Source organism: [Clostridium] citroniae WAL-17108 (assembly GCF_000233455.1).
GTDB classification, from domain to species: Bacteria; Bacillota; Clostridia; order Lachnospirales; family Lachnospiraceae; genus Enterocloster; species Enterocloster citroniae.
Window position 1 is genome coordinate 173,014 of record NZ_JH376423.1, and the last position, 57,671, is coordinate 230,684.

Here is a 57,671-nt window from a genome sequence, read left to right on the forward strand (position 1 = left end):
GTGATCGCCACCATGCCCGTGATGATGCTGGCCATGAACATCACAACCCTGGCAGTGGTGTGGTACGGGGGCAATATCATCATTGCGGGAGACATGCCGGTGGGGGACCTGACTGCCTTTACCACGTATATTGTGCAGATCCTCATGTCCCTCATGATGCTGTCCATGGTCTTTTTACAGAGTTCCAGGGCCATGGCATCGGTTAAGCGTGTAAGCGAGGTGATGGACACCAGGATCGACCTGACAGATGAGCAGGCTTCCAGAAAGGACCTGGTGGTCGCAGAGGGACGGGTGGAATTCAGACATGTGGACTTCAGCTATTCGGACAATGAGAAGGAGCTGGTGCTGGAGGATGTAAGCTTTACCGTTGAACCGGGTCAGACCCTTGGGATCATCGGGTCCACGGGCAGCGGAAAGACCACCCTGGTCCAGATGATACCCCGCCTCTATGACGCCACCAGGGGACAAGTGCTGGTGGACGGCGTGGATGTAAGGGAGTATTCCCTGCGGAACCTCAGGGAGGGCGTGGGCATGGTCCTTCAGAAGAATGTCCTGTTCTCCGGCACCATTGAGGAGAATCTGCGCTGGGGCAGTGAGGACGCCACCAGGGAGGAGATCAGGGCCATGGCCCAAAGCGCCCAGGCCGATGGATTTGTCACATCCTTTACCCATGGATATGACACGGATATGGGACAGGGAGGCGTCAATGTCTCAGGCGGGCAGAAACAGCGCCTGTGCATTGCAAGGGCGCTGTTAAAGCGGCCTAGGATCCTAATACTGGATGACAGCACCAGTGCCGTTGACACGGCCACAGAGGCTAAGATCAGGGAATGTTTCCGGACCACCCTTAAGGATACCACAAAGATCATCATTGCACAGCGCATTGGCTCCGTGGAGGAATCCGACCTGATCCTGGTGTTGGATGACGGGCGGATCATTGGCCAGGGTAGCCATAAGGACCTGCTGGAACACTGCGAAGCTTACCAGGAGATCTACTATTCCCAGAGAGACCGGGAAAAGACACAGGAGGTGAGCGCATCATGAATCAACAGCATAAAATCGAAAGCCTGAAACGGCGCTATGGGCGCACTCCCTCCTCCGGTCCGGCAAAGGGGCCTATGGGGGGCCACGGGCCAGGAGCCAGGATGGCGGCCGTGGGCAAGGGAATGCCAAAGAACAGCCGGCAGACCATCAGGCGTCTGATGCATTATCTGAATGAGGACAAGGCCAAGATGACCCTTGCTTTTGCCTGTGTCATTGTAAATACCGTGGCCACCCTGGCGGGCTCCTATATGTTGAGGCCCATCATCAATACATTTATCGCACCGCCTGACGGAAGCCCGGGGAATGCCGCAGGGCTTGCAAAGGCGCTGGTCATGCTGGCGCTGGTATTCATAGTGGGCGTGATCGCCAACTATGCCCAGGCAAAGGTTATGCTGACCGTGGCCCAGAACGCACTGCAGAAGATCCGCAATGAACTGTTTGGGAACTTGCAGAGACTGCCGGTGCGCTTTTACGACACCAATTCCAACGGCGACCTTATGAGCCGTTTCACCAATGATGTGGACACCATAGGGCAGATGCTGAGCAGCACGCTGGTGCAGCTGTTCTCCGGTGCGCTGAGCATCATAGGAACCCTGGCCCTGATGCTGTACACCAATTTGATCCTGACCGCTGTCACCGTGCTTATGATACCTATTATGATGAAGGCAGGAGGAGCGGTGGCAGGAAGGAGCCAGAAGTATTTTACCGCCCAGCAGGCATCCCTGGGAGCTGTGAACGGATATATAGAGGAGACGGTTACAGGGCAGAAGGTGGTCAAGGTATTCTGCCATGAGGATGCGGCTAAAGAGGAATTTAAAATACTGAACCAGGACCTGAGGAACAACCAGATCCGGGCCCAGTTTTTCGGGGGCATCATGGGGCCGGTCATGGGAAACTTAAGCCAGATCAATTATTCCCTGACAGCCTGTATCGGCGGCCTGCTGTGTGTGCTCAGGGGATTTGATGTGGGAGGCCTTACCGTGTTCCTGAACTTTTCACGTCAGTTCTCCAGGCCTATCAACGAGATTTCCATGCAGGTGAGCAATGTATTCTCCGCCCTTGCGGGAGCGGAACGTGTCTTTGCCGTGATGGATGAGGAGCCGGAACCGGCAGATGACCAGGATGCGGTGACCCTGCATCCAATGGTAGGCCACGTGATCCTGGACCATGTCACATTCGGATACGACCCGGATAAGACCATATTAAAGGATATAAGCCTGTACGCCAAACCGGGCCAGAAGATCGCCTTTGTGGGGTCCACGGGAGCGGGGAAGACCACCATAACCAATCTTCTGAACCGCTTCTACGATATACAGTCAGGCGTCATCACCATTGACGGGGTGGACATACGCCGCATGAACCGGGACGGCCTGAGACAGAATATCGCTATGGTGCTTCAGGATACCCATCTGTTTACAGGCACGGTGATGGAAAATATCCGGTACGGAAGGCTGGACGCAACAGATGATGAGGTGATACAGGCGGCCAGGACCGCCTCGGCCCACTCCTTTATCATGCGCCTTCCCCATGGATATGATACCATGCTGGAGGGGGACGGAGCCAACTTAAGCCAGGGGCAGAGACAGCTCCTTAATATTGCGAGGGCAGCCATTTCCAAAGCTCCGGTGCTGATCCTGGACGAGGCCACCAGCTCCGTGGATACCAGGACTGAGAAACACATTGAACACGGCATGGACCGGCTCATGGCGGACCGCACCACGTTTGTCATAGCCCACCGTCTTTCCACGGTCAGGAACGCCAATGCCATCATGGTCCTGGAACAGGGGGAGATTATTGAAAGAGGAGATCATGAGGAACTTCTGGCTCTCAAAGGAAGATACTACGAATTGTATACGGGTATGAAAGAACTGGATTAATTGCCACGAAATTAACATATAAATTAAAAAAATAACGATTAAATTCTGTATTGTATACAATGTATATTTATGCTATACTAAACTGGTGTATTCGGGAGGGGACCAGGCAGCTTCTCCCGTATGCCGGTTTTTTGCTGGCTGCACTGTGCCGCCGGGCGGCACTAGGAAATATTATGAAAGAAAGAGGGAGAGAATCCATGGGTTTGGCGACTTTTATAGGCGGCATCCATCCGTATGAGGGAAAAGAGCTGTCAGAGAACAAACCGGTACAGGTTCTGATGCCAAAGGGCGACCTGGTGTATCCTATGTCACAGCATATCGGTGCACCTGCGAAACCGCTTGTGGCAAAGGGCGACCATGTACTGGCAGGCCAGAAGATTGGAGAAGCGGGAGGTTTTATTTCAGCCAATGTAATTGCTTCTGTATCAGGAACGGTGAAAGCCATTGAGCCGAGGCGTATGGCGAACGGAGCAATGGTACCCTCCATTGTGGTGGAAAACGATGGGGAATATAAAACGGTTGAAGGAGTAGGGGAAGACAGGGACCCTTCGGCCCTTTCCAAAGAAGAGATCCGAAGCATTGTGAAGGAGGCAGGTATCGTAGGCCTTGGAGGAGCCGGTTTCCCAACGCATGTGAAACTGACCCCAAAGGACGAGAATGCCATTGAGTACATACTTGTAAACGGCGCTGAGTGCGAGCCTTACCTTACAAGCGATTACCGCATGATGCTTGAGGAGCCGGAAAAGATCGTAGGAGGCTTAAAGGTCATCCTGCAGCTGTTTGACAATGCAAAGGGCGTGATCGGCATTGAGAACAACAAACCGGAGGCCATTAAAAAGCTGACGGAGATGGTAAAGGACGAGCCGCGCATTACCGTATGTCCATTGCAGACAAAGTATCCCCAGGGCGGTGAGCGTTCCCTGATCTACGCGGTCACAGGAAGAAAGGTCAATTCCTCCATGCTGCCTGCCGATGCGGGATGTATTGTGGATAATATTGATACCGTGATCGCAATTTATATGGCAGTGTGCAAATGCACGCCGCTGATGCGCAAGATCATTACCGTGACCGGCGATGCGGTAGCTGATCCCAGGAACTTTAATGTGAAGCTGGGAACCAACTATCAGGAGCTGTTAGAGGCGGCCGGCGGTTTTAAGACTGAGCCGGAGAAGATCATTTCCGGCGGCCCTATGATGGGACAGGCAATGTTTGGCCTGGATATACCGGTGAGCAAGACTTCATCCGCACTGACCTGTTTTACAAAGGACCAGGTGGCAGAGATGGAGCCTTCAGCATGCATCCGCTGCGGTAAATGCGTCAGCGTATGTCCCAGCCATATCATACCTGTGATGATGATGCAGGCAGCCCTGCGCGATGACTGTGAAACGTTTGAAAAATTAAACGGTATGGAGTGTATGGAATGCGGAAGCTGTACGTATATTTGTCCGGCCAAGCGTCCGCTTACACAGGCATTTAAGGAAATGCGCAAGACGGTTGCGGCAAACCGCAGGAAGAAAGGGTAGGAGGGGACATAGGAAATGAGTAAATTATTAAATGTATCATCATCCCCGCATGTGAGAAGCCATGAGACCACCCACAGCATCATGCTGGATGTGGCCATCGCCATGTTGCCTGCATCTGCGTTTGGTGTGTATCATTTCGGCTTACATGCATTGTTGGTATTGATTGTAACGGTTGCGGCCTGTATGCTCAGCGAGTACGTATATGAAAAGCTGATGCACAAGCCATGCACCTTAAGCGACTGCAGCGCCCTTGTAACAGGAATGATCCTGGCGCTGAACATGCCGCCGGAGATTCCGGTATGGATCCCGGCTCTGGGCGGTATCTTTGCAATTATTGTGGTAAAGCAGCTGTATGGCGGCCTTGGACAGAACTTCATGAACCCGGCGCTGGCAGCAAGATGTTTCCTGCTGATCTCTTTTGCAGGAAAGATGACCAATTTCAGCTACAGCGGTTTTGACGGTATTTCCGGAGCAACCCCTCTGGCAGTGCTTAAGAGCGGCGGTGAGGTGGATATCCCTGCCATGTTCATTGGTAACATTCCGGGAACCATCGGCGAGGTATCTGTGATCGCCCTGCTGGTAGGAGCTGCCTATCTGCTGTTTAAGAAGGTGATCTCCATCCGCATTCCGGGAACCTACATACTTACGGTTGTTGTTTTCGCAGCGCTGTTTGGCGGTCATGGATTTGATGTGAACTATATCCTGGCCCACCTGTGCGGCGGCGGACTTATCTTTGGTGCATTTTTCATGGCCACTGACTATGTGACCAGCCCCATTACGCCAAAGGGACAGATTGTATTCGGCATCCTCCTGGGCGTTCTGACCGGACTGTTCCGTATCTTCGGCGGTTCCGCAGAGGGCGTGTCCTATGCGATCATCATCAGCAATATCCTGGTTCCGCTGATTGAAAAGGTGACCCTTCCCAAGGCATTTGGAAAGGAGGGCAAGTAATTATGAGTAAAGCAGGATTTATGAAAGACGCGGTGATCCTCTTTGTTATAACCCTGGTGTCAGGCTGTCTTCTGGGCGGAGTGTACCAGGTGACAAAAGAGCCCATTGCCCAGGCAACCATTGCCGCCAACAACAAGGCATACAAGGCAGTGTTTAACGAGGCTGAGACCTTTGAGTCAGATGATGCCCTTACGGCCGCCATTGAGGGCTGCAATGCAGACCTGGCCGGTATGGATTTCGGAGGCGTGGCAGTGGAGAACGTGTTAAAGGCAGTGGACGGCAGCGGCAATGAACTTGGCTATGTCATCACCTCCCTTTCCAATGACAGCTACGGCGGTGCTGTAAAGCTGTCTGTGGGTCTTAAGGAGGACGGCACCATCACAGGGATCGAATTCCTGGAGATCAACGATACGCCAGGCCTGGGCCTTAAGGCAAAGGAACCCGCATTCAAGGACCAGTTTACAGGCAAGAATGCGCAATCCTTAAGTGTAACAAAGTCAGGTAATGCAGATGACACCCAGATCAATGCGATCAGCGGCGCTACCATTACCTCAAGCGCAACAACCAACGCGGTCAATGCAGCATTATACTATCTGCACAACTGCGTGAACGAATAGGAGGTGGGATAATGAATAACTGTTCAGAGCGTTTATATAACGGTATTGTGAAAGAAAACCCTACCTTCGTCCTGATGCTTGGTATGTGTCCGACCCTGGCCGTAACCACATCAGCTATCAACGGCCTTGGTATGGGACTTTCCACAACCGTGGTTTTACTGTTTTCCAACATGATCATTGCAGCCCTTCGTAAGATCATTCCGGACCGTGTGCGTATTCCCGCATACATTGTGATCGTGGCTTCATTGGTTACCATTGTACAGCTGCTGCTTCAGGCATATGTGCCCAGCCTTTACTCCGCGCTGGGTATCTACATTCCCCTGATCGTGGTTAACTGTATCATCCTTGGCCGCGCTGAGTCCTATGCATCCAAGAACGGACCGCTGGTATCCACCTTTGACGGTATCGGCATGGGCCTGGGCTTTACCATTGCCCTTACCTGTATCGGCATAGTCCGTGAGATCTTAGGTTCCGGCGCAATATTCGGAAACGTGGTCATTCCTGAGGATTACCACATTGCCATCTTTGTACTGGCCCCCGGCGCATTCTTTGTGCTGGCGATCCTGACCGCCCTTCAGAACAAGTTCAAAGCGCCTTCTGCCACCAATGGATCGGTTCCAAAATCCAGGCTGGCATGCGGCGGCAACTGTATGGAGTGTTCCGGTTCCTCCTGTATGTCCAACCACGAAGTGCTTGAGACCAGGAAGCGCCAGGCGGAGGAAAAGGCACTGGCGGCAAAGAAGGAAGCGTTAGCAAAGAAGGAAGCAGAGTTAAAAGCAGCTACTTCCAAAAAAGAAAATTAGGAGGGTGGATAGATGAAAGAATTATTATTAATTGCCATTGGTTCCGCTCTGGTTAATAACGTTGTTTTGAGCCAGTTTTTAGGACTTTGTCCATTCCTCGGTGTTTCAAAAAAGGTGGAAACCTCAGCCGGTATGGGTGCAGCAGTTATTTTCGTTATTACCATTGCATCCGCTGTGACCAGCCTGGTGTATACAGGTATCCTTGTAAACCTGCACCTGGAATATCTCCAGACCATTGTCTTTATCCTGGTAATTGCAGCACTGGTTCAGTTTGTGGAGATGTTTTTAAAGAAATCCATGCCGTCCCTGTATGAGGCGCTGGGCGTATACCTGCCTCTGATCACCACCAACTGTGCGGTTCTGGGCGTGGCTCTTACTAATGTGCAGAAGTCCTATAACTTTGTACAGAGCGTTGTAAACGGTGTGGGTATCTCCGTTGGTTTTACCATTGCTATTGTCATGTTAGCTGGTGTCCGCGAGAAGATTGAGCATAATGACGTACCATATTCATTCCAGGGGTCACCTATTGTTCTGATTACCTCAGGTCTTATGGCAATCGCATTTTTCGGATTTTCCGGATTAATTTAGAAGGAGGAGAAGGAAAATGGTAACAGGTATTATTATAGCGGCAGCAGTGGTAGGTATCCTTGGTATCCTGATCGGTATCTTCCTGGGAGTTGCCAGTGAGAAGTTTAAGGTAGAAGTAGATGAGAAAGAAATCCTGGTCCGCAACGAACTGCCCGGCAACAACTGCGGCGGCTGTGGTTACGCAGGATGTGATGCACTGGCCAAAGCCATTGCGGCAGGTCAGGCGGATGTGGGCGCATGTCCGGTGGGCGGTGCTTCGGCAGCAGAGAAGATCGGAGCCATCATGGGCGTTGCCGGAGGAACTGCTGAGAAAAAGGTGGCCTTTGTCAAATGTAAGGGTACATGTGACAAGACAAAGGTTCAGTATAACTATTACGGCGTGGATGACTGCAAGAAGGTATCTGTGGTGCCTGGAGCAGGCGAAAAGGCATGTACATACGGATGTATGGGCTACGGCTCCTGTGTGAAGGCATGTGCCTTTGACGCCATCCATGTGGTGGACGGTGTTGCAGTGGTTGACAAGGAGAAATGTGTTGCCTGCGGCAAGTGCGTATCCTCCTGTCCCAACAACTTGATCGAGCTGGTTCCTTATAAATCAGAGCATCTGGTACAGTGCAGTTCCCATGCCAAGGGCAAGGACGTAAAGGCAGTCTGCGAATCAGGATGTATCGGCTGTACCCTTTGTACAAAACAGTGCGAGTTTGACGCCATCCATATGGAGAATAACCTGGCAGTGATCGATTATGAGAAATGCACCAACTGCGGCAAGTGTGCAGAGAAGTGTCCGGTCAAGGTGATCCTGTAGGATTGTGTAAGGCATGAGAAAGAAAATCCTGTGAATATCAGGGAAGGCTGTTTCCTTTTGCGGCAGAGTGCTGCGGGGGAGGCAGCCTTTCTTTTGTGTCCCCACTGGAAATTGTAAATGAAGTTTAAAAGAAAAGTGAACATTTCCATGGGGCGCCGTGATAAAATGAAAGCAGAATAACAGGAGTTTACTTTTGACGGAGGGATGAATATGATCACCATATTTAACAGGGCAAGCGTATACATTGGAAGGGATATGAAGGAGTTTGCCAGAGTGCGCCAGACGCTGGCACAGGAGCAGATCGGCTATACTTATAAGGTGAAGAATCAGATGGGACAGTGGACTGGCTCAGGGACGCTCAGGGGCCGGACGGGAAGCCTGGGACAGGACAGCAGCCTGCAGTATGAGTATGAGGTGTTTGTCCGCAGCAAAGACAGGGATAAGGCCATGTATCTGCTGCGAAAGAACTGAGGTCTGAAGCAGGAGAAAAACAGAAGGAAAATAATCATATAATATACATCAGGCCCGGATAAGGCAGCTGTCTTATCCGGGCCTGATACGTTTATATACCGGTGTACCTTAGTGGCTTTTTTTCCGCTTTTTGAATGCAGGCGAGTCAAAGGACTGGTCATCGGGCAATACCTTTTTGCTGGTGGATTCCACCAGGTCGTTGTAACAGGAAAATACATGTTCCAGATGATCGGCGGAAAGCTTGGGTGAAAGGACGGATACTACGGGGACAACCACAAGTCCGGCCACCATGGCCACGGCCCCTGCATTGATGGGGGAGGCAATATAGTGGAGGAACATGTTGGATACGGTGATGCCCACCCCGGTGATAAAACTTGCCCATACAGCGGCAGTGGTGACCCCTTTCCAGTAAAGCCCATAGAGGAAGGGAGCCAGGAAAGCGCCAGCCAGGGCGCCCCAGGAGATCCCCATAAGCTGTGCGATAAAATCAGGGGGATCCAGGGCCAGCACAACGCTGATGAGAATGAACACCACGATCAGGGACTGCATCAGGAACAGCTGGGTCTTATCCTTCATGTTCTTTACCAGGTTTCCCTTGATAAAGTCCAGGGTAAGGGTGGAACTGGAGGTCAGCACCAGGGAGGACAGGGTGGACATGGAAGCGGACAGCACCAGCATGACCACGATCCCGATCAATACATCCGGCAGACCGGAGAGCATGGCCGGGATGATGGTATCAAAGGCCACGGTTCCATTTCCATTATAGATGGCCGGGCTGTCAAAGAGACGCCCAAAGCCGCCCAGAAAGTAGCTGCCCCCTGAGATGACAATGGCAAATATAGTGGAGATCACAGTTCCAGTGGCAATGGCCTTCTCGCTGCGTATGGTATAAAATTTGTGGATCATCTGGGGAAGTCCCCAGGTGCCCAGAGAGGTTAGGATAACCACTCCCAGAAGGTTGATGGGGTCCGGTCCGAAAAAGGAGGCGTACGCGCCGGGCTGCCCCATGGTTAGGGGGACCTCGCTGGGAATCTGAGCCAATTTGCCTACCGCGGCAGTGAAACCGCCCTGTCCGCTCAGCACACTTAAGATAACGGCAATGATCCCGGCCAGCATAATGATGCCCTGGATAAAATCATTGATGGCAGTTGCCATATAACCGCCCAGAATTACATATACGGCGGTGAGGAGGGCCATACCCAGCACACAGACACTGTAGGGAATGTCAAATGCCATCCCAAAGAGCCTTGACAGCCCGTTATAAACAGATGCCGTATAGGGGATCAGGAAAATGAAAATAATCACCGATGCCACGATCTTAAGCCCCTTGCTGTCAAAACGGCTTCCGAAAAATTCCGGCATGGTGGCGGAAGACAAATGCTTGCTCATAACCCTGGTACGCCTGCCAAGGATGACCCAGGCCAAAAGGCTTCCGATCAAGGCATTGCCGATTCCGATCCACGTGGATGCAAGGCCGTATTTCCAGCCGAACTGCCCGGCATAGCCTATGAATACAACCGCGGAAAAGTAAGAAGTGCCGTAGGCAAATGCAGTGAGCCAGGGGCCTACACCTCTGCCGCCCAGGACGAAATCATTGACGTTGGTGGCATGGCGTCTGGAATAGAAGCCCACTCCGATCATGATGGAAAAAAAGATGACCAGCATCAACAGTTTAATTGTCATTGTTAAACCCTCCATGAATACTTTAATAATTAAAACTTCTGAACTTTAATGTATCAGAGCAGAGGCGGAAAGTCAAAGGATATTTATGCGTTTTGGATTCTTTGGTTGAATTGCACATAGGAAAGTAAGATGAAATATATGGAAGAGGCCGTTTTTTGATGAAAGTGGGGAATGAACGCCAAATATCGACAAAAAACGTTAAGCGTGCCAATTGAGAACAAATGTAAATAATAGTTGATTTAAGTAAAAAATACTTTACATAAAATAAATTACAAAAAAAGGAAATCAAAAGGCATGAATAAAATTTAATAATAATGTAACATAAATGTAAAATATCTGAGGTAAAATTTAACAATTTAGGAGTAAAAAACACGGGAAAACTATACCATATCCATAAAAATAATTACAAATATTTCAAATATAATAAAAAATGTAACAAACATGTTAAAAGTCCATTGACTGCAAAAGTCAAATCCCATATAATTAGCCGTACATCCCAGAAAAACATGCACAAAGTGGGGAATACCCACTGCAACAAAAACGAGAATTGGATACCCGCAGACAGAATGGGGTCCAGGAAAGAGGAGTATGTATGCTTACATTACATTCATTCCTTCAATCGGTTGTTCTCTTTGTTAAATCACTTACCGTGAAGGTGACAAAGCAGATGTACCGTTCCTCATCTGTTCTTCTGACAGGGATGATGGTGGTTGCCATCATTGCATTTTCCGCCAACGGGTTTGGCGGCGGGGGCAAGAATGCCCTGGCTGCGCCCATTGCTGAGGAAAGTCAGGAGGAGGATACACAGACAGAGGAAGCAGAAGGAAGCGGTCTGGTTACGGAAGCAAAAATACAATTCGGGCTATTAAACACAGACAGCGAAGGCCAACATCTGGCCGGTGCGCTGCTGGAAGCAAATGTCCGTGAAAAGCAGAGACAGCAGGCAGCTGCACAGACCCAGATAGAGACACTTCAGAAACAGATATTAAAAGAAAGACAGGAAGAGGAAGCAAGAAAAAAGGCAGAAGAGGAGCGCAGGGCAGCCAGAAGAATCCGTTATACGGATGAGGATTACCAAGTCCTTTTGCGCATTGTCCAGGCCGAGGCAGGCATCTGTGATGAGAGAGGCAAGATCCTGGTAGCAGATGTGATTATTAACCGTGTATTATCCAAGGAGTTTCCTGACAGTATAAAAGCAGTTGTGTACGAGCCATCCCAGTTTCAGCCCGTGGCCAACGGCAGGATCAATTCTGTTAAGGTGACAGCGGAGACCATAGCATGTGTGGAGCGTGCTCTGGACGGAGAGGATTACTCGGGCGGAGCCCTTTATTTTATGAACCGGAGAGGTTCCGGAGGAGCGGCTGCCTGGTTTGACAGGCACCTTACTTACCTTTTTGCCCATGACGGCCATGAGTTTTTCCGTTAAAGAATATAAGGGCTTAAAAAAGGATTGAGTTTCCCATAGCTTTAGGTGTATACTTGTATTGGAAAATATTAACACAAAGGAGAATGGGATATGATTTTTGATGAAAAGAAAAACCTGGATTTTTACAGAAACTTGGGATTGGAAGGCAGATATGCCAAAGCGGTGGATTTTCTGCAGAATACGGATCTGGACGCGCTTGAACCAGGTAAGTATGAGATTGACGGCAAGAACGTGTATGCCAATGTTGTAGCTTACACCACCATTCCCTGGGATGAGGCAAAGTATGAAGCCCATGAGCACTATACTGATATCCAGTATGTGATCGAGGGAAGCGAGGTCATGACCTATGCGCCTGTTCACGAGATGATAGTAAAGACACCTTATAATCCAGACAAGGATGTGGTATTCTTTGAGAATACAACTCCGGGACTTCGGATCGTGACAAAAGCAGACCAGTACCTGATCTTTCAACCATGGGATGCCCATAAGCCAAAGGCAGCTGACCAGGAGCCGGCGCCCATTAAAAAGGTGATCGTAAAAATTAAAGAGGATTGATCCGTTAGGCGGATCTGGTTTTGCCCGGCAGTGTATGCCGGGTATTTTTTATGCCAAGGCCCTGCTTTTATTATAAGGAAGTTAAAAAGTGGATGACACATAGGATAAAGTATTGTATAATATCGTTATACTTTAAAAAGAATAACGATTTACCCTGGTGGCGGTTACACGCCTGGCCCTGCGGGGAACCGGGATACGGATTGCGGCCGATTGGTCTGAGGCGGAGAACGTACAGGGAATCATGGCCGGGGGAGCGTGTAAAGGGGAATGAGAAAAGATAAAAAGGGGAAAATGAAATTCCGCATATTGGTGCTGGTCCTGATCATGCTGCTGACCGGCTTGTTTTTTGCTTCTTTCCTGGTGGGTACTTATCCCATTCCTGTGGGAACGGTTTGGGATGTGCTCTGGTCCAGGATAACTGAGTTCACGCCTTATTGGGATCCGGCCGTGGAAAAAGTCATTTTCCAGGTCAGGATCCCCAGAATACTGCTTGGAATCCTGGTGGGCGGCGGTCTGGCTGTTTCCGGAGCATCCTATCAGACCTTGTTTAAGAACCCTATGGTATCCCCGGATATCTTGGGGGTGTCGGCAGGAGCAGGGTTCGGTGCCGCCCTGGCAATGCTGGGAAGCGGCTCCTGGGCCCAGATCCAGCTGAGCGCCCTGGTCTTTGGTCTGGCAGCCGTGGCAGCCGCTTATTTGATCGGCTCTGTTTACGGGAAAGCTGAGGTTACTACCCTGGTTCTGGCCGGAGTCATTGTATCCAGCCTGTTCCAGGCGCTTTTATCCGTGGTTAAAACATACGCGGATACGGACAGCCAGCTTCCATCCATTACCTTCTGGCTTATGGGCAGTTTGGGAAAGGGGGACATGGAGGATGTGGGAATCCTCCTGCCCGTGACCGGAGTCTGTCTCCTCATCCTGTTTCTGTACCGGAACCAGATCGATGTGCTGGCAACCGGGGAGGAAGAGGCTGCGGCCTTGGGAGTGAATGTGAAGCTGGTGAGTTTTCTTGTGATCGTCACCTCCACCATGATGACCGTGGTGTCGGTGAGCATCTGCGGAATGATCGGATGGGTAGGACTGGTGGTGCCGCATATCACCCGCCTGTTTACGGGGGCCAGATATTCCAGGCTGATCGCGGTGTCATTTCTCATCGGCGGTTTCTTTCTGCTGCTCATGGACGATATCATACGGGGGGCTAACAGCGTGGAACTGCCCCTTGGGGTATTGACTGCCCTGGTAGGAACTCCGGTTTTTGCATTTCTTCTGGTCCGTTCCAGAAAGGGGGCTTCCCAATGCTGACAGTGGAGCACCTGAGATTTTCCTACAAACACGGAGACTTGGTATTAAAGGATGTGAGTTTTGACCTGGATTTTGGGGATTGCCTGTGCCTTCTGGGCCCCAATGGCACGGGTAAGACAACCTTGTTAAAATGTCTTCTGAACCATCAGAAACCTGATGGGGGACGGATTCTTCTGGATGGCAGGGATATCTGCTGTATGACATCCAGGGAAAGGGCTGCCAGGCTGGCCTATGTGTCTCAGTCCACAGGACTGTCATTTCCCTATTCTGTGGAGGAGGTGGTGCTGATGGGACGTGTGGCACATATGCGTCTGGGTGCATCCATATCAAAGAAGGACCGGAGCATTGCTTATGAGGTCATGGACCGTATGGGGATCATGGATATGAAACATAAGAATTTTCAGATCCTCAGCGGAGGGGAGCGTCAGATGGTGCTGATTGCCAGAGCATTGACCCAACAGGCCAATTATCTGATCCTGGACGAGCCCACAGCAGCCCTGGATTACAGCAATCAGGTGAAAATATTGGATATGATCCGGAATTTGTCAGGAGGGGGATACGGGATCCTTATGACCTCCCACTTTCCGGATCACGCATTCCTGGCCTGCAACAAAGCGGTCCTTATGAGGGATGGGGGAGTGATGGCATTTGGAACACCGGATCAGGTTGTAACCAGTGATAATTTAACGGAACTTTACCGCGTACCGGTTGTTGTAACCGAAGCCGCGTTAGAGAATAAAGGGGAACAGGCCATACAAAGGGTCTGTGTACCGGTGATCAAAAGGAGAGGAAATAATGAGACGTAATATGAGAAAAGGCAGATCTGGGATTATGGCGGTGATCCTGTCGGCAGCATTGGGAGCGGGGATGATGACAGGCTGTGGAAACACAGGCCGGAATACGGCCGAAACTCCGGCTGTAACCGCAGCCGGAACCACAGCCGGGACCGCGGCCGGAACTACAACCGGGACCGCAGCCGGAACTACAACCGGGACCGCAGCCGAGAATACAGCCGGGGCAGCAAAGCAGGAAGGGAAAGCCACCCATGATGTCACTGACATGGCCGGCAGGACCGTGACACTGCCCACGGAGATAGACAGCATCGCAACCTTTGGATCCATCGGAGTCATCAATGCATTTGTAGAGCTTATGGGAAGCGGGGAGAAGATCTGCAACGACATGACGGCCAGTTTTACCAAATCTGATAAATGGGCCATGCAGTATGAGTTTGCGCCTCAGATAAAGGGTGCGCCGGTGCTTCAGAACGCGGACGGGGAAATACAGATGGAAAAGGTGCTGGCCCTGAACCCGGATCTGTGCCTGGTAATGTCCAAGGACCTGATTGAACCGTTGGAATCCAACGGCCTGAACGTGATCTATTTTGAGTGGAAGCAGACCAATGATGTAAAGACAGCTGTTACCTTGATGGGGGAAGTGCTGGATAAGAAGGAGCTGGCCCAGGATTACCTGTCCTATTTTGACCAGATGGTGGAGGAAGCCGGCGAAAAGGCAGCTTCCCTCAAGGATGGGGATAAGAAGACAGTCTTGTACGGAAATATTGACAAGCTGACCCAGCCCCATGTGATCGCAGAGTGGTGGATCGAGGCAGCAGGGGGGATCAGTGTTACAAAAGACAGCTGGAATAATGAAAATGGAAGCTGCACCTACACCCAGGAAGATGTGCTTAAATGGAATCCGGATGTGATGATCGTCACGGACCCGTCCATGAAAGCAGTTCTGATGGAGGATTCTCTGTACTCTGATATTAACGGGGTGAAGAACGGTGCGATCTACAGCATTCCCACCGTGGCCCATGTGTGGGGGAACCGAACCGTGGAACAGCCGCTGACCGTATTCTGGACCATGAATAAGCTTTATCCTGAAGTGGTGGGCACTGATGAATTGAAGGAGAAAATCTCATATTTTTACAGCCATTTCTTCCAATATGAAGTCAGTGAGGAGCAGCTGGATGCAATCATAGGAGGCGTGTCATGAGATGCTATGAATCCGCCATACTGAGGGAATCCGTGGAGCTGGTCAGGCAGCATCTGGGAAGAGAGCTGGAGGATATGACCGTTGAACGGGCGGTGTTCGGGCTGTTCTTTTCAGGGGTTAAGCTGTCCACCGGGCAGGGAGGACTCTGCTTTACACCGGTAAAGGAAATGCCTCAGGCAGTCTGCTGTCCCAGTTCAGCCAAAGCCATGCCCTTGTCCGGACGTCTGAAAGGGCGTCCGGTGAAGGAATATTTAGATGATATATTCGGGGACAATATACTGCGGCGCACCCTTGGCATTGCTGCTCTCAATGCTCTCAGCATGGCTGTGTGGGAGCGGGAAGTGCCTGCCGGATATGAGATCCTGGCCGGAGTGGATGCATTTGACCAGCTGGAGGTGGAGAACTATCCAAAAACAGTGGTGGTGGGAGCACTGGTGCCCATGCTTAAAAAGCTGATGGCGGCCAATGCCTGTTTTCATGTGCTGGAACAGGATCCGCGAACCTTAAAAGAGCGGGAGCTGCCTTACTATGCACCGGCTGACCAGGCCGGCGTTTATGTGCCGGAGGCAGATCTTATGGTGATCACGGGAGTGACCATTCTTAACGACACGCTTCCCGGCCTTTTGGATATGGCAAAACCAGGGGCCCAGATTCTGGTGACAGGCCCCACGGCCAGTATGCTTCCCGATGCCTTCTTTTCCAGGGGGGTTACCATGCTGGGCGGTATCCATGTGACAAAAGCGGATGAACTGCTGGATATCATCAGCGAAGGCGGCTCGGGATATCATTTTTTTGGAAAATATGCGGACAGGACCGTAATAGTGAAAAAAGGGGGAAATGCCTGATGCGGGATACATATGGTACAGAACCTGTCCGGGATGAGATGTTCTCTATCCTGGAGACTTATATTCCATGGAAGGGGAGGACGGAGCAGGTTCAGATATGGGACGGGGATGGCCGGATTGTGGCAGAGGACCTGAGGGCGGGATATTCCCTGCCCAATCGTCCAACCAGTGCCTTTGACGGCATTGCGGTCAGGTTCTCGGATTTTACCTCCGGGATTCCGGACACATCCGCCTGGAAGGGAGGAACGGATTATGTGTTTAGCAACACAGGAGTGGCCATACCGGATACGTTTGATACGGTCATAGCCATAGAGGATGTGGTGATGGAGGCCGGTGGTGCCCTTCACTTTTATCCTGTCCGCAAACATGGGGGGAGTACGTGACTCCTGTGGGCAGTCAGATAAAGAAAGGGGAGATCCTGGCCCATAAAGGGGAAATGCTCCATCCCGCGCTGCTGGGAGTCCTGGCAGGGGCCGGATACCGGAGTGTTTTCTGTTTACGTGCGCCCAAGGGTACTGTTCCTGCCCACGGGAGATGAGCTGGTGCCCTTTGGCGGGGGAGTCCCAACAGGCAGCAATACGGAGTCAAACAGTGTGATGTTGTGGGCCATGATACGGCGTTTTGGCGGACAGCCGTCCGTGTCGCGTATTTTGGAGGATGACCCGGACGTGATTAAAGACGCCCTTCTTTGTGGCATCCGCCAGGCGGATCTGGTGGTCATCGGCGCCGGTTCATCCAAGGGAAGCAAGGACTTTACCATGGATGTGCTGGATTCCATTGGAACTGTGATCGTTCGCGAATTGGGGGTTGCTCCGGGAAAACACTGCAGCCTTACCATGGTGGAGGGAGTGCCTGTTATGGGGATACCGGGGCCGCCAGGAGGCGCACAGCTCATAAGCGAATACTACATCAAAGCAGCCATAGAGCTGCTTGTGACAGGGAAAATCCGCCCGGTCCCATGGGTCAGCGCCGTATTGGACGGGGACATTCCCTCCCGTCCCATTGATTTCATGCAGGGGATGGAGTTATCCGTGCATAAGGGGATATTCCATGGGGTTCCCTGGCCTGTATCCGGCAGGACAAGGACTGAGTGCAGAAATGATCTCAAAGCCATCTGCTATTGTCCAAAGGGAAGAAGGTTTACAAAGGGAGAGACAGTCAAGGTGGAACTTCCATTGGCGGAAATCCCGGTCCAGTGGCAGCAGGTGTGACATGATGGCGGAAATCCCGGTCCAGCGGCAGCAGCCCGGCCCGGTGATATCCGTTGGTATCATAAGGTGAATTCAGGGGTTGTTCCGATGTGTTCTATGGCGTATACTGGTAGAAAGAACATATGACTTTTATAAGCGGGGGCAACCATATGCAGCTTACCTATTTACACATACGCAACTTTAAATCCATCCGCGACCTGGAGATCCGTGATATTGACAGGGCGCTGATTTTGGTAGGTAAAAATAATACAGGAAAGACCTCTGTGCTGGACGCGGTATGCGCTGTGTGCGGATGCTATCAGATCCAGGAACAGGACTTTAATGAGAAAAGGCAGGCAATCCGCATTGATGCTGCCTTTTCCATAGAGGAGGGGGATCTGGAGCAGTTTCACCGGAGAGGCGTTGTGAGCCAGTACCGGCGTTATGATGTGTGGAAGCGGGTGTTTGGGGAGCGGCTCCCCTCCTTCCGGGACGGTGAGCTGTGCTTTACCTTTCATGTGAACCTGGACGGCCGGGTGCGGTATGAAGATCTTTACCGCAAGAATAACCCCTATATCCCCATGGTCCTGCCCCATATTTACCGGATCACCGCGGAACGGGAATTAAACCAGCTGCAGAATGATCTTTTGATGTTCCAGGAGGATGAGGAGTTAAGGCGGCTCCGTTCAGGGACCTGTATCTTTGAAGGAGCCAAGAAATGCAACCACTGCTTCCAGTGTATTGGCCTGATTAACAAGAAAAAGCCGGAGGAGCTCACTGTATTTGAGACGGCACGTTTGCTGGAGTATAAGATCTACCAGCTGAACCTCAGCGAGTTTTCCAGAAAGGTCAATGAAAATTTTTACAAGAACGGCGGCTATGAGGAGATCCAGTATACGTTGAACTGCGACACGGACCAGCTGTTTTCCGTTGAGGTGGCGGCCCACAACCTTCAGAGGGGCAGTGTAAAGCCGGTGGAACTGATGGGAAAGGGGATGAGGAGCATCTATATGCTGTCCCTGCTGGAAACCTATATCAGCGAGCAGAGCCGCATTCCCAGTATCATTGTGGTGGAGGACCCGGAGATATTCCTCCATCCCCAGCTTCAGAAGACCTGCAGCGAGATTCTGTACCGGCTTTCAAAGAAAAACCAGGTCATTTTTAAGACCCACAGTCCTGACCTGCTTTTTAATTTCAGCATCCGCCAGATCCGCCAGGTGGTGCTGGATGAGGAGCGGTATTCCGTTGTCAGGAAAAAGGCAGATTTGGGAGAAATCCTGGATGACCTGGGGTATGGTGCCAGCGACCTGCTAAATGTAAGCTTTGTGTTCATTGTGGAGGGGAAACAGGATAAGAGCCGCCTGCCCCTGCTTTTGGAAAAGTATTATTCCGAGATATATGACTCAGAGGGCAAATTTTCCAGGATATCCATCATTACCACCAACAGCTGTACCAATATAAAGACATATGCCAACCTGAAATATATGAATCAGGTGTATCTCCGGGATCAGTTTCTGATGATCCGGGACGGGGACGGTAAGGACCCGGAGGAACTGGCATCCCAGCTGTGCAGGTATTATGATGAGCGCAGCCTGGAGGATGTGGACCGTCTCCCCAAGGTGACAAGGCGCAATGTGCTCATATTAAAATATTATTCCTTTGAGAACTATTTTTTAAACCCATCCATTATGGCAAAGCTGGGGATCGTGGAGAGTGAGGAGGCATTTTATAAAACCCTGTATGACAAGTGGCGTGAATATCTTTACCGGATACGAAGCGGACAGCAGTTAAAGGAGATCATGGGGCGGGATTTTACATCTTGCCAGGATATGAGGGAACATATGGAAGAGATCAAGACCTATATGAGAGGCCATAATCTCTATGACATATTCTATGGGCCCTTCAGGGAGCGTGAGCAGGAGATTCTCAAGGCATACATAGACATGGCGCCCAGTGAAGAGTTTAAAGATATACTGGAGGCTATTGACAGGTTCGTATATTTTGACAGCCGTAAAAAGGAAGATGCAATTGCCGATAAATGATTGCCAGCAAAATGGGCCGACAGGAAAATCCTGCCGGCCCTATGATCATTTTACGCCTTGCATATTTTTTATGTATACAGGTGAAACCGTACTATACGTCAAGCCGTACTGATGCGCCAGGCTGTACTGATACGTCAAGCCGAATATGCATCCTCCGCAGATGGGGACTCCGCGTTCTTTCCCTTGCCCATCACACAGGTATAGACAAAGGTTCCCAGGCAGACAGCGGCAAAAAGGATGCCCGCCGGATAAGCAATGGCGGTGGAGAGCTGGAAGCCTTCCTTGGCCATCAGGATATAGGTACAGGACACGGCCGACATAAAGGTTGCAGGAAGGGCCGTAAGCCAGTAGAAGCGTTTCCTGCGGAATAAATACACGCTTGCGGACCAGAGGGCGATCATGGCCAGTGTCTGGTTGCTCCAGGAGAAATATCTCCACACTACCTGTACATCAACCTGGGTCAGGACAGCACCTACGCCCAACAGAGGGATGGTGAGCATAAGACGGTTTTTAACAGGCTTCTGGTCCATCTTAAACCAGTCAGCCAGTGTAAGCCTTGCGCTCCTGTATGCCGTGTCGGCGGAGGAGATGGGGCAGGCGATTACGCCGATCATGGCGATCACTGCGCCCACAGGCCCTAAAAGCGTGAAGCAGATCTCATAGACAACCGCAGACTGTCCGTTTCCAAGTGCATTCAACAATCCGCCTGTGCCATCGTAAAAAGCAACTCCTGCCGCTGCCCAGATCAGGGCGATAATGCCTTCAGCGACCATGGCGCCGTAGAATACCCGGCGTCCGTCTTTTTCATTGGTAAGACAGCGCGCCATAAGGGGAGACTGGGTTGCATGGAAACCGGAGATGGCGCCGCAGGCAACGGATATGAACATGGTCGGCCAGATGGGGGTGCCGGAAGGATGCAGGTTGGTCAGGGAGATCTCAGGTATATGGTATCCGCCCAACAGGATGGCGCCTCCTACTCCAAGTGCCATAACAATAAGACAGATTCCGAAAATAGGGTAAATCTTTCCGATCACCTTGTCTATGGGGACAAATGTGGCAATAAAGTAATAAACCAAGACAACAACCAGCCAGAATTTGGCGTCCAGGACCTGAGGGGTCAGCATGGCCAGAAGATTGGCCGGGCCTGTGGAGAAGCTGACGCCTACCAGCACCAGGAGTACCACGGAAAACACGCGCATAACCTGTTTCATGGCATCGCCCAGATAAGTTCCCGTGAGCTCGGATACGCTGGCTCCCTTGTGACGCATGGACATCATTCCCACCATGTAATCATGGACACCGCCGCCCAACAGGGTACCAAAGGTGATCCAGAGAAATACGCTGGGTCCCCAGCATGCGCCTGCCAGGGCGCCGAAGATGGGACCAAGGCCCGCGATGTTGAGAAGCTGGATCAGGAAAATACGGGGAGTGCCCATGGGGACGTAATCACTGCCGTCCGTCATGGTAAGTGCCGGTGGTTTGCGGTCGTCAGGACCAAATACTTTTTCAGCCACCTTGCTGTACACCATGAAACCGCCGATTAAAAGTGCCAGACATACAAAGAAACTAATCATAAACCTACCTCCTGTTTGATAAATCGTTCATTTGTCATGTCTTAATTGTACTGAAATATGTACAAAAGAAAATACTTTTTGCATGAACTGCAGTACTAAGTGCACAAACGACACCTATAAATGAATGAACGGAAGCTGTGAATGCACAAACGGAAGGTTTATCCTCAACGGTATCTTAGATCCCCAATGCCTGTCTGAGGCTTTTCACCTTTTCCCTTCCCACGGGCAGGATATCTTTTTCATATCCCATCATCTTAACGGCCAGACTGTTGTTGGCCCATGGAAACATTTCCGTGATGTGGCTGAGATTGACAAGATAGCTCTTGTGGATGCGGTAAAATCCGCAGGAGGCCAGCCTTTTCTCATATTCCCCCAGCAGCTGGTTCTCTGTGTAATCCCCGTCCGTGGTGTGTATGACACAGCTGCGTCCGGCGGTCTCAATGTATACGATCTTATGTATATCCAGCAGCACAATGGTGCGGTTTACATTGACGGCCAGCCGGCCAACCGGCAGGGAGCCGGATGGACTGTTTATATCTTCCCCGGCAGGACATGAGTGCTTTAGATCCAGTTGGCACTTTTCCAGGACCCTGCGGACACGGTCCGGGTCAAAGGGCTTTAGGATGTAGTTGTTCACGCCCAGTTCAAAGGCCTTGACCGCATACTGGGAGTAGGCGGTGGCAAATACGATCTGGGCGTCCGGAAGTATGCGCCTGGCGGCAGCGGCCAGGGTGGTCCCTTCCATATCATTGAGATTGATGTCCACAAAGAGCAGATCAAAGGACTGGGCGCTTATAAGTTCAAGGGCCCCGGCCCCGCTGTCCGCCTCCTCGATCCGGCTGTCCGGCAGAACGGACAGGATCTGATGGACCAGTTCTTTTCTTGACGGCCGTTCGTCATCGATCACAGCTATTTTCATATGTAAAAATTCCCCCTTGTCTTGTGGTTTGTCCAAAACCGCGCAAAGCTCTTACGAATACAGCGGTTCCTGGTCCGGTTCCGGCTGCATGGGAACCCTGAACCATACTCTGGAACCGTCCTGGGATGATTCGATCTTCAGACCATTGTCCTCACCGTATATGCTTTTCAGGCGCCGGTGCACATTTTTCAGGCCCACACTGCCTTTCCCCTCATTGCTGTAGAGCTGTTTGACGGCTTCCATGGGAAAGCCGGGACCTTTGTCGGTCACGGCGATCTCCACGGAATTGCCCGCCCCATGGGCGCTGATGGAAACGCTTCTCTGTCCCCTTTTGTCCGCTCCGTACCGGACCGCATTTTCCACAAGGGGCTGGAGGATGAAGGAGGGAACCATGCAGTTGATGTCCTCCTCCACATCCATGGTGACCTGTAACTTCTCCTCAAACCGGGCCTTCTCCAGCTCCAGATAGCTGGAGACATGGTAGAGCTCTGTGTGAAGGCTCAGCATATACTGGTCGTTTTCCAGTGTCTGCCTGTAATAGGAGGAGAGGGTGCGTATCAGTTCCCTGGCCCGCTCCGGATTTTCCCGGCACACATAGGAGATGGTATTAAGGGCATTGTAAAGGAAATGCGGGTTGACCTGGGACTGCAGTGCCTTAAACTCAGCCTTGCGCCGCAGCTGCTTCTGGTAATCCAGGTCGGAGAGTTCCAGCTGGGTGGAAAAAAGCCTGGCCAGCTCCGAGGCGAAATTCAGGTTGGACTGGGAGGTATGCCAGTGTTTTCTCACCACCATGGTCAGGCTGCCGATGGGTTTATCCATCTCGATCAGGGGCGCGGCCACGATAATGTGGTTTTTCAGGATGTGATACAGGGGATCCGGTTTTTCCGCATAGGAAAATGTAGTGGGCTTTTTATTGTGGATGGAGTCTAGTATGGGTTTTAATATGGCATCCCCTTTTAGATCATTGTACCGGGCATCCCCCTTTATGGCCAGGATCCTCTGGGTATCTGTGATCATGACAGCAGCACAGGCGGTGGAGTTGTAGATGATCTCAGCCGTGGCTTCCATGTCCCTTGCGCTGTAAAGACCCTTTCTCAGATGGGGAAGGCTCTGTTCCACGATTCCCAGAGCCAGGCGCATCTTTTCAGCAAACTGGCTGTCCTCCTCCATAAATACCATGTTAAAGGTTGCAATAAAAACAACCATTCCCAGGGCGTTCATGATGATCATGGGAAATGCGATCAGCCGGACCAGTTCCAGGGCGGCGGGAAAGGGCTTGGAAATAAGGAGGATGATGAGCATCTGTCCCACCTCGGCCAGGGCCGTGATCAGGAACACGCCTGTGCTGTCTATCTTTCCTGCCTTAAAACGTCTGGAAAAAACGGATCCGATCAGTCCTTCCACAAATGTGGATACGGCGCAGGATACGGCTGTAAATCCGCCGATATCAAAAAGATAGCGGTGCAGCCCTCCGATGATGGCGGCGCCCATGCCCACATAGGGGCCGCCTAGGAGCCCGGCTGCCAGCACACCGATGACCCTTGTGTTTACAATGGCTCCCTGGGCACGCACGCCTGTGTAGGTGGAGAAGATGCTGACAAGGCCAAAGATAACTGCCAGTGCAGCACGGCTGCCAATGGGGTTGTTATCACCCAAAAGCATACTGCGGACAACGGGTATCTTGGTGAGCAGCGTGGCGATGAGAACCAGCAGCCCTATGTTTAAAAGCAGGCTGAAAAACATGGTATTGGGCATAGGAGGCCTCCTTGTGATGATTTTATGGTACTATCAGTATACCAAATATTTGCAGAACAGGGAATCTTAAGAAAATCTTTTATTGTTTTTCCCGGAAAGATATGGTAATCTAATGTCGAAGATAACTGTACTAATATAATTAATACAGATAATACGCCTGTGCCGTTGGAATAAGGTGTTCTTTCGGAATCTCCGAGAGTACGCCATATAGGCCGGGTGAATTTCCGGAAAGGGGGAAAGAAGGGATGATCGTACTGGACTACAGGGACCGGAGGCCTTTGTATGAGCAGGTGGTGGAACGGTTCCAGGAACTGATGTTTAACGGAGTACTTCCACAGGACTCACAGCTTCCTTCGGTGCGCAGCCTGGCAACGGAGCTTTCCATCAATCCCAATACCATCCAGCGCGCATATGGAGAGCTGGAGCGGCAGGGATACATTTATTCCATCAAGGGTAAGGGAAGTTTTGTGGCTGACAGCAGCCGCCTAAGGGCGGGCATGCTGGGAGAATGGAAGATCCGGTTTGAGTCCTCGGTAAGCGAGGGCATAAAGATCGGGGTCACGGAAGAAGATATGACAGGGATCATAGAGAAAAAATACCGTGAGTATATGACAGAAAGGGGAGAGAGGCATGATTGAAGCAGTGAATCTGACCAAGCGGTTTGATGATATTATGGCCGTGGATCACTTGAACGCCACCATAAAGGACGGAAGCGTCTTTGGCTTGATCGGCACCAATGGGGCCGGCAAATCCACCTTCCTCAGACTGGCAAGCGGGGTGCTGAAGCCGGATGAGGGATGTATCACCATAGACGGACATGAGGTATTTGAGAATACATCTGCAAAAAAGCGTTTTTTCTATATATCGGACGAACAGTTTTTTTTCAGCAACACAACACCTTTGGAGATGATGCACTATTACAGAAAAATCTATGAAAAGTTTGATGAAACCAGGTTCCACAAGCTGATGCAAAGTTTCGGACTGGATGAAAAGCGTAAGATACACACATTTTCCAAAGGCATGAAGAAGCAGGTTTCCGTTATCTGCGGCGTGTGCGCTGCCACGGACTATCTGTTCTGTGACGAGACGTTTGACGGATTGGATCCGGTTATGCGCCAGACGGTTAAAAGCATATTTGCAGCTGACATGGAGGACAGGAACCTGACTCCCATTATCGCGTCCCACAACCTGAGGGAGCTGGAGGATATCTGTGACCACGTAGGTCTTCTCCACAAGGGAGGGATCCTTCTTTCCAAGGATCTGGATGACATGAAGCTGAGCATTCATAAGGTCCAGTGTGTGCTGCAGCCTGACATGAAGCCCGAGGACCTGGTGGCTCTTGACAAGGTGAGCATTGAACAGAGGGGACGGCTGTGCACGGTTACGGTGCGGGGGACCAGGCCGGAGATAGAGGCGATCATGTCCTCCTATGATCCGGTGTTCTTTGAATGCATCCCTCTGTCCCTGGAGGAAATATTTATCAGTGAAACGGAGGTGGCTGGTTATGACATCAGGAAGCTTGTACTTTAAGTTGTTAAGGGAGGATTTAAAGCGCCGCGTATGGGCCATTGCCCTGGTTTTCCTGGCGTTCTTCTTCTCACTGCCCATCGGCCTTGCACTCTCCATGGAGAACGCGGCCAATACGGATTATTTTATATATAACGGATACAAAAACTTTGTCCAGGACGGTTCCCTGCCCGATGACCTGTTCCAGGCCAAGCTGCTGGAACTGAAGACAAAGGTGGTGCTGAGTGATGCGGCCTTTGGAAACGGTCTGATCGTATTCCTGCTCATTGTGGCGGCCGTGGTGATCGGTGTATCCAGCTTCTCCTATCTGCACAATAGAAAGAAGATCGATTTTTATCACAGCATTCCTGTGAGAAGGGAGACCCTGTACAGCACACAATATACGGGGGGTATCCTGATCGTGGGCCTGTGCTACCTGATCAACCTGATCCTTATGCTGGGAGTGGCCCTGTCTTACGGCGTGCGCCTGGGAAGCCTGATCGGACCAATGGCAGGCGGCTGGGCGCTGAACATGCTGTATTTCCTTCTCATGTATGCAGTTGTGGTGGTTGCCATGATGATGACAGGAAACATGGTGGTGGGCCTCCTGGGCTCCGGCGTATTCTTTTTCTTCCTGCCGGCGATCATGATGCTTCTGGCAGCATACTGTGAGACGTTTTTCCTGACCACGGCCAGAAATATGTGGAGTTCCGAGGATTCACCTTTTATGTGGGGCATGAAATACCTGTCGCCCTTCAGCGTATACATGACTGCCCTGAGCTGGGGCGTGAAAAACATAGGAAAACATATACCTGAACTCATATGCACAGGCTTCGGATTCCTGGCATTTTCACTTCTGGGGCTTCAGCTCTACCGCAAGCGTCCCTCCGAGGCGGCGGGCAGAGCCATGGCGTTTAAGCGTACCATGGCGCCGATCCGCATGATCCTGGTCATTGGCTGCGGCCTTGCCGGCGGTATGTTTTTCTGGTCCCTCCAGAGCAATTTAAAATGGGGGCTGTTCGGAATTGTGGTGGCCGTTATACTGACCCACTGCATTGTGGAGATCATCTATCATTTTGACTTTAAGAAACTGTTCGGCCATAGGGTACAGCTGGTCATCTGTCTGGCGGCAGGCGTGCTGGCATTTTTAAGCTTCCGTTATGACTGGTACGGATATGACTCCTACATGCCTCAGGCCGACCGGATCGCATCCGCCAGCCTGGAGATCGGCATTGACAGCAACTGGCTGGACAGCCGGGAGATCACCATCAGTGACAGCGGAGAGTTTGGAGTCACCTACAAAGCAGCCTACGAAGAAATAGAGAAAAATATGAAGCTCACCGATATGGGACTGGTGCTTCCCATTGCAGAAGAGGGGCGCCGCAACGCCATTGAAGACAGGAAGGTGCGCCTGGGCAGCAGCAGGACACCGGCATACGCAAACACCCGGGTTTCCTATATCGGAGGGGCGGACGGCCCCACATCCGTCTTTGTGGCAGGTAAAGTGGCGGGAGAGGAAAACGAGACCGACAGGCAGATGTACTATACCAATGTGACTGTTAACTACCGCCTTACAAACGGACGCCGGGTCAGCCGCGCTTACAGCCTTTATCTTTCCGACATAATGGATACCTATGAGAAGCTGTACAGCCAGACTGATTATAAGACGGGACTGTACCGCATCCTTTCCCAGACGCCTGAACAGCTGAGCCGGGCGTATTACAAGGAGGCGGGGACCATCGCCTACACCGCGGAGGAGGGCAGCGTGCTGACCGAACTGTTAAAAGCCTATCAGACAGACCTTATGGCCCTGGATACACAGACAAGGATCCAGGAAGCCCCCATTGGAAGCATCTGCTTTGTGACAAAGGACTCGGTTCATTATCTGAAAAAAGGGATCGAAGATTCCCTGTACAAATACAGGGGCGGTTACTGGGATTACAGGGTAGAGGACTTTAACCAATACTGGCCCATTTATCCCTCATTCACCCGCACCATCCAGATACTGGAGAGCCAGGGTGAAAAACCGGGAACCTTTTTTGCCCCAGAGCAGGTAAAAGAGATAACCATCAATGTCCAAAACCTTTTAAAATCATCCTACAGCGACATACCGCAGGATGAGGAACTGGCAGAACTGCAGAAAAAGAATCCCTATTACCAGGAAGACGGAAGCCTGCACTTCACAGACGCCCATGACATTGCCCTGCTTATGGATGCCATGATGGAGGAAGAATACTATCAGATGGATCAGTTCCATCAGCCGGCAGGAGGGTTCTCATACTGCCAGATCGAGCTGAAGGGCAATCAATATGTATCCGGCCTCATTATGGAGGACCGGGTGACGCCTGAGATGCTGGATCTGTTTGCCGGGATTCCCATGGAAGTGGAGTAGGCCGGTCAAATATAACAAAGCCGCGGCCGCCATCTGATATTCGATGGCCCGCGGCCTTTTAGATAACCCCAGAGAGTCTTTTGCACAATTCCGGCGGACGGGCCGTTTCCCGGAGTCTCAGACCTGCCAAGCCCGCCGCCGTATCCGCCGCCCCATCCCCATTCTTCTCATTGGTCCACCTCTGCCTTCTCCCCATCCCACAAATCCCAATTTTCTTTTTATTGACAATCCCCAAAAGGAAAGCTACAATCATATCAACAGAAGGGCCGGTCCGTATGAGGGGTCTGCCGACAGGGAGAAAGAGAGGACATAAGATATGATATCAGAGAAGATGAAACCATTGGTGAACAATAATTCCGCTATCCGTGCCATGTTTGAGGAGGGCAAGAAGCTGGCTGCCATTTACGGGGCGGAGAATGTATATGATTTTAGCCTTGGCAACCCCAATGTGCCTGCGCCGGAGGCTGTGAATCAGGCGATCTGTGATATCCTGAAGGAAGAAGAGTCCACTTTTGTCCATGGCTATATGAGCAATTCCGGGTACGAGGATGTGAGGGACACCATTGCACAGTCCCTGAACCGCCGGTTTGGAACCGCTTTTCACCAGAACAATATTATCATGACCGTGGGCGCTGCCAGCGGCCTGAATGTGATCCTAAAGACGATCCTCAATCCGGGGGATGAGGTCATTGCGTTTGCCCCATACTTTGTGGAGTATGGCAATTATGTGCGCAACTATGACGGCAATCTGGTGGTGGTCTCTCCCAATACAAAGGATTTCCAGCCGAATCTGGAGGAGTTTGCCCGGAAGATAACACCTAAGACAAAGGCTGTCATCATTAACACGCCCAACAATCCTACCGGGGTGGTGTACTCTGCTAAGACCTTGACCGATATGGCGGATGTCCTGAGAAAGAGGGCGGCAAAACTGGGGACCGAGATCGTGCTGATCTCTGATGAGCCGTACCGTGAGCTGGCCTATGATGGGGTGGAAGTGCCCTACGTGACAAAATTTTATGACAATACGGTTATCTGCTATTCTTACAGCAAGTCATTGTCACTGCCCGGAGAGCGTATCGGCTACCTGGTGATCCCTGATGAGCTGACAGACAGTGAGGAAGTGTTTAACGCGGCTACCATTGCAAACAGGGTAATGGGAGCGGTGAATGCACCATCCCTGATGCAGCGCGTGATCAAACGATGTGTGGATGAGCAGGTGAACCTGGAGGCATATGACAGGAACAGGAACCTTTTGTACAACGGGCTCAGGGATATGGGCTTTGAGTGCATTAAGCCGGAAGGTGCATTTTACCTGTTTGTGAAGTCCCCGGAGCCGGATGAGAAGCAGTTTTGCGCCAACTGTAAAAAGTATAATCTTTTGGTGGTGCCGGGCAGCTCCTTTGCGTGTCCGGGATATGTGAGGATCTCCTACTGTGTATCCTATGGCCAGATCGAGCGTTCCCTTCCGGCCTTTAAGAAAGTGGCGGCTGATTACGGCCTTTGATTCATCGGGATCATTAAGAGAGGAGTGCAGAGTATGAGACCATGGGAAGCAAATGTCCGCAGGGTGGTTCCCTATGTACCGGGGGACCAGCCTAAGGGCAGTAAACTGATAAAACTGAATACCAACGAAAATCCGTATCCCCCGGCGCCGGGAGCGGAGAGGGCCATTAGGGAGATGGACACGGACCGGCTGCGCAAGTATCCGGACCCCACGGTTTCAGATCTGGTGGAGGTATTGGCGGAGTACTATGGGGTAGGGACGGACCAGGTATTTGTGGGGGTTGGATCTGATGATGTGATCGCCATGTCCTTTCTTACGTTCTTTAATTCCCCAAAGCCGGTGTTGTTTCCGGATATTACGTATTCTTTCTATAAGGTGTGGGCGGACCTTTACAGGATCCCCTATGAGACACCAAAGCTGGATGGGGATTTTTCCATCATTCCCCGGGATTATAAAAGGGAGAACGGAGGAGTGATCTTCCCGAACCCCAATGCGCCAACGGGCGTCTATATGCCCCTTGACCAGGTGGAGGATATCATAAAGGCCAACCAGGATGTGGTTGTGATCGTGGATGAGGCATATATAGATTTTGCAGGCCCTTCCGCCCTTGGGCTGATCGGGACCTATGATAACCTTCTGGTGGTGCAGACCTTCAGCAAATCCCGTTCCATGGCCGGACTGCGGATAGGCTTTGCGGTGGGAAACTCAGCCCTGATCAAGGCACTGAACGATGTGAAATATTCCTATAATTCTTATACCATGAACCTGCCCTCCATTGTGATGGGAGTGGAGTCTGTAAAGGACAGGGAATATTTTGAGGACATAACAGGGAAAATAACAGCTACCAGGGAACGGGCGAAGATCCGCTTAAGGGAATTGGGATTTACATTCCCGGATTCAAAGGCCAACTTTATTTTTGCATCCCACAAAAGCGTGCCCGCGGCACAGATATTTGAAGCTCTCAAAAAGGAGCAGATTTATGTGCGGTATTTTGATGGTGAGAGGCTGGACAACAGCCTGCGCATCAGTATTGGAACGGATGAGGAAATGGAAACGCTGTTTGCATTTTTGGAACGGTTCCTCGGGGAGCAGTGAGAGATGACAGAGACAGACAGGACAGGTGATAGGATGGAAGATGCAGGGTGGAAGCATTATCTGCGGCTTATGCTGAATATATTGATCCCGGTAACAGGCTGGATCCTTTTGTGCGTTATGGGGCCCAAGGTTCTGAAATTTTTCATGCCCTTTGTCATTGGCTGGATCATAGCCATGATCGCAAATCCCCTGGTGCGCTTTTTAGAGCGCAGGGTAAAGCTGGTACGAAAGCACAGTTCCATTGTGATCGTGGTGGCGGCCCTGGCCCTGGTGGTTGGCCTTATCTATCTGATCCTGTCCAGAAGCCTGGTATTGCTTCACGGCTTTATGAAAGATCTTCCAGCTCTCTATGAAGGCATTGAGGGGGATGTGGCGCGCAGCATGGAACAGATTGAACATCTGTTCCGGTTCCTGCCCGACAGCATCCAGCAGACCTGGGCGGAGATCGGCAGCAATCTGGGAAGCTATGTGGGAAAGGCAGTGGAAAAACTCGCTTCCCCTACTGTGGAGGCGGCCGGATCAGTGGCCAGGAGCATTCCCGCCGTACTGGTGTATCTGGTGGTCACTATTTTGTCTGCCTATTTCTTTATTGTGGACCGGGATAAAATACTGGCCATGATCAAAGCACACACGCCGGCATGGGCCCAGCGTTATACCAGATACCTGAGAGGGGAACTTCTCCGCCTGATCGGCGGCTATTTTATGGCACAGTTTAAGATCATGGTGGTAGTATGGCTGATCCTTACCGTGGGATTTCTTGTGCTGGGAGTGGGATATGCTCCGCTTTGGGCATTTCTCATTGCATTTTTGGATTTCCTGCCTGTATTCGGCACAGGTACGGCCCTGATCCCATGGGGACTGATCAAGCTGCTGGGAGGCGAGTATGCCTTTGCGGCAGGCCTTTTGCTGATTTATGTCCTGACCCAGGTTACGCGTCAGCTGGTACAGCCTAAGCTGGTGGGAGACAGTATGGGACTCAATCCCCTCCTGACCCTTCTGCTTTTATACCTGGGCTTTAAAGTAAAGGGCATAGCCGGCATGATCCTGGCAGTGCCCATTGGATTGTTTTTTGTGAGTTTATATGAATACGGAGCATTCCAGGGAATCAAGGACAGCCTGGATGTCCTGATCAAGGATATAAATGCCTTCCGAAGGAAGGAATAGATTAGATTATAGGGGAGCAGTACGGTGAGAGTAGAGAATAATCTGGATACGGATCAAGTAAGAGGGCTGGTGTGGAGGTTGGCATTTCCTTCCATGCTGGCTCAATTTGTGAACGTGCTGTACAGCATCGTGGACCGTATGTACATTGGAAATATAGAAGGAATCGGGGCAGTGGCCCTGGCAGGGGTTGGGATCTGCGGTCCGGTGGTGACCCTGATCTCCTCCTTTGCAAGCTGGATCGGGGTGGGAGGCGCCCCGCTGATGAGTATCCGGCTGGGACAGAAAAATGAAAGGGCGGCAACCCAAATGGTGGCTAACTGCTTTGCCCTTCTCACAGGAATGGCCCTTATTATCATGACGGTTACCTTTTTGTTTAAGGAGCCATTGCTTACATTTTTTGGCGCCAGCCCTGCTATCTTTCCCTATGCCAACGAATACATGAGCTGGTATTTATCAGGAACGGTGTTTGCGCTGCTATCAGCTGGCATGAACCAGTTTATCATATGTCAGGGATTTGCCAAGGTGGGGATGAAATCCGTTGTCCTGGGTGCGGTCAGCAACATTGTCCTGGATCCCATTTTCATATTCTATTTTAATATGGGGGTCAAGGGAGCGGCCATCGCCACGGTGATTTCCCAGATGGCCTCCTGCATATACGTGCTCATTTTCCTGTTTGGAAAGAGGCCTCTGGTGCGGATCACGTTTGGGGGATACAGATGGAATACCATGAAACAGGTGCTGATCGTGGGGCTTTCACCTTTCCTTATCATTGCTTCCGACAGCCTGCTGATTATTGTGATGAACATGGTGATCAGCAAGTTTGCCAGGCCGGGGGATGGGGATATGCTTCTCACCTGCAATACCATTGTGCAGAGTTTCATGCTTTTGATCACCATGCCGCTGGGAGGAATTACCGGTGGAACACAGACGGTTTTAGGTTATAATTATGGAGCAGGCAGGCCTGACAGGATACGCAGGGCAGAAAAACACATCGTGGTCCTGGGACTGGTATTTACAGCTGTGATGTTTATCATAGCCCAGGTGGGCCCCGGATATTTTGTACGGATCTTCACAAGGGAATCTTCCTATGTGGGAATTACGGAGTGGGCGATCCGGATCTACACCCTTTGTGTGATCCCGCTGGCTGTCCAGTACACCGTGGTGGACGGATTTACGGGCATGGGCATTGCAAAGGTGGCTGTCAGCCTATCCATGTTCAGGAAGCTGGTGTATTTCCTGTCCATGCTGTTTCTGCCCATGGTATTCGGGGTGGAAAAGGTGTTCTTTGCAGAACCGATCTCAGATATCATTGCATGTATGACAAGCACCGCCACGTATCTGCTCCTGAGCGGGAAGGTGCTGGGAGATCACAAGAGGTTCTGACGTAAAATGATACATAAATGGGAGGATGGGGAATATGAATATACTGGTAAGCGCCTGCCTGCTGGGGGTGGAGTGCAGATATAACGGCAAAGGGGTACTTGAGCCGGAGATAGAGGCACTGCTCCATACGCATCACCTGATCCCTGTGTGTCCGGAGATTATGGGAGGTCTTGCCACGCCCCGTACACCTGCCGAACGGATACAGGGGCGGGTGGTTACCAGAGATGGTGAGGACGTGACCATGGCCTATCAAAAGGGAGCGGAGGCAGCGCTGAAGCTTGCACAGCTCTACGGGTGCAGGGCGGCCATATTGAAGGAGCGGAGCCCATCCTGCGGCAGGGGGCAGATCTATGACGGAACCTTTACCGGAAGATTGATACCGGGGGATGGGGTCTGTGCAGGGCTTTTAGAACAACATGGGATCAAGGTGTACGGAGAAAGCCGGATTACCAGATTGCTGGAGGAATTAGAAAGGTATTGATGCATGGATAAAGAACAGAATAAGAAAGAGGGGATATCAGTACAGGAAAAGCAGGATCCGGGCCGTCCGCGGCGAAGCAGGAGCAAGGCCGCTTTTATGGCCAGGAAAGAGGAACAGGCGCGTGAAAAAGCAGCCGGGGAGAGACGGGAGAGCCCGGCGCAGCCACAGGGAACCGTCAGCCCGCAGAACCGGCAAAACGGCATAAGAACAGACGGACCCCCCCAGGAGCCGTCCGGCAGAGGCAGGGAAGCCGGAAAAAGCCAGGAGCCGTCCGGCAAAGGCAGGGAAGCCGGCGAAACCCGGGAGCCGTTGAAGGGCGGATATTGGAAAGTGGCTGCCATAGTGATGGCTCTGGCATTGGCGGCATGTGCCGGGGGATATTTTTACCGGGCCATGGGATACCGGGATACATACCTTCCCCATACGGTCATTAATGGAATGGACGTGTCGGGACGGTCTTCAAAAGAAGTAAAGGATATGATATCCGCAGGAATCAGGGATTACAGCCTAACGCTCAAGCTTAAGGGCGGAAACAGCGAGTCTGTTTCGGGAGAGGATATTGACCTGCATACTGTATTTGACGGAAGCCTGGAGGAGATCATCCGCCAGCAGAATCCGTACGCCTGGCCCAGATACCTGTTCAGAGGCCCGGAATATGATATCCATACCATGATCGCATTTGACCAACGCAAGCTGGAGGACAGTCTGGGACAGCTGGACTGCTTTGACCCCGCACTGGTTACCGTGCCCGCGGATGCCTATTTGTCAGATTATGTGAGCGGCCAGGGATATGCGGTCGTACCTGAAGTTGAGGGCAATGAACTGGATCCGGACCTGGTAAGGAAGACAGCGGCAGAGCATGTGCAGGCCCTTGAAAAGGAAGCGGACCTGGAGGCGCTGGGCTGTTACCGGGCGCCCTCCATCAGGTCTGACAACAGTGCGCTTGTGGCGGCCAGGGATGCAAGGAACAGGTATGTCAATCTATCGGTGACATACACCTTTGGAAGCACAAGTGAAGTGCTGGATGGGGAAACCATTCACCAGTGGCTGGTTTCTGACGGGCAGAGCGTTGCCCTTGACAGGGATAAGATATCAGAATACATAAAGGATCTGGCGTTCAGACACAACACAGCCTACAAAAAACGCTCCTTTCAAACCAGCTATGGGGAAACCGTGGAGGTGACCGGGTTTTATGGCTGGAGGATCAACCAGAAAGCTGAATTGGAGGAGCTGGCAGAGATACTGGAGGCAGGGGAAGATACAACAAGGGAACCTGTCTATGCCCAGACAGCTGCAAGCCATGACGGCCCTGACTATGGCAATACCTATGCGGAGGTCAATCTGACAGCCCAGCACATGTTTTTTTACAAGGACGGGGAAAAGATACTGGAGTCGGACTTTGTGTCCGGAAATGTTTCCCGGGGCCATTCCACTCCCCCGGGCATATTTGCCCTCACCTACAAGCAGAGGGATGCGGTTTTGAAGGGGGAGGGGTACGCAAGCCCTGTAAAATACTGGATGCCCTTTAACGGCGGGATCGGCTTTCATGATGCCAGCTGGAGATCCAGTTTTGGCGGTTCCATCTATAAATCGGGCGGTTCCCACGGATGTGTGAACATGCCTTATGCGGCTGCCAAGCAGCTGTTTGAGAACGTGTATGCGGGCATGCCGGTGATCTGTTATGACCTGCCGGGCACGGAAAGCTCCAAGCCCAGCAAAGCATCGGGCACAGCGCCGGCGCCGGAGACCACCGCTCCTTTGGCCACAGCGCCGGCTGCGCCTCCGGCCCAGACCCAGCCGGAACAGACATTACCGGCCCAGACCCAGCCGGCTCAAACTCAGCCGGGACAGCCAGTGCCGTCCCAGCCAGCCCCCACAGAGCCGCAGATATCCATAGATCCGGTGGGGCAGTCCGCATCACCGGAGGGTACTCAGACGCCGGAGACAACGGCAGGATACGGCCCGGCATTCCAGAGCCCAGGACCCGGTGACGAAATTGGCCCGGGTGTATAATTATTAAAAAAGAATGTAAGAAAAAGGTGTTTTTTGAGGTGTGAGGGCGTTTTTTCCGGTTAATTTGTTGACAAATGAAAAAAAGCATTTTATAATGCCCTTAATGCATCTAAGGGATTACTCGTAAAGCCATTATTCAAAACTAGGGAGGATATGGACTATGGTAGAAGCTAAGAAAGATGTTAAAACAACTGTAAAGCCGGCAGAGGAGGCAGTAAAGCCAACAGCTGCTAAAGCAGAGGCAAAGCAGGCGGCACCAGTTGAAGAAGTAAAGACAGAAGCTGTGGCAGCCGCAGAGACAGAAGCGGCACCGGCCAAGAAAGCCCCGGCCAGGAAAGCAGCAGCGAAGAAGGCTCCGGCTAAGACAACTGCGGCCAAGAAGGAACCGGTTAAGAAAGATACAGTTAAAAAAGAGACGGTTAAAAGGGAAGCGGAGAAGAAAGAAGTAAAGGCTCCAGCCAAGAAAACGGCAGCTAAAAAGGCAGAACCAAAGGCAGAGGTACATTTTCAGTTTGACGGAAAGGACCTGGTGGCCAAGGATGTGCTGGACCGCGCGGTAAAAGCATATAAGAGCAATCATAAGGGTGTGGAGATCAAGACTATTGAGCTTTACATTGTTGCCAATGAAGGCACCGCATACTATGTGGTGAACGGAGAGGCCAACGATGACTTTAAGGTAGTGCTCTAAAGAGGATTGGATTTATTTGTAACAGGGATTGAAGGATGAAGTGGGCTGCTGTATCATCATGATACAGCGGCTCATTTGCCGTCATGGCATGGGACTGTTTCCTGATGTGAATATACCCTCAGTGGACAAGGGATCGGAATATAAGGATTAGTGAAAATAAAGGATGGATATAAGATGACGGAATTGCCGGTACGCTTTAAGGAGCGAATGAAAGAATTGCTGGGAGATGAATATGAGGCTTTTGAGGCCAGCTATGACAGTGAACGGGTCCAGGGGCTTCGCTTTAACTCCCTTAAGGCCTGGGGCGGGACGGAGGATGGATGGGAGGAGCAGGGAGTAAGGGACCTGGCACAAAAGGTGAGCGACAGGGCTGGATTTTCCCTGAAAAAGATTCCCTGGGTAAAAGAAGGCTTCTATTACGATGGAAGCCACAGACCGGGAAAACACCCGTACCATGAGGCCGGGCTGTACTATATTCAGGAACCCAGTGCCATGGCGGTGGTGGAGCTTCTGGATCCCCAACCCGGCGACCGTGTTCTGGATCTGTGCGCGGCTCCCGGGGGCAAATCCAGCCATATCGCGTCCCGGTTAAAGGGACAGGGATTCCTGCTGTCCAATGAGATCCATCCGGCCAGAGCCAGGATCCTGTCCCAGAATATGGAACGCATGGGAGTTTATAATTGTGTGGTTTCCAACCAGGAGCCAGGACAATTGGCGCCCCATTTTACGGAATACTTTCACGGGATCGTGGTGGACGCGCCCTGTTCAGGGGAGGGAATGTTCAGAAAGGATGAGGCTGCCAGAGCGCAGTGGAGCGAGGAGCATGTGGACATGTGTGCCGCCCGCCAGAGAGAGATACTGGACAGCGCCGCGGCCATGCTGCGTCCGGGCGGAAGGATGGTTTATTCTACCTGCACCTTTGCGCCGGAAGAAAATGAAGGGGCAATCCTGGGTTTCCTGGAGCGCCATGAGGAGTTTTGTGTGGAATCCGTGGCAGCTTACGAAGGATTCACAGAGGGGAAACCCCAATGGATCGGATGGAAAGATAGGGAGAAGGCAGGGGAGAGATCAGATCAGGAAGGGGTGGCGTCAGAGCAGACATCAGAGCTGGTAAAACAACATCATCTGGAAGAGACCTTCCGCATCATGCCCCATAAACTGGAGGGAGAAGGCCACTATATGGCTGTCCTTAAAAAGAGAGAGCCGGGGGATAAAGCTTGTTGCCGGGCACGCTTTAAGGAGGCTGTGTATCTGGACAGCAGAAAAAGGGACGGGATCTTTAAGGACTATGAAGCGTTTCTAAAGGATACCCTGGTGCGGCCGGAGCAGTTCCTTGAAAGGGATGAGTATGTTCTGTTTGGCGACCAGTTGTATCTGCTGCCACCTGAGATGCCGGACATGAAGGGACTGAAGATCATCCGGCCGGGACTCCATATGGGGGCCCTGAAAAAAAATCGGTTTGAACCTTCCCACGGCCTGGCCCTGGTTCTGAGACAAGAGGATGTGAAACGATGGGCTGAACTTCCCTCCCATGAAAAGGAGGTCATCCGCTACCTGAAGGGGGAAACCCTGTCAGCGGATGAGGTCAGAGCAGAGGGGGACAGGAAGGGATGGGGGCTGGTCCTCACAGACGGCCTCAGCCTTGGCTGGTGCAAATTTGCCGGGGGAATGCTTAAGAACCATTATCCCAAGGGACTGAGGCGGATGTGAACCATTGGCCCCGATCTTATAAAAGACAGGCCATATCCTGGGGAAGCTCTGCTGTAAACTCCATGGACCTGCCGGTAACCGGATGGAGGAAACTCAGCCCGTAGGAATGCAGGGGCTGGCGTTTGATATGGCGGTAGTCGGGATGATAAAGAAAATCCCCCGGTAAAGGATGGCCGATGGACTTCATATGGACACGGATCTGGTGGGTGCGTCCTGTCTCCAGCCAAAGGCTGACATAGGATAGGTCCAGGGATTCGTTGTAAGCGATCCGCCTGTAGTGGGTGCAGGCGGATTCACCGTGTTCATGGTCTACCGCTCTCTCAATGGTGGAGCCGCTGACTCTGGCAATGGGGCTGCGGATGCACCCCTGTTCCATGGTCCTGCCGCACACCATGGCCCGGTATTCCCGCTTGATGTTACGCTTTTGCATCTCATGGGATAACACACAGGCGCTGAGCATGTGCTTGGCAAGGATGAGAAGGCCCGTGGTATCCCTGTCCAGGCGGTTGATGGCCCGGTAGGTAAAGGGCTCACCCTTCTGGCAATAATACCAGGCCACTGCATTGGCCAGGGTGTTGTCATGGTGGCCCTGAGATGGATGGACGGGAACTCCGGCCGCCTTGTCGATCACCAGGATATCCTCATCTTCATACACAATGGAAAGGGGAAGGGGGACAGGGACGATATTATGGGAGGATTCCTCCTCCGTAAGTGTGACCCTAAGCCTTTCACCGGCCTGAAGGCGGTGTACGGTATAGACAGGGATGTGATCAACAATCAATCCCTGAGGATCCTTCTTAAGATGCACCACCAGATGATGGGAATAGCCGCGGGCTTTTAAAAATTCTTCAACCGTGCAATCCTGGGACGAATCTGTTATATGGTATTCAATGGTTTTCTTGATCATGTATTCTCCTGATGTGACTTATATGTCTTCCTGGCGGTTCAGATGTTTTCTCTTGCTGGCTGCATGGTCCACGATGGAATCCTTTTGCAGAAAACTGGCCCGCTTAATGCTGTCTATGCCGTAGCGGCTTCGTATGGCGTCCACTGTTTTTTCAAATTCTTTTTTCTTTTGCAGTCCCGGATCCTCAAAAAGGCTGATCTGGGAAAAGGCATCCTCTGAAATCTTTCCGGCCCGCACTCCCATGAGACGCAGTGGGGTCATGGTCCAGAATTCCCTTAATAAACGGCAGGAATGATCGTAGAGCACGGAGGTTGAATCCGTGGGTTCTGGCAGGGCCATCTGGTGGGACTGGTTCCTGAATTCCCAATCCCTCAGTTCCACACAGACATTATTGCAGAGGACATGGTCTGCCCGCAGCCTGGCGCCAACTGTTTCACACAGGGACAGAAGGACCTGGCAGGCATCCTCATAGGAGGAGATATCCCTGGACAGGGTGATGCTGTTGCCGTAGGCCTTGTTAACAGGTTCCTTTTCCTCCACCGGATCATCATCGATCCCGTTGGCATACTGGTGAATGAGCTCGGCGTATTTGTTGCCCAGATGTGCCTTCAGCACCTTTGGATCGCAGGCAGCCAGCTGGCCGATGGTACGCAGTCCAAGGCTTTCCATCTTTTTCTGGGCAGCCCCTCCCACAAAGAAAAGCTCCCGGATGGGCAGCGGCCACATCTTTTCCGGCACTTCCTCCAAAAACAGGGTATGGCACTTGTTCGGCTTTTCAAAATCAGAGGCCATCTTGGCCAAAAGTTTGTTGCTGGAAATACCGATGTTCACAGTGAATCCCAGTTCCCTCCCGATCCGTTCCCGTATCCGGTTGGCTGTTGTCAGCGGGTCGCCAAAAAGATGGATGGTTCCTGTCATATCCAGGAAGATCTCATCAATGCTGAATTTTTCATGGTCCGGCGTATATTCCTCCAGCAGCTCCATCATTTTTCTGGAACACCGGATATAAAAATCAAAACGGGAAGGCACCACGGTCAGGTCCGGGCATTTGCGGCGCGCCTGGGCCAGGGGTTCTCCTGTGGTGACCCCGTATTTCTTTGCAAGAGGAGATTTGGCCAGCACAATGCCGTGCCTCATACTGGCATCCCCGCCCACCGCGGAGGGGATGGTGCGCAGATCCAGGGCATCGGGATCCTGGCTCAGCCGGTACACACATTCCCAGCTGAGAAAAGCGGAATTTACATCAATGTGGAAAATGAGGCGTCTCTTTTCCGGCTGCTCCATAATATTTCACACTCCTTTTAATGATATGATTCCATGTATAGACAGAACATATATTCTAGTTTAAGATGAAGGGGTGTTCTTGTCAATCTGTTTCATGGGGGCATATTGCTTTTTGCAGAGTGAAGGCAGGTCACAGGTCGCCGGCGTAAAAGTTGATAATGCTCATATAGTCCGCAGGAACGGGGATTTCCAGCACCAGCGGCAGATAACCCTTATTATCCCTGTGTTTTCTGCGCAGATATTCCTGGATTTCGTCCTGCCCGGTGATATCTGTTTTACCGGTTCCCGGTGCAACCATATATACGGCTCCCTTGCAGCGGTTTACCGTGCGCAGGAATTCTTCCATGTTAATGATATTCAGTTTGATCATAATAGGGCCTCCTTTGAATGCCATGGTCAGCTGGCGTGATCATCCGGCGTGGTCGGCTGTCCTGATTTCCTATCACTTTACCTGATATCATTATAGTGAAATAATATTCTTATTTATATATGGTTTCCGCCTTTATCTATCACGATCCTGCCATTCGCAGATGATGTAAAGGGCAGATGAGGATGCGGATGAGGCGGCGGCTGCACTCATTCATTCCCCCCGGCCGTATCGGCGCCTGTATTCCAATGGTGAATATCCTGTATGCTCTCTGAATACCTTTCCGAAATAACTGCTGCTTCCCAGGCCGCATGCCTGGCTGACCAGGGTGACGGATTCCCGGCCTTGGGCCAGCATACGGCTGGCCTGCTGCAGACGGTAAGCCTTAAGATATTCCACAGGAGTGGTGCGCAGACATTCCTGAAAGGTGCGGAAACATTCCCGTTCGCTGATAAAGGCAGCACCGGCAATATTCCCAACTGTAATCTTATCCCTAAAATGTTCATGGATGTATATGATCATCATTTTCAGCTTGTCATCGTTTTTTGTGCTGTGTCCATTTTCATCAAGGAGAGGGGCGCTGATGGCAAGAATCCTGCACCAAATATCAGAGAGGGAATCCCGCAGCCTGACCTCATATCCATATTCCTCAGAGGAGATCTGAAAAGACCGGCGGATGGATTCCAGAATGGAAGCCTGCTGGGGCCGGCCGGGATCCAGGGGAATAACGCCTATATGTGCGGCTGTTGTGAGAGGAAGGATATATTTTTTTTCAATCCTGCTTCCGGGAGTCCCTCCTATGAGAGATGGGTCGAACAGATGCTCCAGTTGAACCGTATGGACGATCCCTTTGGGGGACTGAGTCATATGGAGGACGTTTGAATTGAGAAGACCGCCATGACCGGCAGGAAACACAAATGTTCCCTTGGGGATATGGTATTCCACCACACCGGATTCAACATAGAACAATTCCACTTCCTTGTGCCAGTGCCAGGGGATGAAGCGGAGCGGATGCAGTTTGTCCAGTTCCACATAGGAAGCAATATGAGGAAAATCCGGACTGAAATCCGGCAGCAGTTCTTCCTTGCTGCCTTCACGGAATTGTATGCAGCATATATTTTTCAGCATGTTGCGCCTCCTTATACAGTACACAGATGATCATTTCATTATATCATACAGTTTACCGGGCAGGGAAGTACTCCATGAATAAATGCATATAGGCCAGAATAGGATGAAATAAAGGCAAAAAGGCGGCGCTGCCATGAAACGTTGGATTGTAACTATTGTATTATTGATTTCCCTTGTCTGCGGCCGTGTTCAGACCGTGCAGGGAGCATATATCACACAGCAGGAGGGGAGAAGCGGTGAGGCTGTCGGGGAGAGTGCGAAAGACGGGGATGAGACGGCTGATTTTCTGAAACTCTATGCCCAGTCCGCTGTTCTCATGGACGGCAGCAGCGGCCGTATCCTGTATGGAAAGGGCCGGGACATCATTCGCCCCATGGCCAGCACCACAAAGATAATGACATGTATCCTGGCCTTGGAGATGGGAAATCTGGAGGACAGTGTAACCGTATCCTCCACGGCCGCCTCCCAGCCCAAGGTCCATCTGGGGGTCCGGTCCGGGGAGAAATACCGCCTGGGTGACCTGCTGTATGCCCTGATGCTGGAATCCTACAATGATGCAGCGGTCATGATCGCGGAAAATATAGGGGGCAGCGTGGAAGGGTTTGCCGCACTGATGAATGAAAAGGCAAAAAGCCTGGGGTGTGAGAATACATATTTTATTACACCCAATGGACTGGACGGGGTGAAAAAGGACAAAGACGGAACAGAACATATTCATTCCACCACGGCATCGGACCTGGCGGCTATCATGCGCTATTGTGTAACGCAGTCGCCTAAGAAGGATGAGTTCCTTAAAATCACCCAGACCCAGAACTACTCCTTTTCCGACAGTTCAGGAAAACGTTCCTACAGCTGTTACAACCACAATGCTTTCCTGAATATGATGCAGGGTGTTTTGTCGGGCAAGACGGGATTTACAGGGGGAGCGGGCTACTCCTACGTTGGCGCCATGGAGAATGGGGGAAGAACTTACATCATTGCCCTTTTAGGATGCGGATGGCCCCCTCATAAAACCTATAAATGGACAGATGCCAGAAAACTCTACACCTACGGCCTGGATCATTACAACATAAGAGATGTGTTTTGTGAAAAGGAGATTCCGGATATTCCGGTGACAGGGGGCCTGTGCTGGGAGGAGGAAGGAAACTGCCAGGAATTCACAGGCGCGTCCTTGCACCTGAGCGAGGAGGAAAAAAAGCTTCCCATGCTGCTAAAGGAGGATGAACAGGTGCAGGTGACGGCCCGGATCCCTTCTATATTAGAGGCTCCTGTGCGGGAAGGGCAGAAGATCGGAACCATTGATTACAGCCTGAACGGGACCCTGGTAAAGCAGTTCCCAGTGTATGCGGACAGGGGGGTCAAACAGATGACATTTTCCGGCGTAGTCCGCCACGTACTGGAAATTTTTATAGATTTTGGAAGGAGTTACCACATTATTTAATCTTTTCTTACGAAAGTTTGTATTATGTGAAGTTTCCTGCGTTTTTGTTGACATATGAAGGTATTTGTCATTATAATAGGATTAATGTCATAAAATAGAAATTCATACTTTTATTGGATATGGATGAAAATACAGGAGATTTGTACATAATGAAGGGAAACAAAATTAAGAAAGGTCTGGCGCTGGTGCTGGGGTTGATGATGGCAGCAAATCTTCCGGCATCGGTTGCCACGCCTTTTACAATGTTCAATTCCTACGCATATACGGGAGCTGCCACGGTAAAGGCAACCTCCCTGAATGTCCGCAGCGGCGCCGGCACGGGGTATTCATCCGTGGGCAGGCTGGCGGCAGGTGCAGCCATTAACATCATTGGCGAACAGCGGGGCACAGACGGCAATACATGGTATCAGATCCAATTTACGGGAACGGGCGGAGCGGTGAGTACAGGTTATGTGTCCTCTCTCTATGTCCGGCTTCCTGTTTCTTACACCCCGGATGCCAATTTCGAGGCATATCTGAATTCCCAGGGATTTCCGGAGAGTTATAAGAACGGTTTAAGACAGCTTCATGCCCAGTATCCCAACTGGGTGTTTAAGGCAAAGAATACAGGGCTGGACTGGAATACGGTCATTGAGAATGAGTCCGTACTCAGCCGCAATCTGGTAGCTTCCGGCAGTGTTTCTTCCTGGAAGTCTGTTGCGGACGGCGCATATAACTGGGATAACAGTACCTGGACCGGGCTGGATGGCAGCAACTGGGTGGCGGCATCACCGGATATCATCCGGTATTACATGGATCCCAGGAATTTCCTGGACGAGACCTATGTATTCCAGTTCCTGGCCCATGAATATGACCAGAATACCCAGACAAGGGAAGGCCTTACCAGCATGGTGACCGGTACGTTCCTGTCAGGTTCCACCACATCCACGGGCACGGGCGGCAGTGATTTTTCCGGCGGATCATCCTCAGGCCCGGGCAGCAGCACGGGACCAGGGAGCAGTTCTCATTCGGGGAGCAGTTCGTCCAACGGCCCGGGAAGAAGTACATATGATGACAGCCAGCACGGCCCCGGTGTGTCAGGGACAAGCGGCAGCTCGACACCTTCGGGCAACAGTTCTTCCCAGGGCAGTCCGGCGTCCGGCGGCAGCGGTGAGGTGAGTCTGGAAGGACCACAGGCATCCATTACTCCCAGGGAGCATCAGCTTGTGACAACCAATGTCAGCCTGGTGGCTCCCGGACAGGATAATTCCTCCTCATCCAATGGCCCGGTTGCAGTGGGCGGCACCAATACAGGCAGCAATCCGCCTTCAGGTGATACGTCATCCACCCAATCGCCATCCGGTAACTCACCCTCTTCCAATTCACCCTCGGGTAATTCGCCCTCGGACAATTCGCCGTCAGGCAATTCACCATCGAGCAGCTCCCCGTCCGGCGTATCCCCGGCAGGGACTTCGCCTTCGGGAGAAGAGGCTTCTTACATTGATATTATCATGAATGCAGCATCCCAGTCAGGGGTCAGCCCTTACGTGCTGGCAGCCATGATCTTGCAGGAGCAGGGCAACAATGGTACAAGCCCGCTTATATCCGGAAACTATTCCGGGTATGAGGGTTATTATAACTATTTTAATGTGGAAGCATATCAGTCCGGTTCCATGTCCGCGATCCAGATGGGGCTGAGATATGCGTCACAGTCCGGCACCTACGGACGTCCCTGGAACACAGTGGAAAAATCCATCCGGGGCGGGGCCCAGAGCTATGGGGAAAACTATGTAAAGGCCGGCCAGAATACATTTTACCTGAAAAAGTTTAATGTGCAGGGAAGCAACCCCTATAAGCACCAGTATATGAGCAATGTACAGGGCGCTGCGTCAGAAGCGGCCAAGCTGTCCCAGGCATATACGGCAACCATGAAGAATTCGGCGCTGGAATTCCATATTCCGGTATTTAACAACATGCCGGAGCAGGCGTGCATCGCTCCCACGGGGGACGGAAGCCCTAACAATAAGCTGTCCGGCCTGGGTGTGGACGGATTCAGCCTGACCCCATCCTTTAACAGGGATACCCAGGAGTATAACCTGATCGTGGATTCTTCCGTAACCAACATTACAGTCAATGCATCATCGGCTGACTCCAACGCCACCGTGGCAGGCGCAGGCAATATAAACCTGCAGAGCGGAGGCAACGATGTCATTATAACGGTAACCGCACAGAACGGAAATGTACGGACCTACACCATCCATGTGGTGCAGCAGGCAGGAGGACCTACCCAGGGCAGTGTTCAGAGTCCGGCAGCGCCGGATGGAAGCACGGGAGGCGGCAGTTCAGGCAGCAGCTCAGGCGGCGTAGGGCCGGGAGGCAGCGGCGGACCGGGAGCGCCGGGTGACAGCAGTATGCCTGGCGGCGGCAACACACCGGGCGGAAGCAATGTCACTATTGTGCAAGTGCAGTCCTGACAGGAAGAAAACATGATAATCTGAAAGTGGGAATAAATGATGATAAGACGAATGAGACATGGGGCTGCCATTCTGGTAATGGCATGCATGATGGCAGTGATGATGCCTGCACAGATGCTGACAGCATTTGCGGCAAGCGCTAAGATAACCTTTTCCGACCCCTCCGCCACGGTGGGAAGCCAGGTTAAGGTCAATATGAAGATAAGCAGCAGCAGTAATCTGGCCAATGCGGATATTATGCTGTCCTATGACGCCAATGCGCTGGAGTTTGTCAGCGGAACCAACGCAGAAGGCGGGGCAGGAGCCGTCCGGGTTCATGGGGACGCAGGGACGCCCAACACGGGCACCCTGGCCTTTACCCTGCAGTTTAATGCTTTGGCGGCAGGCTCCAGCAAGATCTCGGTAACCAGCCAGGAGATATATGATTCCAGTTCACAGCTGGTGACCGTGGACCATGAGGGAAACTCCACTGTTACGGTAAGCGCCCTTCAGACCGCATCCAAGGATGCCACCTTAAAGAGCCTGAAGGTTTCGCCGGGTGAACTGAGTCCGGCATTCTCGCCGGATGTGGATACCTATGCGGTGACCGTGGGCACGGACGTGGATAAGCTGATCATCAGCGCGGACACAACGGATGATAATGCAAACAAGGTGATTTCCGGCAATGAAGGCCTCCAGATGGGAGAGAACCGGGTGACCTGTAAGGTCACGGCCCAGGATGGGGAGACAGCCAAGGAATATGTGATCGTGGTGACCAAGGCGGAGGGCGGTGCCAGCGCTGCTTCCGCGGATGCAGGAGAACAGGTCAAGATGGAGATATCCAGGCGGACCATTACCATACTTCCTCCGGACGAGTCTGTTAAGGTTCCTGACGGATTTAAGACCAGCACCATCAATATTGACGGCCACAAGGTAAAGGGCTGGGTATGGGGCGCTGATCAGGAGCCGCAGTACTGTGTTGTGTATGGTATGAATGAGGCGGGTGAAAAGAACTTCTACCGCTATGATATGAAGGACAGTGAGAGGACCATCCAGAGATACTTTGAGGATCCCGCAGCAAGCAGCATGGTGACCTCGGATCAGTACAATACATTGGCAGTACAGTATGACAAGGTACGTGAGGACTTTAACCTGTTTAGGATCCTTCTGGCAGTAACCGTTGCCATTGCAGTGGTGCTCCTGATCATCCTTTTGGTGGTTGTAATGAACAAGAAGGGCAAAGGAGGAGGCCGGGACGGCGATACTCCTGAGGAGCCAGGAGGCAGCAGAAGCAGGGCGGCCGCAAAGAAGAGAAAGCAGATATCCTCCGAAGGCGAAGACGAGTATCAGGAGGATGAGGACCAGGCCTACGAGGATGAAGACGGCTATGGCGATGAGTATGATGAATATGACGAGTATGACGGCCAGGAATTCGGGGATGAAGATGATGAGGATGAACCGGATGAAGACGGCCAGGTCTATGATGACAGGCGGGAGTACGAATACCAGATGGGGTATGAGGACGAAGGGGAATATGAGGACCGGGATGAGGATGCCGATGAGCGGGAAGAAGCTGCCCGCAGGCGCAGCCGGACAGAGCATCGCCCATCCAGGGCGTCACAGCCTCTGGAGCCGGTGCAGCCAATGGAATCAGTGAAACCCATAGACCCGGTGGAACCGCCCAAGGCAGTCCGGCCGCCTAAATCTGCAGGCCCCTCCAGGCCGTCCAGGCCAGCCCAGTCCGGCAGACCGGACCGGACAACCGGGTCAGCCCAGCCAACCAGACCGGTCCAGCCAACCAGACCGGTTCAGACATCCAAGCCGGAACAGCCGGCCGGCCTGGCCCAGGATGACGTGAATGATGATTTTGAGATATTTGATCTGTAGATTCATATAGATCCTTATAGAGCGGCAGAATGCAGCGTTCCGTAGTCGGAATGCTGCATTTTGCTTGCATCTGTGTTTTTTATAATTATAATAGAACATAAGAAAAAACAGGCAGAAGGACGGGGGATTGTTATGCTGATTATGGAAAAATTGAAATTAAAGGAAACCATGACAAAAACTGAGGAAGAAATTGCGGATTTCCTGTTGGAACAGGGGAGCAACATTGAAAAGTATTCATCCCGCAGCCTGGCGGAAGCGACCTATACTTCCCCGGCCACCATTGTCCGTATGTGTAAGCGTATGGGGTTTGGCGGCTTTGAAGATTTTAAGACACAGTATATAAAAGAAATACGGTATCTGGATCAGCAGCCCGGCGAGGTGGACGTTAATTTTCCCTTTTCAGAGAAGGATACCATAATGAAGGCGGCGAACCGGATTGCTCTGCTGTACAAAGAGACAGCACAGGATACGGTGTCCCTTCTCCGTCATGATGCTTTGCAGCGTGCAGTCAAACTCCTTCGTTATAGCCAAAATGTTTATGTGTTTTCAGCAGGGACGGCTATCAACCAGGCAGAGTGCTTCCGCGAAAAAATGATCAAAATTGGAAAAAGGGTGACTATTTCCAATAATCTTAACTATCAGCTTTATGAGGCAGGTTGTCTGTCGGTCAAAGATGTGGCTATTATTATTTCTTATTCCGGTGAGACAGGAAAGACACTTCGTGTGGCTATGGAATGTAAAAAAAGATCGGTTCCTGTGATCGCCCTCACCTCCTTTGGTGAAAATTCCCTTACAAAGTATGCTGCTTGCAAATTAACCATATCCACCAAGGAAAGTCTGTTCCAGAATCTTGGGGATTTTAGTACACATCTGTCAGTCAGTCTGCTGCTGGATATTCTCTATGCAGCCTATTTCCAGCAGGATTACAATGGAAATTATCAGAGAAAGCTGGAGCGCACCAGCCTTTTGGAACGTTTCCGTAAATCCACCAATTCCATTATCATGGGAGGGGAGGAGAAGGAGTAAGTGAGGGGATGGCCGATTGTTAAAACAGTGTTTCATCCAAAGCCACAGAGGAGCGGCTCTAAGATAAAACACTGTTTCATAATCGGCCTTGTTTGTTTTCAAATAAAGATTTCCTGCTTATAATCGGGTCATAAGGAGGTTTGATTATGAGCTTGAGAAAAGATTTCCTATGGGGAGGAGCCACTGCGGCCAACCAGTTGGAAGGGGCATTTCTTGAAGATGGAAAGGGACTTAGTATAGCGGATGTGGAGCAGGGCTCCTGTCATGGGGTTCCCAGGGTGGTCCATGATGGTGTGATACCGGGATGTTATTATCCCAGCCATGAGGGGATTGATTTTTATCACAGGTATCGGGAAGATATTGATCTGTTAGCGGGAATGGGGTTTAACTGTTTCAGGATGTCCATAAACTGGCCGAGAATTTTTCCGCAGGGAGATGAGATGCAGCCAAATGAGGCTGGACTTGCTTTTTATGACAAGGTATTTGATACCCTTTTGGAAAAGGGGATCCAACCCATTGTTACATTGTCCCACTATGAGACGCCACTGTATCTGGTGCAGAAGTATGGTTCCTGGAGAAACCGGAAGATGATTGAGTGTTTTGAACGATATTGCAGGACCGTGTTTACGCGTTACAAGGATAAGGTAAAATATTGGATAACATTTAATGAGATCAATGAGACCATGAATCAGGCAGAACCCTATCACCAAGCAGGAATACGCTATAGGGAAGGAGAAGATCATAATGAGATTAAGGTCATTGCCAGCCACAACATGTTTTTGGCAAGCGCAAGGGCCGTGATTGCAGGTCATGAGATCGATCCGCAGTTTAAAATCGGATGCATGCTGCAGTACCCGACAACGTATCCCAAGACATGCCGGCCTGAGGATGTACTGGCACAGAGGTTCCACATGATACCTAATTATTATTATACGGATGTGATGTGCAGAGGATATTACACTAACCTGTGCAGGACTCAGTTAAAGCGCATGGGGGTGGAACTGCATATGGAGGAAGGGGATGAAACGGTCCTGAAGGCGGGGACCGTGGACTATATTGCTTTCAGCTACTATTTTTCCTCTGTTGCATCCAGCGAGGACGGATCAGATATCAGGGTGGAACGTTCCAATCCATTCCTGGAACGAAATGCCTGGGACTGGCCCATTGATCCCATCGGCCTGAGGATCGCCCTTAATGAATTGTATGACCGATATCAGATGCCTCTTTTTGTTGTGGAGAACGGGTTGGGAGCTGTTGACCGTGTTGAGGAGGATGGAACAATTCAGGATGATTATCGGATCCGGTTTCTTGCATCCCATATAGAGGCGCTGAAGCAGGCGGTAGAGTTGGATGGTGTGGATGTAATGGGTTATACATGCTGGGGACCTATCGATATCATATCAGTGGGAACAGGGGAAATGCGCAAACGATATGGCTTTATCTATGTGGATAAGGATGACAGCGGAAAAGGAAGCTTAAAACGCATTAAGAAGAAATCCTATGCTTGGTATAAAAAGGTGCTGGAAACAAACGGTGAAGATATAGATATGATCGGATAATGATTGTCAGGATAAATGTGGAGGTATTGAGATGGATGCTAAGGTTACGGCGCAAAAGATTCTTCAGGAGGTTGGGGGCGAAAACAATGTTAAGAACCTGACCCACTGTGTTACCAGGCTGAGATTCAGCCTGCGGTCAACGGAAGGGATCGATGAAAAGAAAGTCGGGGAAATCCCGGGAGTGATGGGGGTTGTGAATAAAGGGGGACAGTTTCAGGTGATTATTGGGCAGGAGGTTCCTGTCGTTTATCAGGAACTTCAGAAACTTGGAGGATGCGGAACAGACAAGGCCAAGGACGGAATACCCCAAAATGAAAAAAAGAAGGGGCTCAATGTGCTGCTGGATACCATAGCCGGTATTTTTTCACCAATCATGCCGATCATAGCCGGTGCCGGTATGGTCAAAGCACTTTTATCCATTCTTACACTGTTCAGCCTGATTGACAAAACAGGCAATACATACTATTTTCTAAATTTTATAGCAGATGCATCCTACTATTTTCTGCCCGTGTTTTTAGCGGCATCAGCTGCAAAAAAATTCGGGTGCAGTATGCAGATGGCCATGCTCATGGGCGCGGTCCTGCTGCATCCCAATCTGATCGCCCTGAAAGAGACCGGAGATATTGTCCGAGTATTGGGTATTCCGGTGCGTATGGTGACATACTCTTCATCTGTAATCCCCATTATCATGATCGTATTTGTTCTGTCATATGTGGAAAAATTTGTAGAAAAGATTACTCCTGCTGTAATTAAATTTATAGCAAGGCCCCTGCTGACCATACTGATCATGGCTCCTATCGGTCTGGTAGTGCTGGGACCGTTGGGAAGCATCATTGGTGACGGTCTGGTGGCGTTCTTGCTGTCCGTAGAAAAAATAGCACCGTGGATTCTTCCCACTGTGATCGGAGCCTTTATGCCATTTCTGGTCATGACCGGCATGCATTACAGCCTGCTTCCGGCTTATGTCAATTCCCTTTCCGCTCTGGGATATGAGACAGTGATAGGACCCGGTAACCTTCCATCCAATATTGCCCAGGGAGCGGCGGCACTTTGCGTGGCAGTGAAGACAAAAAACAGGGAATTGCGCCAGCTATCAGTTTCCAGCGGTGTGACCGCTCTTCTGGGCATTACAGAACCGGCCCTGTTTGGTGTTAACTTACGGCTCCGCAAACCATTGATCGCAACAACCATTGGCGGAGGGATTGGAGGCCTGTATGCCGGTTTAACCGGAGTACAGCGCTTTGGCGGAGGCGGAGCCGGTCTGGCGGCAATTGGACTGTATGTGGGACCTGATTCCCGTAATGTGATCAATGCCCTGATTGCAGCCTTTATTGCTTTTGTTGTGACATTTGCTATCCAGTGGCGTCTTGGGTTTGAGGATGTGCCGGAGGAAAGCGGCGCGAAGGAAGAAACTGGAGTGAAGGAGAAATCTTCAGGAAACGGAAGTCACAAACTGAGTATATCCAGTCCCTTAAATGGGGACCTGATTCTATTAAGTCAGGTTAATGATCAGGTGTTTTCCAGCGGTATGCTTGGAATAGGGGTTGCGGTCCGGCCGTGGGAAGGAAAATTATACGCTCCGGTAAATGGTACAGTTGCCTCGGTGTTTGATACCGGGCATGCTTTAGGGATCGTGGCTGAGAATGGTGCAGAACTTCTGATCCATGTGGGGATGGATACGGTAGAACTGCAGGGAAAATATTTCAAGCCCCATGTAAAGGCGGGAGACCGTGTTAAAACCGGAGATATGCTGCTTACGTTTGATAAGGAGGCCATCGAGAAAGAAGGATACGAGACAGTGACTCCGGTTATTGTATCAAACTCAACGAACCACACAGCGGTGTGCAAAGGGGAACCTGGAATGATCAAGGCTGGTGATTTGATCATGACAGTGGAATAAATGAATCTATTTAGGAATGTAAGCCTGGTGTTGAAGGGGATTCAATGCCAGGCTTTCTTAATGATAAAAATTTATTATTTAACCATTACAATATATAATTAGGCAGACCATTTTTGATTTGTTATAATAATAACATGGCTTAAACAATAATAATAAAGAAGGATAACCAGTAAAGGAGGAGGCATTTCATGGGATATAAGGTTGGAATTAAGGATGCCGACAGGATTTTTGGGCAGCTTCAGGATGAGTATGAAATCTGGGCCCCAAAGCGGTTTGTGGGCAAGGGAAAGTATTCAGACACGGATTTGATCAGGTATGCCCGGGTGGACAGTGTAAAGGAGATTGAGTACAGGGAGAAATCAGACTTTCCGGCAAAGGAGGTTTTAAGCCCCATTACTCAGTCCCTGTTTTATTTTACCGAGGATGAGTTTATTGAGAGCAGGGTTTCATCCAAAAAGATTCTGATATTCATGCGCCCCTGCGACATCCACGCCCAGCACCACCAGGAAAAGATATATCTTACCAACGGCGGCTTTGAGGATATGTATTATAAGAGGATGAAGGAGCGGGTGAAGATCGTTATGATGGAATGCTCCGAGGGCTGGGATACCTGCTTTTGCGTCAGCATGGGCACCAACCGGTCAGAGGATTATTCCCTGGCAGTCTGTTTTGGTGAGGACGGCCTGGCGGTCCAGGTAAAGGATGAGACCTTTGCCCCTTATTTTGAAGGGATGGAACAGGAGGAGTTTGCCCCTGCATTTGTGGAGGAAAATGCACTCAAGGTCACGGTGCCGGAGATCCCGGACAAGGAAGTCCTGACAAAACTAAAGGACCATCCCATGTGGAGGCAATATGACGGGAGATGTATTTCATGCGGAGCCTGTACGGTTGCCTGCAGTACCTGTACCTGCTTTACCACCACGGATATTATTTATAATGAAAATGCAAATGTGGGTGAGAGAAAGAGGACAACGGCTTCCTGCCAGGTAAAAGACTTTACGGATATGGCCGGGGGTATGAGCTTTAGAAACAGGGCCGGTGACAGGATGCGCTATAAGGTGCTCCACAAATTCCACGACTACAAGGCGCGATTTAAGGACTATCACATGTGTGTGGGATGCGGCCGCTGCATTGACCGATGTCCGGAGTATATCTCCATTGTGACCACGGTAAACCGCATGGCGGATGCCATTGAGGAGATAAAAGCAGGGGAAATGGGACAGGAGAGGGGATAAGTATGGAAAATATTGTAAAGCCTGTGGCATGTAAGATATTGGAAGTTAAGCGTGAGAGCCTTCACGAGTATACATATAGAGTAGAGACAGACATCAAGCCGGAGCACGGACAGTTCCTCCAGCTTTCCATACCCAAGATCGGGGAAGCGCCCATCTCGGTGAGTTCCTTTGGGGAAGGCTATATGGATTTTACCATCCGTTCCGTGGGCAAGGTGACAGATGTGATATTTGAGAAAAAGGCAGGGGATATCCTGTTCCTGCGCGGAGCCTATGGCAAGGGCTGGCCGATTGACCAGTTTAAGGGAAAGCACATGGTGGTGATTACGGGGGGGACCGGTCTTGCCCCGGTTAAGAGCATGCTGAATATGTTCTACGACAACCCTGACCTTGTGAAAAGCGTGCATCTGATCAGCGGATTTAAGAATGAGGAGGGCATTATCTTTAAGGGCGACCTGGAGCGGTGGAGCAGGCGCTTTGACACCATCTATGCCCTTGACAAAGACCGCAAGGATGGATGGGAGACCGGCTTTGTAACTGAATTCGTGTCCCGTATCCCCTTTAAGGATCTGGGGGAGGATTATGCAGTAGTGGTGGTGGGGCCGCCGCCAATGATGAAGTTTACCGGATTTGAGGTCCTGAAGCAGGGAGTGCCTGAGGAGAAGATCTGGATGTCCTTTGAGCGCAAGATGTCCTGCGCTGTGGGCAAATGCGGACACTGCCGGATCGATGAGGTGTACGTATGTCTGGACGGGCCTGTTTTTAACTATACCCAGGCCAAGTATCTGGTTGACTAAGAGAGGGGTGGCAAGGAATGAATCACGATATAGATATTAAAAAGGTGAGGATCAACTGTTTCAGGCAGTCCAAGGTGGCAGGAGAGTTTATGCTTCAGATGCGTGTGCCCGGAGCCATGATAGAGGCAAGGCACCTGTCCATGGTGCAGGAACTTTGTGAGCGCTACGGCAACGGAACATTTCATATGGGTACCAGGCAGACCCTGGATGTGCCTGGGATCAAATACGAGAACATCGAAGCAGTGAACAAGTTTCTCAAAGGCTATATCCATGATGTGGATGTGGAGATGTGCGATGTGGACATGGAGGTTAATGATTACGGCTATCCCACCATCGGAGCCAGGAACGTGATGTCCTGTATTGGAAACGCCCACTGCATCAAGGGAAATATCAATACATACGAGCTGGCCAGGAAAATTGAGAAGATCATATTTCCGTCCCATTACCACATCAAGGTGGCAGTGGCCGGATGTCCCAATGACTGTGTTAAGGCCAACTTCAATGACTTTGGCATCATGGGCGTAAACAAGCAGGACTATGATATTGACCGGTGCATTGGCTGCGGTTCCTGCGTGGATGCCTGCAAACACCATGCCACCGGGGTTCTGAGCCTGAACAAGAACGGCAAGGTTGACAAGGATGCCTGCTGCTGCGTGGGCTGCGGGGAATGTTCCCTGATCTGTCCCACCGGAGCCTGGACAAGAGGGACCAAGAAGCTTTACCGGGTTACCCTGGGAGGCAGAACAGGCAAGCAGAACCCAAGGGCAGGAAAGCTGTTCCTAAACTGGGTGACAGAGGACGTGATCCTGGGCATGTTCTCCAACTGGCAGAAGTTCTCCGCATGGGCCCTGGATTACAAGCCGGAGTATCTCCACGGCGGACACCTCATTGACCGGGTGGGCTACAAGGAGTTTGTAAAGCATATCTTTGAAGGCGTGGAATTTAATCCGGAGGCGAAGATGGCGGACGACATCTTCTGGGCGGAGAATGAGCAAAGGGGCAATATGCATGTGATGCCGCTTTCCGAGCACAAGCACGCAGGTCCTCAGGAGAAGAAATAAACTAATAAGGCGGGGGGTGCCGTAACCATATGTCAGGTATCCCCCGCTTTTTCTTATGATCACATGCTATAAATACATGTTATAATGAAATGCCGTATTTATATGCTATAATTGTATGCCATACAAGAATAGTATTTTAAAGGTACAATTTGGGTGATATAATGGCATCAAAAAGGAGATAGCCATGCCAGTCAATTCATTTAGTGATTACCCCATGTCCTGGGCGCCGGATAAACAGGAACTGACCTATCCCATCTATTATTGTCTTGCGGATATGATGGAGAGGGATATTAAAAGCGGGAAGCTGTCCGCCAATACGAAGCTGCCTCCTCAGAGGGAGCTGGCCGATTTTCTGGATCTGAATCTGAGTACCATAACAAAAGCATACAAACTCTGTGAAATGCGCGGGCTGATCCACGCAGTGACAGGAAGAGGAACCTTTGTGACCCCCTATGCAAATGTGTCCACCTCAACGGTGGAAAAGAGCACTGCTCCAAGGATTGAGATGGCTCTGATCCATCCCTTTTATGAATCCAATGCCGCCATCAGGGATCTGACCGTTGAGATCTTAAAAAAACCCTTTTCAGAGCAGCTGTTTGAATATTCCCATCCATTGGGGGACAGGGGACAGATCCTGGCCGGCGCCCGGTGGCTGTCGCGGTTCGGGCTGGATGCGGGCGAGCACAATACCATCATTGCAGCAGGGGCCCAGAACGCCCTTGCCACCATATTGTCATCCCTGTTTGAAGCAGGGGACCGTATTGCGGTGGATACCTATACGTATCCCAATTTCATCAGCCTGGCCAATCAGCTGTATCTGCAGCTGGTCCCCATTGAAAACGACAGGGAGGGAATGCGGCCCGACCAGTTGGAAAGCGCCTGTGCCCTGCAGAACATCAAAGGCGTTTACATGATGCCGGCGGGAAGCAACCCCACCAATATTGCATGGTCGGATGCACGAAAAACGGAGATTGGCGGGATCATCAGGAAAATGGATCTGATGGGAATTGAGGATGACAACTATGCCTCTCTCTTGGAAACCCCATACATCCCGGTTACCCTGGAGGCCCCCGGAAACTGCATTTATGTCAGCGGGCTGTCCAAGCCTCTGTGTCCCGGACTGAGAATCGCGTACCTGTATGTCCCGGAATCATATATCAATCCCATGGAGCAGGGGATCTTCAGCCAGAACCTGAAGATATCTTCTTTAAACATGGAGATTGCGGCCGAGATCATCCGAAGCGGCCTGGCATGTAAGATTATACAGAAGAAGCAGAGATCCGCCCTCAGGCGCAATGGGATATATGTTTCCTATTTTCCGGACAGACCGGCCTGCATGGAATCATACTATCAATGGCTGGAACTTCCCGTGCACTGCACCGGAAGATTGTGCGAGGCTGAGTTGGCACGCCTGGGAGTCAGTGTATTCGGCGCCGAGCGGTTCTCCGTGGGAAACCAAGTAAAAGCAAATGCGGTGCGGGTTGCCACCTGTTCAGCGAAAAGTGATGAGGAGCTGAAACAGGGGCTTACCATACTGCGCGGTCATATCAGGGATCAGGAGGAGGCATCCCCCTCCTTTATCGTATGAGTTTCCGTCTTAGCATCGCCCTTTACAAGGCGGTGGGCCAGGGCCTGGTATACTTCGTGGATCTCATCCCCCTGATGCATCAGTTCCTCCACATCCGGCGTCTCAATGTCATGGATCAGCACGTTCCTGGTCCTGCGCAGCGCGCCCACTTTGTTGGAAAGATCCTTGTCAAGCACGTTCATCCGCCTCAGCGTATTGATGTTAAAGGCGCCGTATGATTTGGGAACATTGCGGCAGGCCGCTTTGTTGAGAAGGTTCTCCAGCGGAACCCACTGGCCGAAGAAATAGTCAATGGCTTTTAGGGATTTGGGATCCGCATTTTCATTGCCGGTCCGCAGATCCTGATATATATGGTAGCGCTTTTCATTGCCCGTGATGATCTGGTCAATGATCTGCTGGGAAATGTTGCGGCGGTCTTTTTCAAATTTTACTGATTTTAATATGGGCTCGATATCTTTTACTTTAACGATCTTCAGCTTGCTCAAAAGCTTAAACAGCAGTTCTATGTTTCCCAGGCGCAGCTCAATGTCCTCCTGCTTCAGGTGATTGCTCATATAGTTGTAAAGGTAGGAGGCCAGGTCGTACTGGCTGCTGAAGGTGGTGTCTTTATTCTTGATCCGCTCATTTCCGGCACTCTGAAGGCGTTCCAGGGCAATCTCACCTGTGAGTACCAGCCCGTTCAGCTCGTCCAGGATAGAAAGCTCCTCATCGGACAGGGCGCCCTGGAGCGGTTTGTAGATCAGGTCGTGCTCCACCTCGGACCAGGCGTGCATGAGCACGGAAGCCACCTGTATCTCCACCCGGACAGAAGTGTATTTTTTCTGGGCAGGAACAACGGATCCCTCGCTGATGTGGATCCTGTAATGGTTGGCCCAATAGCCGGAAAAACGCTTGTTGTAGGTGGGCGGTTTGGACTGTTCCGGGAACTGCTTGTTTTCCAGGACCGTAAACAGATCGTTGATCAGGGCGCCTGCCTTGTCCCGGTCGCCGGGGAAGTAAAGGGATACGCGCACTCCTGCCAGGTCAAACATATCATCATAAATTTCCTTCATGCTCCTGTATGGGGTTTCCCGCTCTGAATTCCTCAAAATGGCTTTGTTTCTCAGCCTTCCCGGGTTCTTGGCCCTGGAAGTTACAATGGCACGGATACCGGCGGCCTGC

Annotated in this window: 48 protein-coding genes (2 of these 48 only partly in view); 39 read left to right on the top strand and 9 right to left on the bottom strand. The window is 51.2% G+C overall.

The genetic code is table 11. The annotated features are described in order from the left end of the window. The 9 genes from HMPREF9469_RS16005 to HMPREF9469_RS16045 all read left to right on the top strand — a co-directional run. Positions 1 to 1,044: the 3' portion of an ABC transporter ATP-binding protein gene (locus HMPREF9469_RS16005; protein ID WP_007863715.1), read on the top strand. Its footprint begins 705 nt before the window's first position; 1,044 of the gene's 1,749 nt are visible here — the last part of the coding sequence; the start codon falls outside the window, past its left edge; it ends in the stop codon at positions 1,042 to 1,044. Next, complete coding sequence (locus HMPREF9469_RS16010; protein ID WP_007863716.1) at positions 1,041 to 2,921, top strand: ABC transporter ATP-binding protein; 1,881 nt, start codon at positions 1,041 to 1,043, stop codon at positions 2,919 to 2,921. The genes HMPREF9469_RS16005 and HMPREF9469_RS16010 overlap by 4 nt, the downstream gene beginning before the upstream one ends. Positions 2,922 to 3,118: 197 nt before the next feature. Further along, the gene (rsxC, locus tag HMPREF9469_RS16015; protein WP_007863717.1) at positions 3,119 to 4,444 is read left to right on the top strand and encodes an electron transport complex subunit RsxC; all 1,326 of its coding nucleotides are present in this window, start codon (positions 3,119 to 3,121) and stop codon (positions 4,442 to 4,444) included. 15 nt (positions 4,445 to 4,459) lie between these two features. Further along, positions 4,460 to 5,395 carry an RnfABCDGE type electron transport complex subunit D gene (locus HMPREF9469_RS16020; protein ID WP_007863718.1) on the top strand — a complete coding sequence of 312 codons (936 nt, stop codon included), beginning with the start codon at positions 4,460 to 4,462 and terminating at the stop codon, positions 5,393 to 5,395. A 2-nt stretch (positions 5,396 to 5,397) separates the two neighbouring features. Next, entirely contained in the window at positions 5,398 to 6,012 is a 615-nt protein-coding gene (locus tag HMPREF9469_RS16025; protein WP_007863719.1) for an RnfABCDGE type electron transport complex subunit G, read from the top strand. A gap of 11 nt (positions 6,013 to 6,023) precedes the next feature. Next, on the top strand, positions 6,024 to 6,815 hold the full coding sequence (gene rsxE, locus HMPREF9469_RS16030; protein WP_007863720.1) for an electron transport complex subunit RsxE: 792 nt from the start codon (positions 6,024 to 6,026) through the stop codon (positions 6,813 to 6,815). A gap of 12 nt (positions 6,816 to 6,827) precedes the next feature. Next, on the top strand, positions 6,828 to 7,403 hold the full coding sequence (gene rsxA, locus HMPREF9469_RS16035; protein ID WP_007863721.1) for an electron transport complex subunit RsxA: 576 nt from the start codon (positions 6,828 to 6,830) through the stop codon (positions 7,401 to 7,403). Between the two features lie 16 nt (positions 7,404 to 7,419). Continuing rightward, a complete protein-coding gene (locus HMPREF9469_RS16040) occupies positions 7,420 to 8,208 on the top strand; it encodes an RnfABCDGE type electron transport complex subunit B (RefSeq protein WP_007863723.1) in 789 nt (262 codons plus the stop codon). A gap of 210 nt (positions 8,209 to 8,418) precedes the next feature. Beyond that, the gene (locus tag HMPREF9469_RS16045) at positions 8,419 to 8,679 is read left to right on the top strand and encodes a hypothetical protein (RefSeq protein WP_007863725.1); all 261 of its coding nucleotides are present in this window, start codon (positions 8,419 to 8,421) and stop codon (positions 8,677 to 8,679) included. Positions 8,680 to 8,787: 108 nt separating this feature from the next. On the opposite strand, the gene HMPREF9469_RS16050 is transcribed toward HMPREF9469_RS16045, so the two are convergent. Further along, positions 8,788 to 10,362, bottom strand: coding sequence for a sodium:solute symporter family transporter (locus HMPREF9469_RS16050; RefSeq protein WP_007863727.1), 1,575 nt, complete (start codon positions 10,360 to 10,362; stop codon positions 8,788 to 8,790). 592 nt (positions 10,363 to 10,954) lie between these two features. Between HMPREF9469_RS16050 and HMPREF9469_RS16055 the strand changes: the two genes are divergently transcribed. From HMPREF9469_RS16055 to HMPREF9469_RS16090, 9 genes are all read left to right on the top strand, one after another. Then, complete coding sequence (locus HMPREF9469_RS16055) at positions 10,955 to 11,788, top strand: cell wall hydrolase (protein WP_007863728.1); 834 nt, start codon at positions 10,955 to 10,957, stop codon at positions 11,786 to 11,788. Positions 11,789 to 11,878: 90 nt separating this feature from the next. Further along, positions 11,879 to 12,343 carry a NanQ anomerase/TabA/YiaL family protein gene (locus tag HMPREF9469_RS16060; protein ID WP_007863730.1) on the top strand — a complete coding sequence of 155 codons (465 nt, stop codon included), beginning with the start codon at positions 11,879 to 11,881 and terminating at the stop codon, positions 12,341 to 12,343. A gap of 267 nt (positions 12,344 to 12,610) precedes the next feature. After that, positions 12,611 to 13,645, top strand: a complete 1,035-nt coding sequence (locus tag HMPREF9469_RS16065; protein ID WP_040416598.1) for a FecCD family ABC transporter permease — start codon at positions 12,611 to 12,613, stop codon at positions 13,643 to 13,645. Continuing rightward, positions 13,639 to 14,451 (top strand): ABC transporter ATP-binding protein, encoded by an 813-nt coding sequence (locus HMPREF9469_RS16070; protein WP_007863734.1) that lies wholly within the window; start codon positions 13,639 to 13,641, stop codon positions 14,449 to 14,451. Before HMPREF9469_RS16065 ends, HMPREF9469_RS16070 begins: the two co-directional genes overlap by 7 nt. Next, positions 14,441 to 15,640 (top strand): ABC transporter substrate-binding protein, encoded by a 1,200-nt coding sequence (locus HMPREF9469_RS16075; RefSeq protein ID WP_007863736.1) that lies wholly within the window; start codon positions 14,441 to 14,443, stop codon positions 15,638 to 15,640. Before HMPREF9469_RS16070 ends, HMPREF9469_RS16075 begins: the two co-directional genes overlap by 11 nt. Beyond that, complete coding sequence (locus tag HMPREF9469_RS16080; RefSeq protein WP_007863737.1) at positions 15,637 to 16,485, top strand: DUF364 domain-containing protein; 849 nt, start codon at positions 15,637 to 15,639, stop codon at positions 16,483 to 16,485. The genes HMPREF9469_RS16075 and HMPREF9469_RS16080 overlap by 4 nt, the downstream gene beginning before the upstream one ends. Beyond that, a complete protein-coding gene (locus HMPREF9469_RS30705) occupies positions 16,485 to 16,868 on the top strand; it encodes a molybdopterin-binding domain-containing protein (RefSeq protein WP_007863739.1) in 384 nt (127 codons plus the stop codon). Before HMPREF9469_RS16080 ends, HMPREF9469_RS30705 begins: the two co-directional genes overlap by 1 nt. Before the next feature lie 102 nt (positions 16,869 to 16,970). Continuing rightward, positions 16,971 to 17,696: a molybdopterin-binding protein gene (locus tag HMPREF9469_RS30710; protein WP_007863742.1), complete on the top strand. Its 726-nt coding sequence runs from the start codon at positions 16,971 to 16,973 to the stop codon at positions 17,694 to 17,696. Positions 17,697 to 17,845: 149 nt separating this feature from the next. Then, positions 17,846 to 19,717, top strand: coding sequence for an ATP-dependent nuclease (locus HMPREF9469_RS16090; RefSeq protein ID WP_007863744.1), 1,872 nt, complete (start codon positions 17,846 to 17,848; stop codon positions 19,715 to 19,717). A gap of 134 nt (positions 19,718 to 19,851) precedes the next feature. Here the strand turns inward: HMPREF9469_RS16090 and HMPREF9469_RS16095 are convergent, their stop codons facing one another. The 3 genes from HMPREF9469_RS16095 to HMPREF9469_RS16105 all read right to left on the bottom strand — a co-directional run bounded on the left by HMPREF9469_RS16095 (position 19,852) and on the right by HMPREF9469_RS16105 (position 23,965). Beyond that, positions 19,852 to 21,291: a carbon starvation CstA family protein gene (locus tag HMPREF9469_RS16095; RefSeq protein ID WP_007863745.1), complete on the bottom strand. Its 1,440-nt coding sequence runs from the start codon at positions 21,289 to 21,291 to the stop codon at positions 19,852 to 19,854. A gap of 175 nt (positions 21,292 to 21,466) precedes the next feature. Next, positions 21,467 to 22,210 (bottom strand): LytR/AlgR family response regulator transcription factor, encoded by a 744-nt coding sequence (locus HMPREF9469_RS16100; RefSeq protein ID WP_007863747.1) that lies wholly within the window; start codon positions 22,208 to 22,210, stop codon positions 21,467 to 21,469. A gap of 51 nt (positions 22,211 to 22,261) precedes the next feature. Further along, positions 22,262 to 23,965, bottom strand: coding sequence for a LytS/YhcK type 5TM receptor domain-containing protein (locus tag HMPREF9469_RS16105; RefSeq protein WP_007863749.1), 1,704 nt, complete (start codon positions 23,963 to 23,965; stop codon positions 22,262 to 22,264). 245 nt (positions 23,966 to 24,210) lie between these two features. Here HMPREF9469_RS16105 and HMPREF9469_RS16110 point away from each other — a divergent pair, with 245 nt between their 5' ends. From HMPREF9469_RS16110 to HMPREF9469_RS16165, 11 genes are all read left to right on the top strand, one after another. After that, on the top strand, positions 24,211 to 24,603 hold the full coding sequence (locus HMPREF9469_RS16110; protein WP_007863751.1) for a GntR family transcriptional regulator: 393 nt from the start codon (positions 24,211 to 24,213) through the stop codon (positions 24,601 to 24,603). Beyond that, on the top strand, positions 24,596 to 25,495 hold the full coding sequence (locus tag HMPREF9469_RS16115) for an ABC transporter ATP-binding protein (RefSeq protein ID WP_007863753.1): 900 nt from the start codon (positions 24,596 to 24,598) through the stop codon (positions 25,493 to 25,495). Before HMPREF9469_RS16110 ends, HMPREF9469_RS16115 begins: the two co-directional genes overlap by 8 nt. Beyond that, complete coding sequence (locus tag HMPREF9469_RS16120; RefSeq protein ID WP_007863754.1) at positions 25,470 to 27,863, top strand: DUF6449 domain-containing protein; 2,394 nt, start codon at positions 25,470 to 25,472, stop codon at positions 27,861 to 27,863. The genes HMPREF9469_RS16115 and HMPREF9469_RS16120 overlap by 26 nt, the downstream gene beginning before the upstream one ends. Before the next feature lie 316 nt (positions 27,864 to 28,179). Then, positions 28,180 to 29,367: a pyridoxal phosphate-dependent aminotransferase gene (locus HMPREF9469_RS16130; RefSeq protein ID WP_007863755.1), complete on the top strand. Its 1,188-nt coding sequence runs from the start codon at positions 28,180 to 28,182 to the stop codon at positions 29,365 to 29,367. A 33-nt stretch (positions 29,368 to 29,400) separates the two neighbouring features. After that, positions 29,401 to 30,462: a histidinol-phosphate transaminase gene (gene hisC / locus HMPREF9469_RS16135; RefSeq protein WP_007863756.1), complete on the top strand. Its 1,062-nt coding sequence runs from the start codon at positions 29,401 to 29,403 to the stop codon at positions 30,460 to 30,462. 3 nt (positions 30,463 to 30,465) lie between these two features. Continuing rightward, on the top strand, positions 30,466 to 31,626 hold the full coding sequence (gene ytvI / locus HMPREF9469_RS16140) for a sporulation integral membrane protein YtvI (protein WP_007863757.1): 1,161 nt from the start codon (positions 30,466 to 30,468) through the stop codon (positions 31,624 to 31,626). Positions 31,627 to 31,650: 24 nt separating this feature from the next. Next, the gene (locus tag HMPREF9469_RS16145) at positions 31,651 to 33,009 is read left to right on the top strand and encodes an MATE family efflux transporter (RefSeq protein WP_007863758.1); all 1,359 of its coding nucleotides are present in this window, start codon (positions 31,651 to 31,653) and stop codon (positions 33,007 to 33,009) included. 34 nt (positions 33,010 to 33,043) lie between these two features. Continuing rightward, positions 33,044 to 33,490, top strand: a complete 447-nt coding sequence (locus tag HMPREF9469_RS16150; protein ID WP_007863759.1) for a 2-thiouracil desulfurase family protein — start codon at positions 33,044 to 33,046, stop codon at positions 33,488 to 33,490. Positions 33,491 to 33,493: 3 nt separating this feature from the next. Continuing rightward, positions 33,494 to 35,503, top strand: coding sequence for a L,D-transpeptidase family protein (locus tag HMPREF9469_RS16155; protein WP_007863760.1), 2,010 nt, complete (start codon positions 33,494 to 33,496; stop codon positions 35,501 to 35,503). 160 nt (positions 35,504 to 35,663) lie between these two features. Further along, positions 35,664 to 36,191, top strand: coding sequence for a DUF6465 family protein (locus HMPREF9469_RS16160; protein WP_007863761.1), 528 nt, complete (start codon positions 35,664 to 35,666; stop codon positions 36,189 to 36,191). A 174-nt stretch (positions 36,192 to 36,365) separates the two neighbouring features. Then, entirely contained in the window at positions 36,366 to 37,901 is a 1,536-nt protein-coding gene (locus HMPREF9469_RS16165) for an RsmB/NOP family class I SAM-dependent RNA methyltransferase (protein ID WP_007863762.1), read from the top strand. Positions 37,902 to 37,917: 16 nt separating this feature from the next. Here the strand turns inward: HMPREF9469_RS16165 and HMPREF9469_RS16170 are convergent, their stop codons facing one another. The 4 genes from HMPREF9469_RS16170 to HMPREF9469_RS16185 all read right to left on the bottom strand — a co-directional run bounded on the left by HMPREF9469_RS16170 (position 37,918) and on the right by HMPREF9469_RS16185 (position 41,587). Then, the gene (locus HMPREF9469_RS16170; protein ID WP_007863763.1) at positions 37,918 to 38,808 is read right to left on the bottom strand and encodes an RluA family pseudouridine synthase; all 891 of its coding nucleotides are present in this window, start codon (positions 38,806 to 38,808) and stop codon (positions 37,918 to 37,920) included. Between the two features lie 18 nt (positions 38,809 to 38,826). Continuing rightward, entirely contained in the window at positions 38,827 to 40,092 is a 1,266-nt protein-coding gene (locus tag HMPREF9469_RS16175; protein ID WP_007863764.1) for a DNA polymerase Y family protein, read from the bottom strand. Positions 40,093 to 40,222: 130 nt separating this feature from the next. After that, on the bottom strand, positions 40,223 to 40,462 hold the full coding sequence (locus HMPREF9469_RS16180) for a hypothetical protein (RefSeq protein WP_007863765.1): 240 nt from the start codon (positions 40,460 to 40,462) through the stop codon (positions 40,223 to 40,225). Between the two features lie 210 nt (positions 40,463 to 40,672). Next, a complete protein-coding gene (locus HMPREF9469_RS16185; RefSeq protein WP_007863766.1) occupies positions 40,673 to 41,587 on the bottom strand; it encodes an AraC family transcriptional regulator in 915 nt (304 codons plus the stop codon). A gap of 133 nt (positions 41,588 to 41,720) precedes the next feature. Here HMPREF9469_RS16185 and HMPREF9469_RS16190 point away from each other — a divergent pair, with 133 nt between their 5' ends. The 10 genes from HMPREF9469_RS16190 (at position 41,721) to HMPREF9469_RS16235 (ending at position 56,510) form a co-directional block, all read left to right on the top strand. Beyond that, positions 41,721 to 43,028, top strand: a complete 1,308-nt coding sequence (locus HMPREF9469_RS16190) for a D-alanyl-D-alanine carboxypeptidase family protein (protein ID WP_007863768.1) — start codon at positions 41,721 to 41,723, stop codon at positions 43,026 to 43,028. Positions 43,029 to 43,177: 149 nt separating this feature from the next. Beyond that, on the top strand, positions 43,178 to 45,481 hold the full coding sequence (locus HMPREF9469_RS16195; RefSeq protein WP_007863770.1) for an SH3 domain-containing protein: 2,304 nt from the start codon (positions 43,178 to 43,180) through the stop codon (positions 45,479 to 45,481). Between the two features lie 39 nt (positions 45,482 to 45,520). After that, positions 45,521 to 47,347 (top strand): cadherin-like beta sandwich domain-containing protein, encoded by a 1,827-nt coding sequence (locus HMPREF9469_RS16200; RefSeq protein WP_007863775.1) that lies wholly within the window; start codon positions 45,521 to 45,523, stop codon positions 47,345 to 47,347. Between the two features lie 132 nt (positions 47,348 to 47,479). Next, positions 47,480 to 48,373 (top strand): MurR/RpiR family transcriptional regulator, encoded by an 894-nt coding sequence (locus tag HMPREF9469_RS16205; protein ID WP_007863777.1) that lies wholly within the window; start codon positions 47,480 to 47,482, stop codon positions 48,371 to 48,373. A gap of 146 nt (positions 48,374 to 48,519) precedes the next feature. Then, entirely contained in the window at positions 48,520 to 49,932 is a 1,413-nt protein-coding gene (locus tag HMPREF9469_RS16210; RefSeq protein WP_007863778.1) for a 6-phospho-beta-glucosidase, read from the top strand. A gap of 31 nt (positions 49,933 to 49,963) precedes the next feature. After that, entirely contained in the window at positions 49,964 to 51,832 is a 1,869-nt protein-coding gene (locus HMPREF9469_RS16215; protein WP_007863779.1) for a beta-glucoside-specific PTS transporter subunit IIABC, read from the top strand. A gap of 188 nt (positions 51,833 to 52,020) precedes the next feature. Then, the gene (asrA, locus tag HMPREF9469_RS16220) at positions 52,021 to 53,067 is read left to right on the top strand and encodes an anaerobic sulfite reductase subunit AsrA (protein ID WP_007863780.1); all 1,047 of its coding nucleotides are present in this window, start codon (positions 52,021 to 52,023) and stop codon (positions 53,065 to 53,067) included. Positions 53,068 to 53,069: 2 nt separating this feature from the next. Beyond that, positions 53,070 to 53,861, top strand: a complete 792-nt coding sequence (asrB, locus tag HMPREF9469_RS16225; RefSeq protein ID WP_007863782.1) for an anaerobic sulfite reductase subunit AsrB — start codon at positions 53,070 to 53,072, stop codon at positions 53,859 to 53,861. 17 nt (positions 53,862 to 53,878) lie between these two features. Further along, complete coding sequence (gene asrC, locus HMPREF9469_RS16230; protein WP_007863783.1) at positions 53,879 to 54,922, top strand: sulfite reductase subunit C; 1,044 nt, start codon at positions 53,879 to 53,881, stop codon at positions 54,920 to 54,922. Positions 54,923 to 55,106: 184 nt separating this feature from the next. Then, complete coding sequence (locus HMPREF9469_RS16235) at positions 55,107 to 56,510, top strand: aminotransferase-like domain-containing protein (RefSeq protein WP_007863784.1); 1,404 nt, start codon at positions 55,107 to 55,109, stop codon at positions 56,508 to 56,510. Here HMPREF9469_RS16235 and HMPREF9469_RS16240 read toward each other — a convergent pair. Further along, positions 56,477 to 57,671 carry the 3' portion of a RelA/SpoT domain-containing protein gene (locus tag HMPREF9469_RS16240; protein ID WP_007863785.1) on the bottom strand. It continues 98 nt past the right edge of the window, so only the last 1,195 of its 1,293 coding nucleotides appear in the window; the start codon falls outside the window, past its right edge; it ends in the stop codon at positions 56,477 to 56,479. The genes HMPREF9469_RS16235 and HMPREF9469_RS16240 overlap by 34 nt on opposite strands.

What these genes read in the sequence shown, in the direction of transcription:
- HMPREF9469_RS16010 (WP_007863716.1), top strand. Translation starts at nt 1,041, where the DNA reads ATGAATCAACAGCATAAAATCGAAAGCCTGAAACGGCGCTATGGGCGC.
- rsxC (WP_007863717.1), top strand. Translation starts at nt 3,119, where the DNA reads ATGGGTTTGGCGACTTTTATAGGCGGCATCCATCCGTATGAGGGAAAA.
- HMPREF9469_RS16020 (WP_007863718.1), top strand. Translation starts at nt 4,460, where the DNA reads ATGAGTAAATTATTAAATGTATCATCATCCCCGCATGTGAGAAGCCAT.
- HMPREF9469_RS16025 (WP_007863719.1), top strand. Translation starts at nt 5,398, where the DNA reads ATGAGTAAAGCAGGATTTATGAAAGACGCGGTGATCCTCTTTGTTATA.
- rsxE (WP_007863720.1), top strand. Translation starts at nt 6,024, where the DNA reads ATGAATAACTGTTCAGAGCGTTTATATAACGGTATTGTGAAAGAAAAC.
- rsxA (WP_007863721.1), top strand. Translation starts at nt 6,828, where the DNA reads ATGAAAGAATTATTATTAATTGCCATTGGTTCCGCTCTGGTTAATAAC.
- HMPREF9469_RS16040 (WP_007863723.1), top strand. Translation starts at nt 7,420, where the DNA reads ATGGTAACAGGTATTATTATAGCGGCAGCAGTGGTAGGTATCCTTGGT.
- HMPREF9469_RS16045 (WP_007863725.1), top strand. Translation starts at nt 8,419, where the DNA reads ATGATCACCATATTTAACAGGGCAAGCGTATACATTGGAAGGGATATG.
- HMPREF9469_RS16050 (WP_007863727.1), bottom strand. Translation starts at nt 10,362, where the DNA reads ATGACAATTAAACTGTTGATGCTGGTCATCTTTTTTTCCATCATGATC.
- HMPREF9469_RS16055 (WP_007863728.1), top strand. Translation starts at nt 10,955, where the DNA reads ATGCTTACATTACATTCATTCCTTCAATCGGTTGTTCTCTTTGTTAAA.
- HMPREF9469_RS16060 (WP_007863730.1), top strand. Translation starts at nt 11,879, where the DNA reads ATGATTTTTGATGAAAAGAAAAACCTGGATTTTTACAGAAACTTGGGA.
- HMPREF9469_RS16065 (WP_040416598.1), top strand. Translation starts at nt 12,611, where the DNA reads ATGAGAAAAGATAAAAAGGGGAAAATGAAATTCCGCATATTGGTGCTG.
- HMPREF9469_RS16070 (WP_007863734.1), top strand. Translation starts at nt 13,639, where the DNA reads ATGCTGACAGTGGAGCACCTGAGATTTTCCTACAAACACGGAGACTTG.
- HMPREF9469_RS16075 (WP_007863736.1), top strand. Translation starts at nt 14,441, where the DNA reads ATGAGACGTAATATGAGAAAAGGCAGATCTGGGATTATGGCGGTGATC.
- HMPREF9469_RS16080 (WP_007863737.1), top strand. Translation starts at nt 15,637, where the DNA reads ATGAGATGCTATGAATCCGCCATACTGAGGGAATCCGTGGAGCTGGTC.
- HMPREF9469_RS30705 (WP_007863739.1), top strand. Translation starts at nt 16,485, where the DNA reads ATGCGGGATACATATGGTACAGAACCTGTCCGGGATGAGATGTTCTCT.
- HMPREF9469_RS16090 (WP_007863744.1), top strand. Translation starts at nt 17,846, where the DNA reads ATGCAGCTTACCTATTTACACATACGCAACTTTAAATCCATCCGCGAC.
- HMPREF9469_RS16095 (WP_007863745.1), bottom strand. Translation starts at nt 21,291, where the DNA reads ATGATTAGTTTCTTTGTATGTCTGGCACTTTTAATCGGCGGTTTCATG.
- HMPREF9469_RS16100 (WP_007863747.1), bottom strand. Translation starts at nt 22,210, where the DNA reads ATGAAAATAGCTGTGATCGATGACGAACGGCCGTCAAGAAAAGAACTG.
- HMPREF9469_RS16105 (WP_007863749.1), bottom strand. Translation starts at nt 23,965, where the DNA reads ATGCCCAATACCATGTTTTTCAGCCTGCTTTTAAACATAGGGCTGCTG.
- HMPREF9469_RS16110 (WP_007863751.1), top strand. Translation starts at nt 24,211, where the DNA reads ATGATCGTACTGGACTACAGGGACCGGAGGCCTTTGTATGAGCAGGTG.
- HMPREF9469_RS16115 (WP_007863753.1), top strand. Translation starts at nt 24,596, where the DNA reads ATGATTGAAGCAGTGAATCTGACCAAGCGGTTTGATGATATTATGGCC.
- HMPREF9469_RS16120 (WP_007863754.1), top strand. Translation starts at nt 25,470, where the DNA reads ATGACATCAGGAAGCTTGTACTTTAAGTTGTTAAGGGAGGATTTAAAG.
- HMPREF9469_RS16130 (WP_007863755.1), top strand. Translation starts at nt 28,180, where the DNA reads ATGATATCAGAGAAGATGAAACCATTGGTGAACAATAATTCCGCTATC.
- hisC (WP_007863756.1), top strand. Translation starts at nt 29,401, where the DNA reads ATGAGACCATGGGAAGCAAATGTCCGCAGGGTGGTTCCCTATGTACCG.
- ytvI (WP_007863757.1), top strand. Translation starts at nt 30,466, where the DNA reads ATGACAGAGACAGACAGGACAGGTGATAGGATGGAAGATGCAGGGTGG.
- HMPREF9469_RS16150 (WP_007863759.1), top strand. Translation starts at nt 33,044, where the DNA reads ATGAATATACTGGTAAGCGCCTGCCTGCTGGGGGTGGAGTGCAGATAT.
- HMPREF9469_RS16155 (WP_007863760.1), top strand. Translation starts at nt 33,494, where the DNA reads ATGGATAAAGAACAGAATAAGAAAGAGGGGATATCAGTACAGGAAAAG.
- HMPREF9469_RS16160 (WP_007863761.1), top strand. Translation starts at nt 35,664, where the DNA reads ATGGTAGAAGCTAAGAAAGATGTTAAAACAACTGTAAAGCCGGCAGAG.
- HMPREF9469_RS16165 (WP_007863762.1), top strand. Translation starts at nt 36,366, where the DNA reads ATGACGGAATTGCCGGTACGCTTTAAGGAGCGAATGAAAGAATTGCTG.
- HMPREF9469_RS16170 (WP_007863763.1), bottom strand. Translation starts at nt 38,808, where the DNA reads ATGATCAAGAAAACCATTGAATACCATATAACAGATTCGTCCCAGGAT.
- HMPREF9469_RS16175 (WP_007863764.1), bottom strand. Translation starts at nt 40,092, where the DNA reads ATGGAGCAGCCGGAAAAGAGACGCCTCATTTTCCACATTGATGTAAAT.
- HMPREF9469_RS16180 (WP_007863765.1), bottom strand. Translation starts at nt 40,462, where the DNA reads ATGATCAAACTGAATATCATTAACATGGAAGAATTCCTGCGCACGGTA.
- HMPREF9469_RS16185 (WP_007863766.1), bottom strand. Translation starts at nt 41,587, where the DNA reads ATGCTGAAAAATATATGCTGCATACAATTCCGTGAAGGCAGCAAGGAA.
- HMPREF9469_RS16190 (WP_007863768.1), top strand. Translation starts at nt 41,721, where the DNA reads ATGAAACGTTGGATTGTAACTATTGTATTATTGATTTCCCTTGTCTGC.
- HMPREF9469_RS16195 (WP_007863770.1), top strand. Translation starts at nt 43,178, where the DNA reads ATGAAGGGAAACAAAATTAAGAAAGGTCTGGCGCTGGTGCTGGGGTTG.
- HMPREF9469_RS16200 (WP_007863775.1), top strand. Translation starts at nt 45,521, where the DNA reads ATGATAAGACGAATGAGACATGGGGCTGCCATTCTGGTAATGGCATGC.
- HMPREF9469_RS16205 (WP_007863777.1), top strand. Translation starts at nt 47,480, where the DNA reads ATGCTGATTATGGAAAAATTGAAATTAAAGGAAACCATGACAAAAACT.
- HMPREF9469_RS16210 (WP_007863778.1), top strand. Translation starts at nt 48,520, where the DNA reads ATGAGCTTGAGAAAAGATTTCCTATGGGGAGGAGCCACTGCGGCCAAC.
- HMPREF9469_RS16215 (WP_007863779.1), top strand. Translation starts at nt 49,964, where the DNA reads ATGGATGCTAAGGTTACGGCGCAAAAGATTCTTCAGGAGGTTGGGGGC.
- asrA (WP_007863780.1), top strand. Translation starts at nt 52,021, where the DNA reads ATGGGATATAAGGTTGGAATTAAGGATGCCGACAGGATTTTTGGGCAG.
- asrB (WP_007863782.1), top strand. Translation starts at nt 53,070, where the DNA reads ATGGAAAATATTGTAAAGCCTGTGGCATGTAAGATATTGGAAGTTAAG.
- asrC (WP_007863783.1), top strand. Translation starts at nt 53,879, where the DNA reads ATGAATCACGATATAGATATTAAAAAGGTGAGGATCAACTGTTTCAGG.
- HMPREF9469_RS16235 (WP_007863784.1), top strand. Translation starts at nt 55,107, where the DNA reads ATGCCAGTCAATTCATTTAGTGATTACCCCATGTCCTGGGCGCCGGAT.